At 59.3% G+C, this 57,301-nt stretch carries 46 protein-coding genes and 15 pseudogenes (1 of these 61 cut by a window edge); 26 read left to right on the forward strand and 35 right to left on the reverse strand.

The window, feature by feature from the left end:
- Positions 1-451: 451 nt before the first annotated feature.
- Positions 452-734 (forward strand): annotated as a pseudogene (locus ABIB00_RS30910) (IS3 family transposase); the annotation flags it as partial.
- A gap of 3 nt (positions 735-737) precedes the next feature.
- On the opposite strand, the gene ABIB00_RS30915 reads toward ABIB00_RS30910, so the two are convergent.
- Positions 738-1,280 (reverse strand): IS630 family transposase, encoded by a 543-nt coding sequence (locus ABIB00_RS30915; protein ID WP_354107010.1) that lies wholly within the window; start codon positions 1,278-1,280, stop codon positions 738-740.
- A 694-nt stretch (positions 1,281-1,974) separates the two neighbouring features.
- Between ABIB00_RS30915 and ABIB00_RS30920 the strand changes: the two are divergent.
- Positions 1,975-2,060 (forward strand): annotated as a pseudogene (locus ABIB00_RS30920) (ABC transporter); the annotation flags it as partial.
- A 139-nt stretch (positions 2,061-2,199) separates the two neighbouring features.
- Here the strand turns inward: ABIB00_RS30920 and ABIB00_RS30925 are convergent.
- Positions 2,200-2,442, reverse strand: a complete 243-nt coding sequence (locus ABIB00_RS30925) for a hypothetical protein (RefSeq protein WP_354106962.1) — start codon at positions 2,440-2,442, stop codon at positions 2,200-2,202.
- A gap of 754 nt (positions 2,443-3,196) precedes the next feature.
- Between ABIB00_RS30925 and ABIB00_RS39170 the strand changes: the two genes are divergently transcribed.
- A complete protein-coding gene (locus ABIB00_RS39170) occupies positions 3,197-3,448 on the forward strand; it encodes a hypothetical protein (protein ID WP_502917902.1) in 252 nt (83 codons plus the stop codon).
- Positions 3,449-3,489: 41 nt separating this feature from the next.
- Here the strand turns inward: ABIB00_RS39170 and ABIB00_RS39175 are convergent, their stop codons facing one another.
- The 4 genes and pseudogenes from ABIB00_RS39175 to nifB (ABIB00_RS30945) form a co-directional block, all read right to left on the reverse strand.
- Positions 3,490-3,792: a DUF6129 family protein gene (locus ABIB00_RS39175; RefSeq protein WP_502917903.1), complete on the reverse strand. Its 303-nt coding sequence runs from the start codon at positions 3,790-3,792 to the stop codon at positions 3,490-3,492.
- Positions 3,793-3,825: 33 nt separating this feature from the next.
- Complete coding sequence (locus ABIB00_RS30935; protein ID WP_354107012.1) at positions 3,826-4,182, reverse strand: DUF3024 domain-containing protein; 357 nt, start codon at positions 4,180-4,182, stop codon at positions 3,826-3,828.
- A gap of 21 nt (positions 4,183-4,203) precedes the next feature.
- Positions 4,204-4,428, reverse strand: a complete 225-nt coding sequence (locus tag ABIB00_RS30940; protein ID WP_354106963.1) for a 4Fe-4S dicluster domain-containing protein — start codon at positions 4,426-4,428, stop codon at positions 4,204-4,206.
- Positions 4,429-4,438: 10 nt separating this feature from the next.
- Positions 4,439-5,928, reverse strand: a pseudogene (gene nifB / locus ABIB00_RS30945) (nitrogenase cofactor biosynthesis protein NifB).
- Positions 5,929-6,218: 290 nt separating this feature from the next.
- On the opposite strand from nifB (ABIB00_RS30945), the pseudogene ABIB00_RS30950 reads away from it, so the two are divergent.
- Positions 6,219-6,682 (forward strand): annotated as a pseudogene (locus ABIB00_RS30950) (IS5 family transposase); the annotation flags it as partial.
- Between the two features lie 531 nt (positions 6,683-7,213).
- Here the strand turns inward: ABIB00_RS30950 and ABIB00_RS30955 are convergent.
- The 6 genes and pseudogenes from ABIB00_RS30955 to ABIB00_RS30975 form a co-directional block, all read right to left on the reverse strand.
- Positions 7,214-7,670 (reverse strand): annotated as a pseudogene (locus ABIB00_RS30955) (P-loop NTPase family protein); the annotation flags it as partial.
- 568 nt (positions 7,671-8,238) lie between these two features.
- Positions 8,239-9,534, reverse strand: coding sequence for a C4-dicarboxylate transporter DctA (gene dctA, locus ABIB00_RS30960; RefSeq protein WP_354106964.1), 1,296 nt, complete (start codon positions 9,532-9,534; stop codon positions 8,239-8,241).
- A gap of 535 nt (positions 9,535-10,069) precedes the next feature.
- Positions 10,070-11,272 (reverse strand): TlpA disulfide reductase family protein, encoded by a 1,203-nt coding sequence (locus tag ABIB00_RS30965; protein ID WP_354106965.1) that lies wholly within the window; start codon positions 11,270-11,272, stop codon positions 10,070-10,072.
- Between the two features lie 223 nt (positions 11,273-11,495).
- The gene (locus tag ABIB00_RS39180) at positions 11,496-12,302 is read right to left on the reverse strand and encodes an MFS transporter (protein ID WP_502917914.1); all 807 of its coding nucleotides are present in this window, start codon (positions 12,300-12,302) and stop codon (positions 11,496-11,498) included.
- Positions 12,256-12,792, reverse strand: coding sequence for an MFS transporter (locus ABIB00_RS39185; RefSeq protein WP_502917904.1), 537 nt, complete (start codon positions 12,790-12,792; stop codon positions 12,256-12,258). Before ABIB00_RS39185 ends, ABIB00_RS39180 begins: the two co-directional genes overlap by 47 nt.
- Before the next feature lie 103 nt (positions 12,793-12,895).
- Positions 12,896-13,558 carry a ribbon-helix-helix domain-containing protein gene (locus tag ABIB00_RS30975; RefSeq protein ID WP_354106966.1) on the reverse strand — a complete coding sequence of 221 codons (663 nt, stop codon included), beginning with the start codon at positions 13,556-13,558 and terminating at the stop codon, positions 12,896-12,898.
- 919 nt (positions 13,559-14,477) lie between these two features.
- Between ABIB00_RS30975 and ABIB00_RS30980 the strand changes: the two genes are divergently transcribed.
- Positions 14,478-14,693 (forward strand): hypothetical protein, encoded by a 216-nt coding sequence (locus ABIB00_RS30980; protein WP_354106967.1) that lies wholly within the window; start codon positions 14,478-14,480, stop codon positions 14,691-14,693.
- Positions 14,694-15,648: 955 nt separating this feature from the next.
- On the opposite strand, the pseudogene ABIB00_RS30985 reads toward ABIB00_RS30980, so the two are convergent.
- The 12 genes and pseudogenes from ABIB00_RS30985 to ABIB00_RS31030 all read right to left on the reverse strand — a co-directional run.
- A pseudogene (locus tag ABIB00_RS30985) lies at positions 15,649-15,906 on the reverse strand (SDR family oxidoreductase); the annotation flags it as partial.
- A 218-nt stretch (positions 15,907-16,124) separates the two neighbouring features.
- Positions 16,125-16,451, reverse strand: a complete 327-nt coding sequence (locus ABIB00_RS30990) for a hypothetical protein (protein ID WP_354106968.1) — start codon at positions 16,449-16,451, stop codon at positions 16,125-16,127.
- Between the two features lie 568 nt (positions 16,452-17,019).
- Positions 17,020-17,471, reverse strand: a pseudogene (locus tag ABIB00_RS30995) (CopG family transcriptional regulator).
- Positions 17,455-17,883 (reverse strand): type IV secretory system conjugative DNA transfer family protein, encoded by a 429-nt coding sequence (locus tag ABIB00_RS39190; protein WP_502917905.1) that lies wholly within the window; start codon positions 17,881-17,883, stop codon positions 17,455-17,457. Before ABIB00_RS39190 ends, ABIB00_RS30995 begins: the two are co-directional and overlap by 17 nt.
- Positions 17,884-17,954: 71 nt before the next feature.
- On the reverse strand, positions 17,955-19,154 hold the full coding sequence (traG, locus tag ABIB00_RS39195; protein ID WP_502917906.1) for an IncP-type conjugal transfer protein TraG: 1,200 nt from the start codon (positions 19,152-19,154) through the stop codon (positions 17,955-17,957).
- 17 nt (positions 19,155-19,171) lie between these two features.
- Positions 19,172-19,423: a hypothetical protein gene (locus ABIB00_RS39200; protein ID WP_502917907.1), complete on the reverse strand. Its 252-nt coding sequence runs from the start codon at positions 19,421-19,423 to the stop codon at positions 19,172-19,174.
- 673 nt (positions 19,424-20,096) lie between these two features.
- A complete protein-coding gene (locus ABIB00_RS31005; protein ID WP_354106969.1) occupies positions 20,097-20,303 on the reverse strand; it encodes a hypothetical protein in 207 nt (68 codons plus the stop codon).
- Between the two features lie 395 nt (positions 20,304-20,698).
- A pseudogene (locus ABIB00_RS31010) lies at positions 20,699-22,420 on the reverse strand (relaxase/mobilization nuclease domain-containing protein).
- Positions 22,421-22,957: 537 nt separating this feature from the next.
- Positions 22,958-24,022, reverse strand: coding sequence for an IS110 family RNA-guided transposase (locus ABIB00_RS31015; protein ID WP_354106970.1), 1,065 nt, complete (start codon positions 24,020-24,022; stop codon positions 22,958-22,960).
- 449 nt (positions 24,023-24,471) lie between these two features.
- Positions 24,472-24,747 (reverse strand): lytic transglycosylase domain-containing protein, encoded by a 276-nt coding sequence (locus ABIB00_RS31020; RefSeq protein WP_354107013.1) that lies wholly within the window; start codon positions 24,745-24,747, stop codon positions 24,472-24,474.
- Positions 24,748-25,096: 349 nt separating this feature from the next.
- Complete coding sequence (locus ABIB00_RS31025) at positions 25,097-25,603, reverse strand: S26 family signal peptidase (RefSeq protein WP_502917908.1); 507 nt, start codon at positions 25,601-25,603, stop codon at positions 25,097-25,099.
- Entirely contained in the window at positions 25,603-26,067 is a 465-nt protein-coding gene (locus ABIB00_RS31030; RefSeq protein ID WP_354107015.1) for a DUF2840 domain-containing protein, read from the reverse strand. The genes ABIB00_RS31025 and ABIB00_RS31030 overlap by 1 nt, the downstream gene beginning before the upstream one ends.
- Before the next feature lie 344 nt (positions 26,068-26,411).
- On the opposite strand from ABIB00_RS31030, the pseudogene ABIB00_RS31035 reads away from it, so the two are divergent.
- The 6 genes and pseudogenes from ABIB00_RS31035 to ABIB00_RS31060 form a co-directional block, all read left to right on the forward strand.
- A pseudogene (locus ABIB00_RS31035) lies at positions 26,412-27,527 on the forward strand (IS110 family RNA-guided transposase); the annotation flags it as partial.
- 845 nt (positions 27,528-28,372) lie between these two features.
- The gene (locus ABIB00_RS39205; protein WP_502917909.1) at positions 28,373-28,585 is read left to right on the forward strand and encodes a glycoside hydrolase family 130 protein; all 213 of its coding nucleotides are present in this window, start codon (positions 28,373-28,375) and stop codon (positions 28,583-28,585) included.
- Positions 28,586-28,820: 235 nt separating this feature from the next.
- Positions 28,821-29,069, forward strand: a complete 249-nt coding sequence (locus tag ABIB00_RS31045) for a DUF6129 family protein (protein ID WP_354106971.1) — start codon at positions 28,821-28,823, stop codon at positions 29,067-29,069.
- A 713-nt stretch (positions 29,070-29,782) separates the two neighbouring features.
- A complete protein-coding gene (locus tag ABIB00_RS31050) occupies positions 29,783-30,046 on the forward strand; it encodes a hypothetical protein (RefSeq protein ID WP_354107027.1) in 264 nt (87 codons plus the stop codon).
- A 114-nt stretch (positions 30,047-30,160) separates the two neighbouring features.
- Positions 30,161-30,391, forward strand: a complete 231-nt coding sequence (locus tag ABIB00_RS31055) for a hypothetical protein (RefSeq protein WP_354106972.1) — start codon at positions 30,161-30,163, stop codon at positions 30,389-30,391.
- An 80-nt stretch (positions 30,392-30,471) separates the two neighbouring features.
- Positions 30,472-30,735 carry a hypothetical protein gene (locus ABIB00_RS31060; RefSeq protein WP_354106973.1) on the forward strand — a complete coding sequence of 88 codons (264 nt, stop codon included), beginning with the start codon at positions 30,472-30,474 and terminating at the stop codon, positions 30,733-30,735.
- A gap of 210 nt (positions 30,736-30,945) precedes the next feature.
- On the opposite strand, the gene ABIB00_RS31065 is transcribed toward ABIB00_RS31060, so the two are convergent.
- A complete protein-coding gene (locus tag ABIB00_RS31065) occupies positions 30,946-31,500 on the reverse strand; it encodes a peroxiredoxin (RefSeq protein ID WP_354107016.1) in 555 nt (184 codons plus the stop codon).
- Positions 31,501-32,027: 527 nt separating this feature from the next.
- Here ABIB00_RS31065 and nifH point away from each other — a divergent pair.
- From nifH to nifW, 4 genes and pseudogenes are all read left to right on the forward strand, one after another.
- Complete coding sequence (gene nifH / locus ABIB00_RS31070; protein WP_247822264.1) at positions 32,028-32,918, forward strand: nitrogenase iron protein; 891 nt, start codon at positions 32,028-32,030, stop codon at positions 32,916-32,918.
- 98 nt (positions 32,919-33,016) lie between these two features.
- On the forward strand, positions 33,017-33,679 hold the full coding sequence (locus ABIB00_RS31075; RefSeq protein WP_354107017.1) for a nitrogen fixation protein NifQ: 663 nt from the start codon (positions 33,017-33,019) through the stop codon (positions 33,677-33,679).
- Positions 33,680-34,302: 623 nt separating this feature from the next.
- Positions 34,303-35,446 (forward strand): annotated as a pseudogene (locus tag ABIB00_RS31080) (hydroxymethylglutaryl-CoA lyase-like TIM-barrel protein); the annotation flags it as partial.
- A 118-nt stretch (positions 35,447-35,564) separates the two neighbouring features.
- Positions 35,565-35,897, forward strand: a complete 333-nt coding sequence (gene nifW / locus ABIB00_RS31085; protein ID WP_354106974.1) for a nitrogenase stabilizing/protective protein NifW — start codon at positions 35,565-35,567, stop codon at positions 35,895-35,897.
- 177 nt (positions 35,898-36,074) lie between these two features.
- On the opposite strand, the gene ABIB00_RS31090 is transcribed toward nifW, so the two are convergent.
- Positions 36,075-36,842, reverse strand: a complete 768-nt coding sequence (locus ABIB00_RS31090; protein WP_354106975.1) for a hypothetical protein — start codon at positions 36,840-36,842, stop codon at positions 36,075-36,077.
- A 196-nt stretch (positions 36,843-37,038) separates the two neighbouring features.
- Here ABIB00_RS31090 and ABIB00_RS31095 point away from each other — a divergent pair, with 196 nt between their 5' ends.
- The 6 genes from ABIB00_RS31095 to ABIB00_RS31120 all read left to right on the forward strand — a co-directional run bounded on the left by ABIB00_RS31095 (position 37,039) and on the right by ABIB00_RS31120 (position 41,855).
- On the forward strand, positions 37,039-38,154 hold the full coding sequence (locus ABIB00_RS31095; protein ID WP_502917910.1) for an electron transfer flavoprotein subunit alpha/FixB family protein: 1,116 nt from the start codon (positions 37,039-37,041) through the stop codon (positions 38,152-38,154).
- A gap of 11 nt (positions 38,155-38,165) precedes the next feature.
- Entirely contained in the window at positions 38,166-39,473 is a 1,308-nt protein-coding gene (locus tag ABIB00_RS31100) for an FAD-binding protein (protein WP_354106976.1), read from the forward strand.
- A gap of 41 nt (positions 39,474-39,514) precedes the next feature.
- A complete protein-coding gene (locus tag ABIB00_RS31105; RefSeq protein WP_247822260.1) occupies positions 39,515-39,811 on the forward strand; it encodes a ferredoxin family protein in 297 nt (98 codons plus the stop codon).
- Positions 39,812-40,199: 388 nt separating this feature from the next.
- Complete coding sequence (locus tag ABIB00_RS31110; protein ID WP_354106977.1) at positions 40,200-40,427, forward strand: hypothetical protein; 228 nt, start codon at positions 40,200-40,202, stop codon at positions 40,425-40,427.
- Between the two features lie 55 nt (positions 40,428-40,482).
- Positions 40,483-40,620 carry a hypothetical protein gene (locus tag ABIB00_RS31115; RefSeq protein ID WP_354106978.1) on the forward strand — a complete coding sequence of 46 codons (138 nt, stop codon included), beginning with the start codon at positions 40,483-40,485 and terminating at the stop codon, positions 40,618-40,620.
- Between the two features lie 341 nt (positions 40,621-40,961).
- Positions 40,962-41,855: a hypothetical protein gene (locus ABIB00_RS31120; protein WP_354106979.1), complete on the forward strand. Its 894-nt coding sequence runs from the start codon at positions 40,962-40,964 to the stop codon at positions 41,853-41,855.
- A 519-nt stretch (positions 41,856-42,374) separates the two neighbouring features.
- Here the strand turns inward: ABIB00_RS31120 and ABIB00_RS31125 are convergent.
- Positions 42,375-43,150 (reverse strand): annotated as a pseudogene (locus ABIB00_RS31125) (RMD1 family protein).
- Positions 43,151-43,926: 776 nt separating this feature from the next.
- Here ABIB00_RS31125 and ABIB00_RS31130 point away from each other — a divergent pair.
- The 4 genes and pseudogenes from ABIB00_RS31130 to ABIB00_RS31145 form a co-directional block, all read left to right on the forward strand.
- Positions 43,927-44,549 (forward strand): annotated as a pseudogene (locus ABIB00_RS31130) (energy-coupling factor ABC transporter permease); the annotation flags it as partial.
- Positions 44,550-45,112: 563 nt separating this feature from the next.
- Positions 45,113-45,658: a thermonuclease family protein gene (locus ABIB00_RS31135; RefSeq protein WP_354106980.1), complete on the forward strand. Its 546-nt coding sequence runs from the start codon at positions 45,113-45,115 to the stop codon at positions 45,656-45,658.
- Between the two features lie 1,170 nt (positions 45,659-46,828).
- A pseudogene (locus ABIB00_RS31140) lies at positions 46,829-47,672 on the forward strand (tyrosine-type recombinase/integrase).
- Between the two features lie 13 nt (positions 47,673-47,685).
- Positions 47,686-48,862 (forward strand): annotated as a pseudogene (locus ABIB00_RS31145) (IS91 family transposase).
- Positions 48,863-49,952: 1,090 nt separating this feature from the next.
- Here the strand turns inward: ABIB00_RS31145 and sugE are convergent.
- Both sugE and ABIB00_RS31155 read right to left on the reverse strand, forming a co-directional pair.
- Positions 49,953-50,264: a quaternary ammonium compound efflux SMR transporter SugE gene (gene sugE, locus ABIB00_RS31150; protein ID WP_354106981.1), complete on the reverse strand. Its 312-nt coding sequence runs from the start codon at positions 50,262-50,264 to the stop codon at positions 49,953-49,955.
- Between the two features lie 114 nt (positions 50,265-50,378).
- Positions 50,379-51,086 carry an SPASM domain-containing protein gene (locus ABIB00_RS31155; RefSeq protein WP_354106982.1) on the reverse strand — a complete coding sequence of 236 codons (708 nt, stop codon included), beginning with the start codon at positions 51,084-51,086 and terminating at the stop codon, positions 50,379-50,381.
- A gap of 812 nt (positions 51,087-51,898) precedes the next feature.
- Between ABIB00_RS31155 and ABIB00_RS31160 the strand changes: the two genes are divergently transcribed.
- The gene (locus ABIB00_RS31160) at positions 51,899-52,018 is read left to right on the forward strand and encodes a DUF2934 domain-containing protein (RefSeq protein WP_354106983.1); all 120 of its coding nucleotides are present in this window, start codon (positions 51,899-51,901) and stop codon (positions 52,016-52,018) included.
- 292 nt (positions 52,019-52,310) lie between these two features.
- Here the strand turns inward: ABIB00_RS31160 and ABIB00_RS31165 are convergent, their stop codons facing one another.
- From ABIB00_RS31165 to ABIB00_RS31190, 6 genes and pseudogenes are all read right to left on the reverse strand, one after another.
- Positions 52,311-52,550: a nitrogen fixation protein NifZ gene (locus ABIB00_RS31165; protein ID WP_247347531.1), complete on the reverse strand. Its 240-nt coding sequence runs from the start codon at positions 52,548-52,550 to the stop codon at positions 52,311-52,313.
- Positions 52,547-52,867 (reverse strand): nitrogen fixation protein NifZ, encoded by a 321-nt coding sequence (locus ABIB00_RS31170; RefSeq protein WP_354106984.1) that lies wholly within the window; start codon positions 52,865-52,867, stop codon positions 52,547-52,549. The genes ABIB00_RS31165 and ABIB00_RS31170 overlap by 4 nt, the downstream gene beginning before the upstream one ends.
- The gene (locus ABIB00_RS31175; protein ID WP_354106985.1) at positions 52,864-54,027 is read right to left on the reverse strand and encodes a 4Fe4S-binding leucine-rich repeat protein; all 1,164 of its coding nucleotides are present in this window, start codon (positions 54,025-54,027) and stop codon (positions 52,864-52,866) included. The genes ABIB00_RS31170 and ABIB00_RS31175 overlap by 4 nt, the downstream gene beginning before the upstream one ends.
- A complete protein-coding gene (locus ABIB00_RS31180) occupies positions 53,985-54,206 on the reverse strand; it encodes a 4Fe-4S binding protein (RefSeq protein WP_354106986.1) in 222 nt (73 codons plus the stop codon). Before ABIB00_RS31180 ends, ABIB00_RS31175 begins: the two co-directional genes overlap by 43 nt.
- Positions 54,207-54,221: 15 nt before the next feature.
- Positions 54,222-55,721, reverse strand: coding sequence for a nitrogenase cofactor biosynthesis protein NifB (gene nifB, locus ABIB00_RS31185; protein ID WP_502917915.1), 1,500 nt, complete (start codon positions 55,719-55,721; stop codon positions 54,222-54,224).
- A gap of 628 nt (positions 55,722-56,349) precedes the next feature.
- Positions 56,350-57,301, reverse strand: a pseudogene (locus tag ABIB00_RS31190) (prolyl oligopeptidase family serine peptidase); it runs 1,213 nt beyond the window's last position.

Genomic DNA, 57,301 nt, shown 5'->3' on the forward strand with positions numbered 1-57,301 from the left:
TCGCCCATTGGGCGTCAGTCAAAACGAATCGGTCCATCCCAAGCTTGAATCACAACCAAGCCCCGATGAGAATCCTGAATCCCAACAGACCCTAGCGGGACATCGTACAAATTGAGCGCGCTAGCAATCGGCCCAAGGCTTCTGGAATTCGCCTGATGTGTCCGGGCAAAGAAAAGCGGAGCCTAGAACGTCAAAGTGATTTTTCCGGCCGGCCGCACCGCCTTTTCAGGTGTGTCTCTCTTAAAATTCCGATGGTGCGTGATTGAGGTCAGTGGCTCTCGCAGTGGACGCCAAGAGGCGTCCTCGTTATCGGGGGTCACATCCAGCGGCTGCGAAGTAGTTGGCGCGTTGGCGCATTCCTGTGGCTCGGAGAGTTTGACCATTTGCCAACTCCACAGGGCGTTGAACCAATCCGGGTTTGCCGGAGGCTCCAAATCCTGAGGATGGAGCCATGACAAGCAAGAAGGCGAACAAGCTTTCACCCGAGGTCCCGGCCCGTATGGTTCGGATGGTTCTGGATCACGCCAGCGAGCATCCGTCGTGCTGGGCGGCGGGACTCGATTGCGGCCAAGATCCGCTGCACACCTGAGACGCTGCATGACTGGGTCAAGAAGGCGGAAGTCGATAGCGGGCAGCGGGCCGGCGTTCCGGCCGAGAAGCTGAAGGCGATGGAACGCTGGAACGGAAGAACCGCGAGCATTAGCAGGCCAACCAGGTCAGCGTTTTCTTGGTTCGAATCATATCAGGCAGCGTCGGCGAGTTTGTAGGACCATGTTTGGATGACGGGATGACGATTGAATGTCGTCGGTACCAGCCATGATGCGCTCCTTGAGTTCGTGTTTTGAGGCCACCCGGATATGGCGCAGGACTGAACGGGCGAACTTGGAGAAGAGCCCCTCGATGAGGTTAAGCCACGAACCGTGCTTGAGCGTGAAGGTGAGCTCGAAGCGCCCGTTTGGTCGAGTGGCGAGCCAGGCTCTGGTTTCTCTCGAGATGTGCGCGGAATGATTGTCGAGGATCAACTTGGTCGTGGTGCCCCTCGGATTAGCGGCATCGAGAAGTCTGAGGAGTTCGATGAACTCGCGGCTGCGGTGGCGGTCTCTGACAAGAGCGTGGACCTTGCCGGTGAGCAGATCAATCCTGGCCAAGAGGCTGAGCGTGCCATGGCTTTTATATTCATGGTCGCGCGCAAAGCCGGAGTGGACGCCAGGCTCGGGTGACAAATTCGGCGCCGTCGTTGCGATGGCCTGGGGTCCAGGCTTCTCGTCGCAGGAGACGATCGTTACCGGCTTTGCCCGCCGCTTTCCCTTGGCAGAGGGCTTTCTTCAGGACTTGGACTTCACGATAGACGCACAGGACCTCCGCCATCTTCTGTTCGAACTCGGCGTCGCGGGTTTTCAACATAGTAGCGCACCTTGTGCGGCTTGATTTCCTCCTTGCCGAGGATTTTGAACACCGTTTCATTTGCGCCGGCTACAGCGCGATGCGGGGTGTTCGGCACCTGAATTTATCCGGGCGGACCGCCAACCTTGCACCATGCTTGCATGGCATCTAGCAATTTGATGCCGGCCTACTCCGTGGAGGAGACGCAAGCATCTTTTATGCCGATCCGAGGACAATAGCGGTCGCTGCCGGCCCGACACACATCGCCAATTCGATTCCGCGGCGAGCTGCAAGCTACAGGTTAACGATCCGGGATGCCCCTTCAATTTCGCACCCCCATCCAGCATCTTGAAGTATGGAGCGCAAGTGCGGATGGTTTCTCGTTTGTGATAACCTATGAGACCCCGACCGGCCCCGGCTTTCGCGCACGTTCTTGCTATGTCGCGTCTTGGCGACCACTCGACGAGAGCCGTGCCGTCATAAAATCGGTGGCTCGCCCTTCAGAATGTTCGAAGGCTCACGCGGCTTGCAACACGGTGCTGGAATATCTGACGCAGGAGGACTGATGTGATCTGAGGCTGAACGCCAACTACCGATATCGGCTTCGTCTACCAGTCCCACCGGCTGCTGCCGGAGTTCTCGGCCTGGAGAACGTCATGCTGCCGCAGATGATCCGCCGGCAGGTATCTCTTCCTGCGACATCTAAGCCCGCCTCCTCGCCGGGAAGCGTGGAAGATAGATCGTCAAGGTCGTGCCAACATCGACTTCCGAGTAGAAAGATGGTCTGGAACTTCTGGCCGCTTGGCGGCGACATTCTCACCTCAGCAATCGGCATGCCACGAAAGAAGATAGATTCTGATGGATGCCGAGAATGGCAAATAGGTGCTGCGCGAGACAGCCCAGGATGTGGTTTAGCGAGGCCGTGGTGGGGTTCTCTAAATCGTTCGGCTGAAGGGTTGAGAGTTGATCTGCGATAAGCTTGTTCAGTTCGAACATTGGTTGTTCGACTGCGCCAGTTGCCGATCTGTAGATGTTCGGGATGCGGTGGTGAAGAGCCATGGCTCGTCTCACAGCAAAGTTGAGTCGCCGAAGCCCAAGCGCGTGTCCATTGCCGGACCTGGATGCCAAGCCCACTGTCAACGTCAAGGGTCGAACGTGCCGTTGTGTTTGAATCATGATCGATCCGGGGAAAACAACGCGGGAGTGACCGATCGTAAGCCAGACTCCGGCGTGCCGGCAACACATAGCCGAAATAAATAGTCATCCGAAAGTCAGGATCACAACAATTGTAACCGGCAGGCCCTCGCCGATGTCTTCGATCTGCGACAGACGTACGCCCTGGCGCGACCCGCTCGATGGAAGCGGCTGGACAGCTTGCGAACACCTCAACCTGGAGGCTAGCCAGTTTATCGAGGATCTCTTCGCTCATGCCGGCGTGACAGTTTCTTGCTTGAAGGCGTCAACTGCGGCCCGGGTCAGCCGAAAAACGCCACGACCAGGGACAGTGGGCGATAGGCAGAGCCGTCGGTCCCTGAGAACATCAAACCATTGGTCGGGCGTGAGCCTCGCCGGGCGCTCGCTGATCTGGATCACCCTGCCATTCGGGGCGAAGCGGACGTGAATGGTAATCTGCGGATTCATATCGTTCCCGTTTTTTTGCCAGCTTTAGAGACCGGAGGCTGCTCGATTGTAACGTGATCAGTTTCGCCCTCCCCGGCGCGGACCTCGGGCGGCGACTTGCACTTCGCACTTGCATAGGTGCCGGGTGGCCCCTGGGGGTGGCGGCGATAATTGCCCGTGTGTTAGGCGTGATATGTTCTTTGGCATTGCCTTCAGCCACGTTTTGTCAGCAAACACCGGCCGGTGCGTCAGCGAGATTGATGGCATGGACCGTCTTGAGAAACGAACAGGAGGAGGCCATTACCTCCTGCCGGGGTTTAATACCGAGCGCCTTCAGGCCAAGCAGGAGCCCAATCGTGCCGCTTGGAACCGCAACGCTATCCTTCGGGCCGACAGCGAAAGCTCATTGGAGCGTCTCAATCGTCGACGATTGGAAATTCGCTGATATCGGGATCCGAAATCCGGATTGCATTCACCGCCTCCGCGTCATCGAGGTGATTCTCTGCGGCTCCAGTGCCGATCACCGCCAACATGCCTTCCAGCCAGCACCAATCCGGTGGCTCGCGCCTGGCCGGCGGTAATCTGCATGCAGCGGTCCGATCCATTGATGAGATGCAGGTCAAACCGCGGAAGACCGCGGAATGGCTGCTCCGTCACACCCGCCGCATCACATCGAACGAAGGTAAGCCGCGGAAAACGGCGGCTTAGGTCAGCAACGGCGCTAGTGTCACTGTTAGCTGTCGCAAGTAGGCGTTCGATCTGGATCAATTGTTCTGTGGCGTGCGCCATTGTGGCTCCTATATGACTGCTGTCAAATGAGCATCACTGCCAGAACAGCCGCTCGGGATCCGTGTTCAGTTCGTTGATCGCCGAGGCCAGCCGGTAGAAAATTCCGTAAATTTTCCAACTTCCTCGCGCATGATCCTTGAAAAACACCTTCCAGACCCCGCTCACAACATCGTAATGAAATATCGCGACATCGATCTGACCGCCGTCGTAGTCGATTGTGCGTGAGCGGTGGCAACTCTCAATGAGATAGCCAACTTTTACCAGCGTCACACTCGGCGAGACATAGCGATAGTGCTTGCGCGAGATCAAGCCGCGTTCGATCCGCTTGCGATCTCGCTCGTTCGGATGCTGAATCGGCCCTAGTTTTCTCAACAATCTCTTTGTCAGCATGAAGTTCACGAGCACATCCCTTCAGACAGGCGCCTGATAACACATCACTGATGTGTCGATGACGCAGGTGTTTTGGACTGGACCGACAGCGACACACTGCGTTTCGTCAAAATAGACGATGCATTCGGTGCACTTCTTGGGTTCAATTACGAAGTTTGCAGCCTTCTCCGAGGTTGCAACATTCGGGCATAAGGGTTCACAAGCCAAGCAACTCGTACGTTGCGAGGCGATGATCTTGAATGGCATCGACAACCTCTTACGCGACCGAGGTCAGCGGTTCTTGCCGCATCGCGGCGTCGCCGCGCTGGACGTGCCGGATCTCGCCCTTCTTGATTTTATGGAGATAGCCCCTGAACCAGCCGATCGCCGATTTCTCGATGGTACCGTGCGCGTATTGATCGACCGGCTCGATCCCAGCATTGATCAGAATGTCTCTTGGGCAGCCACCAATCTTGGCCACGAATACAGCATGGCAGTCGTTGATGGCGCGGATGATGCCCGCAAGCCGATCCTCCTCGCGATATCCGCCCTGGCAGTAAACGTCGACAACACGGTGCCCGACGAGTTTGACGCCGGATGTCGAGAGTTCGTATACCTGGAACTCCCTAGCATGCCCAAAATGCTCATTAATGAGGCCCGAGACTTTGGTTGCGACCGCGGCCAGAAGCTTGACCTCGCTCATTTCGCCAGCGAGTTCCGCTAACTCTTCCTGCCTGGTCGTGATCCTCGCCGCAGGCTCATCCTCAATCTTGGCCTGATAGGCCTTGCGCGGCTCGAGGTAATATTGAACGTCCATGGCCATGACCTTCTCTATGGTGAACTCGCTGCTGCGATCATCTCCGAGCAGGCCGACGGCGTCAGCGCGGCACTGGCGGCAATGCCGCATCATGTTTATCTGACCTTCACAAGCATCCTGCAGCGCCGCCAATTCCTGCGCTGGTCGGGCCTCGCTGGCCTTTGAGCCCGAATGCTGTGCCGTGCTCGGGCGCGGAGATCAGTGTCGTATTATGCAAGAAGGCGCCGCGCGACTTCGCGCCCTATTGACCTCGATGCGGTGCTGCTCGTTAGTGCCGGGAACCATCACTGAATTGATCTTGCACAGGATGTCCTCTTCCGTGAACATCTCGAGACCTCGTAATTAGCGAGTGGAGATTCGTTTCGCAGCCTCGATTTCGCTGTAGCGCTTGGGGTTGGGGAAACTCCAAGTATATTCATATATCCTGGCACCGGTTTCGGGATAGATCGTGTCGATGGGTGAGGTGGTCGATTTTGCAGCGGCATATCGCGTCGAGGCAGGTCCAGCCCGTTCGTTGGTAGACACAACTTGATGTCGGGCGCCGCCCTGGCAACGAGTTCAAAAGTCTTGAATGTCCTTTTCGGATCGGCCAAAGCCTCGCCGGGGCCGGCGATACCGAGGATAGTCAGCTGTGGAATTGTCGTGGCGACCGCGACCAGCTTTCTCGCCGCCTGCTCAGGAGTGAGCTTCTCACCAACAACAGCCGGATGCGATTCATTGGCGCAGTCGTACTTGCGATTGCAGTAGTTGCATTGGATATTGCAATCTGGCGCCACCTCGACAGGCATGCGAGCGTAATGATGATGAGCTTCTTCGCTATAGCAGGGATGGCTCTTAACTTTGTCCCAGATTTCGGACGGCAGATCGCCCGAGGCAGCCTGTGACCCACAGCGTCCTTTGCCATTGTTCGAAGAGCTCCGGCAACCCTTATGTTCGGTGATGACCCGCATCCCGCCGCTATCCTCGGCATCTTTGACATGTTTTCCGCGTCCGGCAACAGCGTTCACATTCAATTCTCCTGGTGGCGACCAGCATGAGGGGCCCCAGAACGAGAGTCAGCAACTCGCGTGCCATCTCGGAGGCGATGGCATTCCCGCCACGTGAATGGGTCAGCTGGAAGTGATCTGCACATTTGTGGCACGCGTCAGAGACAGTTCACTCGTCGCAAATGCGACAGGCGTCGCAACTGCGACGGAGATGATCGTTGCGTTCTCATTGAACTCGCGTGGCATCCTCCCAACCCGCTCGTCGGTGTGCCTCCGGCGGAAAAGGGGGGAGCACAATCGGGCAATCGGCCGCTCGCGGGGAGGCCGTACGACAAAACTCCATGCGCTGAGCGATCCGTTCTGCCGACCGGTCGTCCTGCATCTGACCCCAGGTCAGGATGCCGACATCGCTGCTGCGCCCGATGTTCTGGCGCTCGCGCCACCCATGAGCGCGCTTCTCGCAGACAAAGGGTACGACGGTGACAACCTTCGCGCCGAATCGCTAGACACGGCGCCAAGCCCCTCATTCCCAATAAATCCAACCGTGTCGTCATCCATCGCTTCAACAAACGCGCCTACGAAGGCCGAAATGTCATCGAACGCTGCTTTTGTCGGCTCAAGGACTTCCGGCGCATCGCCATACGATATAGCAAGCTCGCCCGGAATTTCTTGGCCGTTGTTCCATCTCACCGCTCTCGTCGCATATTGGCTCGATTGAGTCTGGACCCTAGCGGACCGGGGCGAGCAGCCCGCTTTGCGCCGCTACTTGGCGATCAATATCTCTATTACGTGCGGGAGCCATATCGCGATCGGTGTCAGGCGTCGCTCGAGCAGAAAGCAGAGTTCGTTGCGCGCGAGTGCTTGCGGAGCGACGATCGCGTAATGGACGCTCAGCCAACCGTTTCGTGATCTGCCGCGAAACTCTGATCATTGAAGCGACAGCCGATCAAGAGCGCGCGGGCAGCGCCAAGAAAGCTTCGTGTTGCGCCCGACTGCGGCCATGCCGCCTCTGGTCAATCAGATCCGACGGGCCATCCGCCGGCGGAGATCGTGACAGTCCAGGTTGGCTGCGCCGGCCTCGTTAGCCAGCAGTTACTCCGCGCTTGCGCGGAGGCAACTCAGCCGGTTTGTCGTGCCGACTTGGCGCAGTGGCTTAACTCCCTAGCACAAGCCAAGCTCATGGACCTAATTGGAGAGAGGTCCCTTGCTTCGGCGCGCCTCAGCCGGCCCTGTCCAGGCTGGCAAGACCCAGCTCAGTGGTCAGCGTCGTCTTGCCGGTCGAGATGCCACCGGCGACTAGAATATTCTTGCGCGCGCAAACTGTCCCTCAATGCACCGGCCTGATCCGGCGTCATGATGACGAGTGCGACGTAATCCTCGAGGCTGAACACGGCGACCGCCGGCTTTCCGATCGCAAATGTTGGCGCAGCAACGACCGGCGGCAGGAGCCCCTCAAAGCGCTCCCCCGTTTCGGGCAGCTCGGCAGAAATCCGTGGGCTCCCGGGATGAACCTCGGCACCCACGTAGTGAGCCACCACGCGGATGATTCGCTCTCCGTCAGAGGGGCATATATTCTTGCCGGTATCCGTAAGCCTGCTCGACGGTCGGTCGATCCACAGTCGGCTATCGGGATTGAGCATCACCTCGACGATCGCCGCATCTTCCAAAAACCCTGCGATGGCGGGCCGCAACGCGGTACGCAGCATACGCGCTCCGCGCACGTTCGCTTCTGAATCAAAACAATGGATCGCCACGATTTGCCCCAAGCTGCTGAGGCCGCTTCGGGCGCCCTCATCTGAAGGCAAATAAAAGACAGGTCGTGTGTTACCGCAATAACGGGAAAATGTCGTTCGTAGTCTAGCGTAGAGAAAGGAACATTCGAGAAGAGCACCGGCTTGACGCGCCATCCCCTCGACGGCGAGGCGAGAAATCAGCAATGACCAATGATCCGGAGCTTACTATTTTTACGCCTCTCCCGGTCGCGGTGTTTGCTCAGGCCCCGTTGCTTCTCCTGAACCACTGTCGCTCCCTCACGTGGGCACGATTGAGCTCCCGCTTTTTGAGGAAGCTCAAACCCGGGATAATGAACCACATCAGCCGGCGGGCTGCCGCAGGCAGTAATGCCGACGCTGGTCTGGTGCACCACCGTGATCGTAATGACCCTGCACCATTCCCCCTAGCGCTGGCCCAGTACTGCGCGTGGCTTGCCAACGCAGAATGCAGGCATTCAAAGAGTGATTTTTAGTCCGCAATGGCCGAGCTGAGATCTCCGATCTACTTGAGCTGCGCGTGTAGCGAGACATGGTCGAGTTCACCTTCCCACCACGACACAAACACCGCGGCAATACCGTTCCCGATGATGTTGGTAAGCGCGCGCACCTCGCTCATGAACTTGTCGATCGAGAATACGATCGCAATGCCCGGGACGAGGTCAGGACTGACCACCGTCAACGTTGCGGCCAGGGTGACGAACCCGGCACCGGTAACACCACTTGCGCCCTTCGAGGTGAGCATCGCCACAACGAGTATCGTGAGCTGCTGGCTGAAGTCGAGATCGACCCCGAGCGCCTGCGCGATGAACAAGGTCGCCAACGTCATGTAAATGTTGGTCCCATCCAAATTGAAAGAGTATCCTGTCGGCACCACCAGGCCCACGACCGGCTTGGAACAGCCCAGCCGTTCGAGTTTTTCCATCAACTGCGGCAGCGCGCTTTCGGATGACGACGTTCCGAGCACGATCAACAGCTCATCCTTGATGTAGACGATGAACTTTAGAATAGAAAAACCGACCAAGCGCGCGACCAGGCCAAGCACAATGATCACGAAGAGCCCGGCTGTCACATAGAACAGCGCAACCAATCCGATGAGTTTACCGAGCGCGGACGGTCCGAATTCGCCGATAGTGTAGGCCATGGCGCCGAACGCCCCGATTGGCGCTGCCTTCATTATGATCCTAATGACACCAAACACCGCGTGTGCAGCATCGTCGACCAGACTGCGCATCCGCTCACCCCGCTCGCCAAGCGCCATCAGCGAGAACCCGAATAGGATGGCAAACAGCAACACCTGAAGCACGTCGCCTCGAGCGAGAGCGCCAACTACGCTATCCGGAATAATATTGAGGAGGAAATCGACCGCCTTCTGCCCTTCCGCTCTTTTGACGTAGTTGGCTACCGCCGCGGCATCAGCTCTGGGAGCGAGCCCATGGCCGGCCTGAACGAGATTGCCCATCACGAGACCCAAGATCAGTGCGAAAGTTGACACGATCTCGAAGTAAAGCAGCGCCTTGACGCCAACACGGCCGACCTTTCGTGCATCCTGAACATGCGCAATTCCGGACACAACAGTGCAGAAGATGATCGGCGCGATCACCATTTTGATCAGCTTGATGAATCCGTCACCAAGCGCTTTGACCCAGCCGTTCGTCCCTACAGCAGGCCACAACCAGCCAACGAGAACGCCAATCAGGATCGCGATGAGTACCTGGATGTAAAGAACATTGTACCAGGGGCCAGATGGCTGAAACCCGGCGGCGGCTTTGACAGAGCGGCGCTGGCGGTGATTGTACATCACGCTCGACCCGGCGCCGTGGCACCAAAGAGGGGTGACAATGAAGGCAGGGCCTCGCTCAGTGTTCCCTTAGCGCGGCGCGCACAGCGCACTGACCGCTTTGAAAAACCCCGTCCGTTGCCACGGTTTGCCGCCTCTCCCGAATGCGCTTGCGGCCAGCGCGAAACAAAGTCCTGAATCCGTTCTGAAACCAGCGGTAAAAACTTGAGAAAGCTTCCTTGAGAGTTGGAATGCATCAACGTCACCACCCATTTCTATCTTTTTTGTTCGAAGATGCCACCAGCATCTTATAAGAGACCAACTCTAGCAGGCGGCGACCACTCTTCACCTGGACAGGCATTCTCCCCCCGTCGCGCCAGAGCGCGACGTACCCTGAAGAAACATTCACCGCAGAACACTTGTGTGGTGCGGCTCGCCTGCGTTCACCCGCTCACTCGTGCTATCTTCACTTTAGGTGAATGCCCCGGCGTTCCCAAAGGCATCGACTTCGATCGCAAAACCACAAGGGCCGAGAAGACATGGCAAGCAGCATTGCTCACGCTGCCTCCCTTCGCGATCCCGGTTCCGGCTTTTCGAAGCTTTGTTTTGCGGTCTCAAACAACACTCCTCCTAAGAGAGCTTTTCGCCCCCTGTAGCTCGCTAACGCCTGGAGGGAGCGCTGCACTTGATTCCGTTTCGCTTTATCCGGGATGGGCGCTGCATCCAGCCATTTCAGCATCACCTCGACCAATTCGATCGCGCGATCCTTTTCACCAGTCTCGTAATAGTACTGAGCGACCGGCCCGTACGAGAGGAACTTCGCGAGCTCGCTGTCTTGGGGCGGATTCGCCGCCAGGATGTGTTCGCAGAGGTCCTTGCCCATGGCAAAGCGCTCGGCATGTGGAAAACCGGAGTAGTCTTTGGCGGGGTCGAAGAGTTCGCGGATGGCCACGTACATCCAAACCACGCATTTCGTGCCGATTGCATCGCGAACCAATTCGCGCAATACCGCCAGGCCGGCCGGCATGTCCCGTATCTTGTAAAGCAACAATTCCGCATGAAGCCCACGGAGCTCGACTTCGTCCGGCCTCGCAGCGAGTGCCTCCTGAACAGCTGAAACGGCTGCTGCCCAATCCTTGCTATTCATGGCGGCTCTAAGTCTGGCAAAGATCGGCTCCACCAGCGCTCGTTCGCGCTTTACGCGTTGACCCATGTTTATCCTCTCCGCATCCAGGGCTTTGGCTTCGTCGCTCCCTGCCCAGGAGCCGTTCAGAACTTTCGGCAACACGTTGTCGAGTTTCGTCGGATCGCCGATAAAGGCCAAGCGGCGATCACGATCGACCACGAACGACGACGGAATTCCGACAGAAAAGCTGGGATCCATCCAAAGCTTGTTCATTTCGCCGGCGTAGTCGAATGCGATCGGGAAGTTCAGATTTGGCAAGCTCCTCGTCAGCCAAGCGTCCAAGCTGGCTCGCGCCTCATCTGCCGTCGAAGCTCGTTCGTTAGCCGCGATGCCCACCACCTCAACTCCGTTGCTCCTGTATTTGCCTTGCAGACTCACCAACTTCGGCATCGAGGCGATACATGGTGCGCACCACGTCGCCCAAAAGTCGATGATGTATACTTTCCCAGGTTCGAACTTCGTAACGGGCTGGCCACGTAGCCAGTCCTCAACTTTGATGGAGGGAGCCAGCGAACCGACTCTCAGCACATTCTTCGCACCGACTTGACTCGCGCTCTCAGTCACACTGCTCATTGCTCAATCACCTTTACCTGGCCCTACGGAGAACAAGAGCAAGCCGCATGCCACCCAGCACTCATTGATATTTCGCATTCTACGTATCATTCCTGTCGACCTTGCGACGCATGTCGCATATCCGACTAGCTGTTTGGCGCTTCTCAGGCAATCAGTAGGCCGGCGACCGGACGATCTTGACGCGCCTGTAGACCGACGAGGGGAAGTCATGCAGAAGCCGAGTTCACCACTCCACGTCTTGATCTGTTTCCAGGATAACCATTTGAGCGCTCGGGATTACGACGTGAACTGACCTGCTTTGGCCTGTCGACTTGCGCTTGACGGCGATCTCAGATTTCCAATTCAACTCTTTGAGCGAAGGGGCGATGAACCAGACCAGGGCGACCAGCTGCAGCACAACATTGATACTGAACGCCGTCTGATACGCGATTGGGGGGTAGTGTCCGTTTTTTGCCGGCCACTGCTCGAGAATTACCCCCGTCCCGTACTGGACGAGGAAAGCCCACCCGAAATGCAGAACGTTGAGCACGCCGTTTGCGCGCGCGATCAGTTGGGCCGGAAAGTAATCTCCGATGATCGCGTAGCTGAGGACGATTGCTGATCCGACCACCGCCACAACGATCCACGACGGTAGCGACGGGAATGGCGGATGCAATATCAGCGCGAGTTCGGCTGCAATGAACACAGCAGCTATGATTGCGAGCAACCTTTCAATGTTCTTGCCATGCCGGCGCAGCGCATCGGCGACCACGCCGAGCAGCAATGCGCCAATGCTTAGGGCTATCGCCATGACGAGCAATTGTGTGACAAGGCTTGTTCGATCCAACCCTTCCACATCGCTCAGCCAGGACGATGCCCACAAGGACTGCAGGGCCCACGCCGACCCGATACATGTTGAAGAAATCGGCGCAATTCTCCAGAACCGCCCATCCGTATAGACGGTCTTCAGGCTGACTGTCCCTGGAGGGCTCTTCGCAGTTGCCTCATGCTCTGGAACCAAAAAATAGATCGAAGAGGGCCGCGGAGGCACTGGATGCGGCAAGCAGCTCAAATAGACCGCGCCAGCCTATCCAGTTAAGCAATGCCTCGGCTGGTGCGGTTGCCGTTACCGCGCCCAGCGCACCCAGCATGATCATACAGCCGTTGATGAGCGCCACGCGCTCTCTCGGAAACCAGAGCACGACTGTTTTCAGGCCAGACATGAGGGAAGCTGCGGTGCCGAATGCAATCATCGCGCGAGCAACCAGAAGCGACAGAAATCCACTCGATACTCCGAAAAGCGCAGCGCCTGCGGCAGCCAGCAGCAAGAGCGCACCCTGGACTCGGCGCGGACCGAAGCGATCCAAGAGCATGCCTATCGGAATCTGGCTGCCGGTAACAACCAGAAAGTAGATCGAGCCCAACAGCCCCAAATCGGCCATGCCAAGCTCCAATTCAGAGGCGAGGCGGCCACAAATGAGCGTGTTGATCATCCGAAACAGGTAGGAAAGATAATATCCCGCGGCAAAGGGAAGGAACACGCAAGAGATGCTCCGCCAGCTCCAACGCCGGTTGACCGACTTCTCGCCTGATATCAGCCCAGCGGCATCGCTGCGCGTGTTGCTCGAAGCGCGGCCACTGGCTTTAACACAAGGCGTTTGGCAGCTGTCGAAAGTGGATATTGCTGCCGCCCTCCTCGGCGACAGCACCCGCGTCTGAGTTTTCACCTACGACCGCCACACAGTGGGGTTCTTCTTCAACTGGCGCTCGTGGAACGGCGCGTGACGCTCCGCCGCCCATTTCAGGCCCGGATCCGCTGGAATTTCCCGAGCTATCAATTGCCTCCTGCAGCAAGGGCCGGCCAAACCGTACGCGGCGATCGACCTGATCGGCAAAAGCCTTGAAGCGCTCGAGCCCGAGTACGCACGCCTCGTCCTGCTTGGATGGCGGCATTGGCGGCGTCAGCGTGAGGTGGTATCGCACATGGAGAGCCACTATTTCCGCGATCGTCGCAATGTCCGTCCGCAGACTGAGCACCTGCTCATTCGTTCGCTCGATCGCCTCGTAAACAAGACCCTCTATTGGCGGCGCCGGATCCAGGAAGCGCTCAAGAGCCGCCTCGACGACGACGCTCTTGCCCATACCACGGCGGTCAGTCGCGGCTTGGAGTCGCTGGAAAATGCACTCAGAAAGTTGAATTGTTATCTTTTTGGTCTGCTGAGCTTCGCTTGGACTCGGCTGCGCGTCCACCTCAGCTTCATTCCGACTTGAGCTCCGTTCTTCCCGGCGCCCGCCGCTAATCTGCATACTCCAGCTTCCTTCTCTCTGCGACCGCACACCGCCCGCGCTTGCACGCGCGTGGTCTGGATGTTCGGTCGAAACGGATGAATCGCCCTGCGATGACGCATAACAAAAAGGCCGAGACCGCATGTCGCTTCAACCGCGGGGACGTTCTGGTCGCAGTCTGGCGTACCGAAAGAAAGAAACGGCGGATTCCTAAAGACCAGCGCCAGAGTCGTAGCCTCTTGTCCCTCTAGACAGTCAGGTCGCCGACAGACGCGCGATTTCGCGGACGGTGCGTGCACGCTTACTTGAAATCGACAAAGTTATCGGTCCAAAAAGAGGCGCAGGCGCAATCCAGATGACGCCCTCACCCTCGAGGTCGCGAACGACCCGCGCGGACGCACCGGCCTTATTCCCTGTGGGGTGATGCGTGTCATAAGAAGCGCACCAGCTCATGCGCGCGACCAAAAACACCTGCGCCTCACCGATTTTCCGGCATGCATCACCAGCGTGCGATAGGACTTACAAGCGTTCGCGTGCCGCGCGTTGAGCCCGGCCCCATGGCCGTTGAAACGGTATCTGCTGGCCCGGTGCGACCGCTCACTTGTCAGGAGGCCTCAGGGGAAGTGTCGGCCGCACTGGCGGGCGGGTGGATCGCGCAGCGGGTCCCCCTCTCTATGGCTGCAAAAGTAGCGCTCGTTGTGCCCGTCCTCGCCAGCCAGGAGATTCATCGGTCCCCCGCAGTCCGGGCATCGCTCCGGATCCGATGGAGGACTGACATGTGAATTGCCCCTGCCGACGGCGATCTTACTTGCGCCAGATCGGCTGCTACAGGCTCGTCGCAGAACATTCTGCGAAAGGCCCAACCTGCTCGCCGGGCTTGACGTCGGAGCCGCCGATGTACTTAAGTGCAAATCCTGGTGGCGTTGAGTGAGGGCACATCATGGATGGCGAGTTCTACAGGAGCTTTGCACAGCGGGCCCGCGATCTGGCCGATCAGGCCGACCCGTCCACGCGAAAGCGGCTTCTGGTGCTCGCCGAGAAATACGACGCTAAGCTGGGGAAACCTTCGCCGGCCAGCCGCAATCTCCAACGCACGCTGCCGCTGCCCCGCACCGTGCCAGCCGTGAGCGCCTTCTCCGATGCTGGCGAAGCTTGACGAAGAGCGCCGGCAGCGAGGTCGACTGCGACGCCTGCAGCGGCAGCAAGCATCACCCCTCCAAGGCGCTGGATTTTCCAAGGACGATACGCGAACTACAGCGGGAAAGGATGCGCACCCAAACCGGAGTGAGCATGCCGGATGGCACCCGTCGACTGCCCTCACCGCATTTCGGAAGCACTGTGCTCGCCACACCTTGCCGCTGGAGGCATTCAGGAAACGGACCGAGGAGCATGCCGGCCAAAGGACCGGCAGATGAGTATCGGGACCGATCTGCTCCAGTCCCGTCAGCAGTTGCTGCACGTTCATGCCCGTGGGCGGGCACCTGAAAAGTACTGATTGCTCCATACGCCCAGCATAGGCCTGGATACTGCGCCCTGAAACTGCGGTTGTTTACTGAGAGCGTGCCGGCACCTTCCAGAGGACCGTGCGGCGACAGTTATGAATCTTCATCGCGTCTGCAGGCCGGGTCCAGGACACAGTTTTTCGTACTCTTTGGCCCAGTTCTCGAGCCGCGGGCTGGGTCCGGATCGTTGAGCGCAAGCGTGGGCACCTTCTCGGCGAGTGATCTGGTTTTGTCGTCCTCCATAAAATTCCTGATTCGAATGGGGCGCTCGTGTTGCGCAGGATGCTGGATGCCCTTGCATGGAGATCACCGTAGCTTGAGTGCGCGTTCACCTTCAGCCGCCAGCTTCCCCGGCGAGGATCGCCCGGACCTGATCTCTCCGCCGTTTGGCGCCGCTCGGAAAGACCTGCCGTGACGAGCCGTCTCGAGCTGACGATGTGGTCTCCCGATATGAGCGGATCCTCATCGAGGCAACATCCAGATCTCAAGGCGGCGCGCTGCAAGGATGCCATCGACAGCCACGTCGATGCCGGTGATGTAGGATGCGTCGCCGAAAGCGAGGAAGCTCACGCGCCGCGATCTTCCGTGGCTTACCGAAGTGTTTCGCGGCTATCTGCTCCAGCAGACCGTTCCGCGGTCTTGCACGCTGGCCTCGGAAATGCCGATCTTCCTAAACGGCGGGCTTTCGGTGACGCCCGAGCTCTCGGCGTTTACCCGAGCGCTTCGGCGGATCAGTTGAGTGCCAAGGGCTCGCGTCATGTTGCACAGTGCGGCCTTGGATGCCGATACAACCAATGTTCCCGCGATTAAGACCTGATCGGACGAAGACGCCGTGAAGACGATCGCGTTTATGTTGCGCGCGAGAGGCGGCGCGTTCTGAACATTGAATTAGGATCTAGGGAAATCGACTCTCATGACGTCAAAGCTGTGCTGCGTTGTTTCCGCGAGCGAGCCGAGTTTCACTATTTCGGCATTGGCGTATAATGGTTTTGCGCATTCCTTCGAAGCGGGATAGCCGGCGCGACAGCGCCAATAGTCAAGCCTCGTTGTCCGGATAGCTGCGCAATGCCCTGCAGGACTTTGGCTCACGACGCGTTTTCCGCATCGCTTCGCTTATGCATTGCGAAGGCTTTCTGCCTACTGTGTCGGTAGTCGCTCCGGCTACTGCTGTGGCCGCTCTTGCTGGCGATCTTACCATTGTTGCGAGTGACGTTGCGCTTCGTACGTTTGGTAATCAGCTTCATCTTGCACCGCTTGGCGATCAGGGGCATCGGGACAAGCTTCCATCCCGTGGCCCCGCGCAACTCTGCTTGCGTAACGCCGTCTTGTCGTGAGGCAAGAGAGCTGATCAGTTTGAGCTTGGTGTGAGGATGCTTGGCTATCGTCGCCATCCCGAGGGAATTCGTTCTCATTCAACGGCTCCAAGCCGATGTGCTTCTCTTGGCGCAGTTGTCTCTTCGATCGGAAGAGAATGATTTCGTTCCTCTGGAATTGTGGAAGCATATTGCAGGCGGTCCCGGGCGGTGCCCGATTGCAATCTGACGTAAACGGACAACATCGCATCAGTTTGCTGAAGGGCAATGCAAGGGCTCGCATTTTTCGACAGGATGTTCGCACACTAGGACGGTACAACGTGGACTACTAACACAGAGGACCTGCAATGCAATTCGCAAAAACTGATAGGGCAACCATTGAGAAGACCTTCCAGAACTCTGGATTAGGCTTCCGCTTGCTCAAGCAAGCAGCGTTACTCCATTGAGCGGCAGCTCGGATGGGGCCCGGACGTCGCCTCAACTCCCTTCACATTTCAGCATTCATGTCATGCGGCTGCTACCCTCAGATATCTGCCGTCGATCCCGATCTAACGCGCTCGCTCCGTTCGATCCGCCTTATCATTGTTTGCGGCATGTACTCGGCGCGAGCACCCTTACAAATTCACTTGTGGTCCAGCATCGTCCGCCCGCTCCGGTCGTTGTTGAATTACTCTGGACTTGCGGCGTTCGAATCCAAGCTCACCTGTTTCAGAACGGTTGATCCACTGGAAAGCCTTCGGCCAAGCGCTTCAACGAATCGATCATAACGTTTGGCGCCTTTGGCGCGCGAGCGGCTGGACTGGATTGTTCTGGTAATGCCGGCACCGACGTCAACCAGAAGCGAACGAACAGGGCGAGCGTCTCGAGCGTGATGCTGTCATTGCGTTCGAGACGCTCGAGCAGCCGTGCGATGCGATCCAGCCGCTTGGCAATAGCCGCCTCGCGTCGGTCGGAATCGTCAGGCGAAAGAAATGACGCGATCGCGGCCTCTGCGACCAGCGACTTGGGCTGGCCACGACGCTCCGCGAAGACATCAAGAGTCCTGAATGTCTGCGGATCAAGGTAGATACTGAGCTGAACCTTTTTCACCGATTTGCCCCACTCAGAGGTCCATGCCATCGTCAGGGTGGAGGCTGGTCGCGCGCGCTAATCCCTGCATTACGCGGCTTAGCGCTTGTGCCTGGACCGCATCTGCGTCGGGCTCATCGGGACCAGCATCGAACTCATGTTCCGCGAGCGGTGCCTTGATTTCGATCTCCTCGTGCTGCGGCAATTCTGGCTCGCGCCGCCGCCCCCCGTTCGGATGGCCACGCTTTCGCTGCCGAATCGCAACCAGTTCGTTCGAGGGCGCAGGGGGTGGGTGCCCTGACCAGTCCTCATCCGGCCGCGAGGACAAGAGAATTGTTCCTGCTCTAGCGGGCTTGAAGATTCGCTTCTGGAATTGCGGGTCCTCGTAGTAGCGAACCTTGGTGGCACGCAGCGGGTGGAGGCCCGACACCATCACAATCGCCTCTTTCGATGAGAGCTGCATGACTTCGCCAGGCGTCAGGAGCGGACGGGACGTCTCTTGGCGGCTCACCATCAAGTGCCCAAGCCAGGGGCTTAAGCGATGGCCGGCATAGTTTTCATGGCTCGCAATTCGGTCGCGGTCCCCAGCGCATCCGAGACGCGCTTAGCGGTGCGCTCGTCATTTGTGGAAAAGGCTATCCGGATGTGACAATTGTCTAGGATCGCGTGGTTCGGCCATAGGCGCGTTCTAACTGATTCAAGCTCTGAGTGATCAGGAAACTCCGAATGCCATAGCCCGCCTTGAAGGCAAGCTGGCTCTCGAAGGCGGCCCAGAGCTGCGAACTCGTCGAGCATCAGGAGGAGCTTTTGACGGCGCCGGTCGGGATCCAGGCTCTCGGTCAGGCGCCGTCCGATCCGATTGAGGATGAGCCGCATCAGGGGTTTTGTGCGGACGATGTCGGATGGCGGCACGACGAGGTAGAGTGAAACGGGCTGCGATCTGTCGACGAGATCGCGAATGCGCCAATCGCTCCGCGCGGTGACATTAGCGACGACCGGATCGCGATAAAGGCCCAAGAAGCTCATTGTGGTCGACAGCACGCCCGACCGCTCGTTCTCGCTCTTGTTGAGCAGCTCTCGCGCAGCTGAAGCGACGACGGGATGGACGCGATCACCAAGGTGAGGGGTCGCAAGCATCGCATTCAGGGTGGCCTGGATCGGGCAGCACGGGTCCGAAAGGAATCTGGCAACCCCGGCAAGTGTCTTGTCAGCTTCAGCGTAGAGAACATGCAGGATAGCGCCGACGAGCAGAGAATGGCTGGTTTTTTCCCAATGATTGCGGCGCTCGAGCGCCCCTTCGGGATCGACCAGGATATCCGCGACATTTTGCGCGTCTCGTACTTCGCAATCACCACGGCGAATCTCAAGAAGGGGCTTGTAGGCGGCGCTTGCCGCGTTTGTCGGGTCAAACAAGATTACATCTCCAAGGCGCGCGGGCCATCCCGAGGTCAACTGGAAATTCTCGCCCTTGATATCGTGGACGATCACCGAACGCGGCCAGGTCAAAAGAGTTGGAACGACCAGGCCGACTCCCTTGCCCGAACGGGTAGGCGCAAAGCAGAGCACGTGCTCAGGCCCATCATGGCGAAGATATCGACCATCAAAACGCCCGAGCACAAGGCCATCGTTGCCTAGCAGCCCCGCCCGTTTGACCTCGCGCGTATCGGCCCAACGCGCTGATCCGTAAGTCGTGACATCGCGAGCCTCATGCGCGCGCAAGACCGAAAGCACCATTGCGGCGGCAACTGCCGCTATCCCACCGCTCCCGGCAATGGCGCCCCCTGGAGGAATATCGTGGGCGCGTAAGCGTCGAGTTCAAACCACCAGATGAAGAAGGCAAACGGCTGGTAGACGGGCCAGGTCCCTAACCTGAACCAGGCCGGTCCAAGCTGTGGCTGGAACGCAAGCTGATAAGCGGTCCATTCGGTCGCTGCCCACACGAAGGTGAACGCGATTAGGCAAACCAGGATCACCTGATGCCAGATGATTTTTGTCGCAGACATGGCTTGCTAATATCGACACCATCGACCTTTTGGCTACAATCAGAGGCTTATGCTTCTCGTAGTCGCGCGCGCCCTGGCGAAGGTATTGGCGGATCAGATCGGGCAAGCCGCGCTTGGGCCGAAAAAGATCCCTCGCGTAGGACAGGCCGTCTCAAAGCACCGTCCCAAGCAGCTTCGCGTGATAGGCGATTGGATGATGAGACAATCAACTCGTACCGTGCTGCCGCTCAAGGCGAACCGGCCGGCCTTCGCGACGCGAGGCTCCGGGTTATAGATGCCCGGAAGGCTAACTCGCGTCTGCCCTAAGCTCTCCGTCAAGCGCGCGCGATCAAGAGAGAGTGCGGCGTGCCACAACGCGTTATCGATGAGGCGGGCGTTCCCGAATTATATCGGCGGCAGGCGCGGCTCGCAGAGTACAAGAATCATGCGGGGAGAGTCCCGGCAGGAGCTTATTTCGGACGGGACGACACTGCCGGGCCGACGGTCATGTAGATACTCCCGCACATCGGCATCGAACGAGTCCTCCTCCAGCCGGTCGCCTGTTGGTGCCCTGTTGTTTTGGCCAGCCAGGTGCTTGGATATTGTACGTCAGCTGTTGCGGTCTCTCTGGAAACTGGGACAGGCGAATTGGCGTTTGCCAAATCTTCATTGCGCGAATCGAGTTGCACTTCGGCTATGCCCTGTCGAAAGCCGGCTTGCGGGCCTCGCCAGCCTGCGGATGCTCCGCGAATGCCTCCGGATTAAAATCGAGCAGGTTGAAATCGTTATTCGTCCGCTCGATGACACGCCCCCAACTGGGTCCAGCAAACTGGACTTTGCCGGCCGGAAAGGCGGTGCGCGAAGCGCCGCAGTCTTCTGCAGAGCATCTGACCATCGGCATCCGAGATCAGCACGCACGGAAGTATCGTCACAGCAATCACGCCCGAGCCAGACACCTTCCGATCACTTAAAGATCGAAGGTCCCATGCCGTTCCGCTACACGGGATGGCCATCTAGATTGGAAGGGTTCTGCTGTCCGATTTAGCCGTTGAGAGACTCAGCGACCTAAGAGCGAACGGCGCATTTTTCCACACAGCTGCGTCTTGATGATCGAGCGCCACCAAGATCGAGGGAACCCGGAGGCGATGAAGAGATAGTTCCGGACGGTGGATCCGCCATTCGCTATTCGCTGCTCACTATCGCTCCTCGCCCATTTTTCCGCCCCGACCAGTCCACGCGAGGCAACCAGGTCTTCCCTCCCTGCAATTGGGCGCAGTGCAGCGCCGGGACCTCAGGTCAGAGCGATAGGCCGCGCTTGCGCCCGAAGTCCCAGTCGACGCTACCTGGACCGGCGATGCCGCTGACCTGCTTTCCCAAGTCCCGCTCGAGCGAAGGCGACCAGGGCACAAGCTGAAAGCCGAGGCCGTTGTCGATCATCGCGAAGCGCCCGGAAGCCAGTGACAGGCGTCGACGATACCCCCCAAATCTGCTCACCTACATCAGATGACGAGTGCGGAAGCCCCGTTTCCACGATGAGACGTCGTGTGACGACGTCGAGTTCGCGGTCGCGGAGGGTTTCGATCAGGTTGCGTCTTAGCCGAACCCCGTTGCCATCGCGCTGAGCGAGCCCATGGTCGGCCAAAACATCGATGCGCCGTTCAAGTGCCGCACGGATCTCGGCGCCAAACGCGTTGCGCGAGAGCTCGGCAGGATCTCGCGCAACGAGCTGCCGGTCTAGCCACGTTGCAGCATCGGCCGCGACCTGCTGGTCCAGAACGAGCTCCGAGCGGACCGCGAGCGAAATCCGCGTTCGACCACGGGCGTCCGCAAACCGGCGCGGTTCCACAATCCCACCGATCGGCCCATCGCCGGCCGCCTCCAGGTCAGAAAGCTTCACGTGATGCACGCGCCCGTCAATCCATCGACAATGGCAAAGGCTGTGCCCTTCAGCTCGTCATCAAGCCCGCGCGCGATGAGACGGCCAACGATCGGTTCACCATGAGTTTCGCCCTCAAGTGCCCAGGATGCGGCCGTGCGGCTGGCGGCATCCCGCGTGAGGATTTTGTGCAGCCGCTTGATGATGTCGCCGCGCTCGCCCAGCGCGCGCAACCTCGCCTCCGCATCGGCGGCCAGAATCCAGACCGCGGGGCCCGCAGGTTCCGCCAAGCCGAGCCGCTCGAGCGTCCGCATCCGCCCGATCCGAATTTCCCGCAATGGATCGCGTCCGGCATCCCGCTCAAACCAAATCGATAACGCCGTCCGCCTTCCCCGCTTCCCGGGCAAGCGTCCGATCGAGCCTGGTCCAGCGTTCGGCTGTCGTGTCCGCCTCAAGGCTCTGGCGGGTCTCGAGCTCCGAACGAGGGCCAAGTTCGCGGGTGACAAGGTCGCTGGCGCGGGCGCGTAAGCCAACAGCGATATAATCGCGACTGATGACGAGGTCGGCACCGTCATCGGTACGGCCCCGCACGAGGATGTGAATGTGCGGATGCTCGGTGTTCCAATGGTCGACCGCCACCCAGTCAAGCCGTGTGCCAAGGTCGCGCGAGGCTTGGTCCATCAGCTCCCGAGTGAAGCTACGCAGGCTGGCAAGTTCACCAGCATCATCAGGCGAGACGATGAACCTAAAATGATGGCGGTCGCCTCGCAACGCGTGACGAAGGCGCGACCGTCCGCATCATCCCCCTCAGCGTCGAGTAGTTTGCCCTGAGCGCCGTCGCGTGTGACTCCGTCGCGCTGCAGGTAACCGATATGGGCGCGCAACGCGCCCGGCGAACGCATCCGCCGCACCACCCGCGCCTTGACCATAGCGCCGCGGCCGCGGGCGTTGAGGAGCCGTGCCGCAGCGATGCTCGCCGCGCGGCCGCGTCCAAACTTTCCGCCATGGCCATTCTTGCCTCGCGAGAGGCCGCCGGCCTTCTGAGCGGCTGTGAGTACCTGCGTGAGAAACGGCTTTGTCCGGGGCGCGCGCGTGGAACGGATACGGCCGGGACGGATCCGAAGATCATCGTCGCGCGTCATTCCGGCCGCCGCAAGGCATCGAAACCCTTGTAAGAACAGCGCCTTGGGGAAAGCTGAACTTTGCTCCGAGTCGCCGCAATGTTTAGTCGATCATTGAAATCGATATACTTTCTCGCACGACCGACCGGCCGCACCTTGCGGCTTTTATCCTGCCTTCCTAATCGGGCGGGCAAAGTCAACTCATTCCTACGCTTTTCTTCGACTCTTCGAACTTCAGTCATTACCGACTCCCTGCACCAACAACGCGCAACTTCACCGCAGCCGCGTACGCGACTTGCATTCACCAGGCGGGGTCCATGCGTTCCTTCGCGTTCAGCACATCGGCCGTCGCATGCTCTTCATCAGGTTCGTAAACAGGGCTGTCCAAGCAGTCTGGCGCTCTCATCACGAAGATGGCAGCAGGCAAGAGATAGCGGACATTCCCCGTTTCGCGGCCCCGCCAGGGGACGCTCACCGCGAGCGCGGATCTCTAGTTTCACTCCTCCTCAACATGCCGGGCGCAGACCCAGCGCTAATCTATCGTCACCTGCACCGCGGCTACTGCGCCGGTTTCAACCGCAGCCGCTGCGTGATCTTGGCGCCAAACCCGACGTGGAAGTCGGTCTCGCTGAGCCACATCCGGTGCAGAATGCTTGCGAGCTTCCGCGCCACCGCGGTGATCGCGCACAACATGCTGGACCGTTTGGCGATCCGCAGGCCCCACGCTCGCAGCGCCGACCATTTTCTGACCCGCAGCAGCGGGCTTGCGGCTGCCTCGCAAAGCGCCTCTCGCACGGCAACGTCGCCCTGTTTGCTGATGCGCCCTTCAAAGTCGATCGAAGTGCCGGACTGGTGCCGCCTCGGCATTAGACCAAAATGGGCGCCGACCGTTCGTGATCGCGCAAAGCGATGGGGGTCGTCGACGCCGACCTTGAACGACAGGGCCGCGACGGGACCGACGCCGGGAACCGTCATCAAACGCCGGCAGACGGGGTCATGCTGGACCACTTGCAACAGCACACGATGCAGAAGATCGTAGCCTTCGAGGATGGCGCGACGCACGTCCAGCATGGCCTCGATGGTCATCACAAAGATCGGATCGCTGTGCTCGATCAGCTCGCGGACGCGTGCTTCGTAGACCCCTCGAGCGACGGCTCCGACGAGCAATCCATAGGCCCGCAGCGCACCACGAATGTGGTTTTCGAGATCGATCAGTTTGCGCTTCAGCAGCTTCCGGCTGGTCAACAAGGTGCGCATCTTCTGCATGTCGATGTTCTTGACATGAACGGCGCGGTACCAACCCAGTCGCATCATCTGCGCGATACCCCGCGCGTCGTTCCGGTCGGTCTTGTTCCGCATTGTCGACAATGAAACGCGCATGTGGCGCGCTTCAACAACAATGATTGGAAGCCCGGCCGGCTGAAGTTCACGATACAGCCAGATACCAAAGGATGACGCCTCGACGCCCACTCGCTCGAGGCGATCCGCGTAGCCCTCTACTGCGGAGCGGATCGCCGCTGGCTCGGTGCTCACCTTGAGCTCACGGACGGTGAGACCCTCGCCATCGACGATGCAAAGACTGGTTTCTTCAAGACCGACATCCAACCCAACGTAAAGCTTCATCGGAGCTCTCCTGTGTGGCAACGAAGGCCTAAGTCGTTGCACCAGGCTCCGGATTCGGCCACACGGCGGCTATCGTCGTGCACCGGTTTCTCGAAGCCCGATTTGAAGAGCCATCGGCGGGCGGCTCCCCCCTGCTCCCTCCCGGCCATTCTCAAACATGCGAGAACCTTCGAGGCCATGCGACCAAATCCGATTGCGATCATGGAGAGTGCACGTTGACTGATCGATGCACAAACAGCCCTGTCGCGCGAGGTACGAGTGCACTGGCAACAGCGTTAGGCGCTGCCTTCGACGAATTCATTGTGCGCACTCTTGATGCAAAGCTGTCGGTAGCGGACGAGCTGCCGTATCGTTCAACAAAACAGGAGCTTGCTGCCACAGGACTACGTGTCTGGCGGCCGAACCACGGCTGTTGCTTTGCTCAATTCCGATCAATGCTGCGAGTCTGGCTACATAGGTTTGCGTTTCTTCTGGAAGCGATCGACCTGTCGCCAAATGCTCGTCATATCGCTTCGGTCCCGCATTGTAGGCCGCAAGAAACCCTCTCGATCCGAACCGGTCGAGCATCTCCCGAATGTACGCTGAGCCAGCTGCGGATCAAACGGATCGATACCGAGACCGTAACGAGCGCTCAGTTCGACCCAGGTCGCGGGCATGATTTGCATCAGCCCGAGCGCTCCTCGAGGCGATATGGCATGCGCATTACCGCCACTTTCGACCTGCATCACGGCATCGATCCAACGCTCCGGGATCCCGAACTGGTGGGAGGCTTCGGTCAAACGGGGCGTATGAAACGCTACGAAGCAGGGTTGTGGAGTGCGCAGCTGGTGCCCGCGATGCGACCTCCTCTCTGGCTGTCGAGGGCGGTCCTAACGTCAGCAGAATCCCCAAAATGGCCCCACATCGCATTTGGCGGACAGCCGCCAAGTATAAACGTTTCTCCCAGCCCGCCTTGAGGTCGCCTGATCACGGGGAAATGCGCGCCGATTGTCAAGAAGCTGGCCGAGACGGAGGAACGATGTTGCGACCGGCCATATGGAGAAATGAGGGGCCAATAGGGGAGATCCGGCATTGTCACTTCTCTCTGGTCCACACCGGAAGCGCTCGGCCAATGACGGCCGATCTCGGCAGGAGCCCGAAATATCGGCCGTCTAGCGAGTCCGCCGACTGCCAGTTCATGAGAAACAGTTCATCCTCAGCAATGACCCGGCAGCCCTGCCAGACCGGCAACGGCCGGCCGGGGCGATCGCGCTGGCTTGCCTCACCCACGTGTATGCTGTCGACGATGATTGCGAGGCCCGTTCTGCAGACGGTTTGGCCGGGCAGCGCCAGCACACGCTTGAGCATTGGAAGGCCGCTTGGCAAATAGCCGTTGAGATCGAAAAAAGTCGCGAGCGGGTCTGGCGTTCGAACCGCCACGAGCTCAGTAACGTACAATCGTCCGGCCTCTTGCAAGCGATAGACGCCGATCAGCACGCTGTCCGAGGCATTCCAGATGTACAATGGTGAGGTGTTGTTGACTGGCCAGAGCGCGAGCATTGTCGCCCCACACATCGCAAGAATGTTCCCCATCCGTCCCATCAGAGTGTGATCCTGCGCCGATGGAGCCACGCCTGGTGGCGTCCACGGGTATAAGCTCGTGGCTTTTCGTTGACGGAAAGACGGTTGTGGGCGTGATGCCAATACTCGGGGGCTGCATTGGCGGGATCGATGCCCAGTGACTCTACGGAGTCGATCAACTGGAGAACGCGTTCGACCTTTGGCCAACCAGCTAATCGCAGCAGGCTTTCGCCGCCGGGGCTGACCCAAGGCACGGTTGAGTATCGCTGCCCTGGCGCGACGGCGCGCAAAATGTCGATCCGAGACAGGATGGTTCCGAAGTCGTTGGACGTCCAGCGGACGAACGCGAAGATGCTGCCGGGCAAAAACGAGAGAATGCGCCGGTGATGGTCAACGATCTCCACTGATGCAGGTTCACCGAACCGGATCCGATTTTCGATGCGCTTCTCGAGCCACAAGAGCTCAACAGTTGTGAGCTCGCTCACCTGACTGCTCCATATTGTTGAGACGGATTTTGGACCCGCGAGAATGGCTATCACCGGCGCATCGTGCGAGACGCCTTTTGCGTCGGCAGGACGGCTGTAATGACGCTGCGATCGATCGTGGTCGCCGAAGGCTTGCTGCAATCCTGCTGCAAGGGACCACATCGGCGAGGCTCCAATTCGTTAGAAGGAAACGAAAGAACTGCAGGTTTTCCGAGGTAGTGGCTTATGTCCCCTCGCCGGCCAGATTGCGCAGATGTTGCTTGGCTAAGAATCCGGGAAGGGAACGGAGCGCGCGTTCCGGCGGAGAATGCTAGAGACGAACGACGGAATTTTATGCAGGGCTCGACGTGTCGCTGCATGCAACGAATGTTTGTGTGGTGGACGGCCACGGCAACGTCGTTCAGGAAACGACACCCGAGACCGACCCGGACGCGATCGAGCTGTTCCTGGCGAAACCGGGAATCCACCTCAAGCGCGTCGGCCTGGAAGCGTTCTCGTACAGCGCCTGGCTGTTCACGGCGATTTCCGAAAAAGGCCTCGCCGTGATCTGCATCGAGAGCCGGCACGCCAAGGCGGCGCTGAACGCGATGGCGAACAAGACCGACCGCAACGCCAAAGGCATTGTGCAGATGATGCGGACCGGTTGGTTCCGTACGGTTCATGTCAAGTCGGAGAGCGCACAGCCGCTGCGCGCGCCGCTGGTCGGGCGCAAGGCGATGCGCTGCAAGATGCTGGGCATGGAGAACATGATCCGCGGCCTGTTGAGCCCGTTCGGCCTCCACGTCGGCAAGATCTCGGTCGGCCGTTTTGATGCGCGGGTGCGCGAGCTCATGGCCGGAAAGAGCGCATTGGAAGCGATCGTCGCACGGCTGTTCGACGCCCGCAACGCCATACGGCTGCAGCTGGCAAAACTGCACCGCCTGCCGCTGGCAGCTGCGCGCAGCGACAGCGCACTGCGCCGGATGATGATGGTGCCCGGAAGCGGCGCGCGCGTGCCGCTGACATTTCGCGCCACCGTCGATGGTCCCAGGCGATTCAAGAAGTCGACCAATGTCGGCGCCCACTTCGGGCTGACGCCGCGGCGCGATCAATCCGGCCAGACCGACCGGATCGGCAGCATCTCCAAATGCGGTGACGAGCTGACGCGGGCGATGCTGTACGAGGCGGCGATCGCGATCCTGACCCGCATCCCGAAGAATTTTAAGCTGCGGCTGGGGGGGCCTGCGGCTCGCCAGGAAGAAGGGTCTTCAGCGCGCAGCGACTGCGGTCGCGCGAGCGCTCGCGGTGCTGCTGCACAAGATCTGGATCGATGGCACGACTTTCCGATTTGGCGCCGGCGTCAAGCGCGGCCGGCCCGCACTGGCTCGTTAAGGGCCTTCGCGGACCGGCCGCGTCGATGGCTGCCACCTTCTTCCGCCACGGCGGAGCGGCGTCTCCCGAGGGGACGGGGATGTGGGTGAGATCGCAACTTATTCTTGCCGGCGGCCTCATGCAGAGCTTTGAGGCCATCATGCAGCGCCCTGGTTAGCCTGACCGCCCATTCTCCAGATTCCGGCATGTGGTGGCCTTGGTGCCAACTACGGACGTTAGCGAGTCCTCCTCGACGAGCGAGCTGCCGCAAACGGAAGCAACGATCGTGATGCGGTGACGCTGAAGTTGATGATCGCGTGGCTTTGCGCGCGATTGCGTTCTCGCGCGTACGTTGGAGAAAGGAATCGCATTGCAAGAACGTGTTGCGCGTGACAGAGTACGCGCATGAGGTATCCTCGCTGCATGCACGACCGACTTGTTCACAACGCACTGATTCACAACAAGACGTTAGTGTCAGTACGTTAGTAAAGTTAAGAGAGCTGGAAAGATTGGCGTTGCAGTGCTTCAGGTGTGATTTAGGTCCTCGATAGCCTGCGGATCGGGTCCCCGATGGCACGAGTCTTCCAGCTCCTGATAACACGAGCGAATTCACAGCTAGTCCCCCGCAGGGCTGATAAGGCCACGCTTTCGCAATCGCTGCGTGGCGGGTCCATCAGGACGAGTGCGAAATTCAATCGTCCTTCGCCATTCAGGTCGTGTGTGATAGCCAGCCGATAGCAGAACGCGACTCAGAAAAATCGACTGCGCCGATGCAGCGGCAGCGTTGATGTTTTTGACTTTAGGCTCCAAAAGGAACCCGCCCAATCAACCCGGGCGGGGCTTTAGAGCGAGTCTCACTCGCCGTTCTTGCGCGGCCGCGACCAGAGCAGGGGCCGCTGCGGTTTGGCCGCTGGCTTCTTCGCCGCGGCCTCCTGCAAATGGAGCGGAGAGGCTCATGCCACCGCGATCGTGGACTGCGCGGCTGCCGCGAAGGCTAAGAAATCCAGCTTGCCGTCAATCCGGATCAAACGGGTATGCCCCAAACGTCGTGTACACCTGCGGCGCATTGCGACATCACGATAAGATCATTTTCCCCTACGCGGTCGCGGATACATTCTGCAACTTCGCGGCGATCAACATCGCCAGCCTGATGAACGCCATGGAATGAACGATAATTGGTACCTAATTCCGTAAAAGCGAGACGAATGTTTGCAAACGGCCGATTTTGATGCTCTCTACGCAACTTTACGCTTGGCAACACAGAGCGCCTGAGCGGGTGGGCGGGCGCAACCAGCGATGCGAGCTGACTTGCTCAATTTCGCGAGCCCAAGCTGGCGAGCAATAGGATGCATTGCATCACAGCGCGACCGTGAACGCTTGTTCTGGCAATAAGGAGTGTGGAGATGGAAGGCGACTTGACGGAGACGCTCGCCGCTATTGATAGCTCTGAGCCCTGCCTGATGCTCCGGCAGAAAGTTCCATATCTTGCCTGGATTTGTTGCGAGGCGTCCGACATGACGCAGAGTCCGTTCCGCCGGGTTGGAAAGTTCGACCTTCATCTGCTCGACAGTGGAGGTCATTGTGTACAGATCACGAATGATCCACAGCGCGCCGCCGGCATTGTGCTGGCCAAGCGCTCTGGCAAATCATGATCAAGCAATCGCCTGCCGGTGCCAAGCTCACACAGGACGGCTAGGCCCGCGGGTTGCTTGCCATGCCGGAGTGCCTGGCCCGGGAAATATCACGATCAGGTCGCTCGCTCATTCATCGGGTCCATGAGACGGGGGCAGGCGATGGTCTCGCAGAAGTGTTCGCTGAGGGCGAAATTGCCTGGGTATCTCAACGTGGCTTATTAAACCAAGGATACTGCGTAGATCAAATTTGGATGGCGAGCCGCGCTCGATCAGCTGACGAGCAGCAACGCTTAGGTGTTGCAAGATTTGCCTTTGTGAGTACTCGCCCTTAAGTCCGCAGGACTTCAGAAAGTAGGAGAAGACGTTTGCTCTTCGCGTGGTAACGCCGTGCACTCGCCGTGAAGGCCGGTTGATGATGCGCGCGCAAGTGAGGCAGTGCGACTGTCCCGGCCGATCCGCGCTACTCCATCAATAGTATTGGCGGCTGGAAGTATCATACTACGAAATTGGTGAGTGAAGTCGGCGCAATCAAGCAAGAAGCGCGTTTTGAGTTGTTTTTCGAAGACGCATCGAGCGTCCCTTCTGTATGGCTTGCTTCCATGTTGAAGGGGCCGACGCGCACGTCGAAAATCGGGTTTGTCACGCGGATAAAGATCCAGAAGACAGAGGACAAATTCGCGTGTAGTTCCGGTTCCTGTCTCGAAGAGAAAAATCCGATTGAATAGTTGTCGATGACCATTGATATGGTAATGGGAAGCAGTTGCGTCTTCGCCAAAAACAAGACGCTACAGGCAGATGTGCAAAGCGAAATCGGAGAACACGTGGCAAAAAGCACCAAGCGCAAAGAGTATAGTAAGGATGACGTCAAGGTGCTCAAAGTGCACTCAAAGGCCCGCACCCCTGTAGCTAGGATTTCAAAGCTTATGAAGCGATCCGAGGGCTCTCTAAGACAGAAAGCACGTACCTTGGGGATTGGCTTGGGTCACCAGCGTTGAGGTTCGCGTCAATGTTCGGAAATTGACCGGCGTGATGATCGGACGGCCAGGCGGCTCACGACAGCCGGCCATCTGATCGTTTCAGGTCCCTGCGCCCGAGGGGCAGCTCGCGCGATGAACGCGCTGACCGGTTTCCCTATAGAGCTGATCGGTTTCCCGATAGACCAGTCAATTGGCCTAAACCTCGTCGATTGGCATGGTTTCAATTCAGGGACTGATAAAGCCGACTCGTTCGTCTCACTGTGCGGCTTACATCGTGAATATAGATTTACCGAGCCCGGAAATACGGTCCGCGAGCGTGCCGGCGGATCATCATCTCGGCTGGTAGACGTCATTCGGCGCTGAGCCATCTCCCTCTGCCTCCACCCTTCTCGACTGGAATCTAGTTCCCCCAAAAGGGAGCTTGGCACCATTTTTCCGAGTCCGTGGGCGCCGGCATCGTCATTAGCGGCCTGCGGCTGACGCAGATCGCTCTGATGATGCTGCCGGCCGGCAAGCCGCAGAAAGAAGGGAATAGCCGCGGTCCGGCCTACGGCGACAATATAAAGGACCTGCGGCAGGAGATGTGGGTCGAGCAGGCGCAGAAGCGTACAAGTATTTTGTGTGTTCACGCGCCGCATTCTCTTGTATGCGGGATTTGTTGTGAGGTGAGCAAAGCGGTGGTGAACATTGTTGATCGTTATCATTGAGACCGTCGATTCGCCGCCGCGACTGCCGCGCGGGGACAGCGCGGCGGCCGCGGCAGACTGCGGCAATGAGAATTGAATTGCGGGCCGCACTCGCTAGCAGCAGGCCGCATTTGCGGTAAGATCGGTCTCATCTGGTATCCGACAAACGATTGAATCTGACGTCGTTCGAATGCGGGAGCTGCTCGTTGCTGCACTTTCGACATGTTGCCCTCAGGCAATTCTAAGCGTGTCGCCGCCGATTTCGCGGTTGCAAGGGCAGAGCTCATCAGTCTGTATCGCATCTAGAACGCGTAACGTGTCCGTCGGGCTGCGGCCGACATTGAGGCCTGTCGCATAGACATGCTGGATCGTGTTCTCAGGATCGACGATGAAGGTGTAGCGATGCGCGATGCCATCACGCGATCGCACGCCAAGGCCGTCGACCAGTGCGCCCTTGGTGTCGGCAAACTGCCAGATCGATAGACGGTGCAGATCCTTGTGCTCACGCCGCCAGGCGAGCTTGCAGAACTCGTTATCGGTCGAGCCACCAAGCACGACTGCATCGCGATCGGCAAAATGCTTGGACAGGCGCGCAAACTCAGCGATTTCGGTTGGGCAGACGAATGTGAAATCCTTCGGGTAAAAGAAGATGACTTTCCATTTTCCGGGGAAACTCCTCTCAGTCAGGGTCTCGAAGGCGCTCTGCCCGTTCTCCTCTTGCAGGTGAAAGCCGGGCTTCACGCCTGTGATGTCAAACGGCGGCAACTTGCTTCCAATTCCAGGCATATTGTCCTCGCAACATCGTTTCACACGGAACAGCGTTCCGCGACTGGCAAAGCAAGCGATATGCCACCCATCTGCCGGCAAGTACCCATCATGCCGGTCCTGGAAAATTCGCCTTGGGTGACGGCGGTGTCCTCGAACCCCATCTGCACCGTGTGGTCTCCTCAATTGACTCGGGGACCCGGCATTCCCCATTTCCGCGCTGTTTCGCCCGGCGCTCGTAGTGGAATCCACGCGCCGGGCTTTGTCGGGTTTCTGTCAGAGCCCTTGCCGCCGTTGGGTCCGCCACAGCTTCCGGTCTCGGACGCTGCGCTATTAGTTGAGCCTAGTCAGATGCTTAACGCGCGTGCGAACGAATGGCACGCTAGTTGCTAACTGGATGCAGCAACAAGGAGTGAGGGCTGAGGGCACGCCGACGCTGATGGCGAGCGATGGCCTCCTTCCCGAAACCCGTGTGTCCACGTTTCTGAGAGAGAAACAGCCTCGCGCGTTCGGCGCGAAAAATTGGCAATCGGTTGATGGAGAGCAACATGTCTTCGCTGAGACAAATCGCGTTTTATGGCAAGGGTGGCATCGGTAAATCGACAACGTCGCAAAATACGCTGGCGGCTCTTGCTGAGCTGGGCCAAAGGATTCTCATCGTCGGCTGTGATCCCAAAGCGGACTCGACTCGCCTCATCCTGCACGCCAAAGCGCAGGACACCATTCTGAGTCTGGCGGCGAATGCCGGCAGCGTTGAGGACCTCGAAATCGAGGACGTCATCAAGCTCGGCTACAAGGACATTCGATGCGTCGAGTCCGGCGGTCCCGAGCCGGGGGTCGGGTGCGCCGGAAGAGGCGTGATCACTTCGATCAACTTTCTGGAGGAGAATGGCGCCTATGAGGACATCGACTACGTCTCTTACGACGTGCTCGGCGACGTCGTCTGCGGTGGCTTCGCGATGCCTATCCGCGAGAACAAGGCACAGGAAATCTACATCGTGATGTCCGGCGAGATGATGGCGATGTATGCCGCCAACAACATCTCCAAGGGTATTCTGAAGTATGCGAATTCCGGCGGCGTGCGCCTCGGCGGCCTGATCTGTAACGAGCGGCAGACCGACAAGGAGCTGGAGCTTGCAGATGCTCTTGCCAAGAAGCTCGGCAGTCGGCTGATCTACTTCGTGCCGCGCGACAATGTCGTGCAGCACGCGGAGCTGCGCCGCATGACTGTGCTGGAATACGCGCCAGAGTCCAAGCAGGCGGATCACTATCGCAATCTCGCGACCAAGATCCACAATAATGCGGGACAAGGCGCCATCCCGACGCCAATCAGCATGGACGAGCTCGAGGATATGCTCATGGAGCACGGCATCATCAAGCCTGTCGACGAGAACCTGGTCGGCAAGACCGCCGCCGAGCTCGCCGCTGTTTCGGCATAGTTCATGTTGTCGGCCTTCTCGACCGGGAAGGCCGACATCGTCCACTCAGAAGCTGGGGGACCTTCATGATTGGCACACAAAGCAAATTGGCCGATACGATGTCATCTCCTGTATCAGCAGCTCACATCGCCGAGCAGCGCGATGCAAGTGAGCTCTACGGGCTTCTGACCGGGCGCCATCCAACAGAAGTCGACATCAGCGACGATGGCAATTTCGATCGCCATGTGCTCGCTTGCGTTCTCGCCGCATCCGCTATGGATGGTGGCCAACTTCCCGAGCGGGCTGGCTTGACTAACCAGGAGCTCGATGCGCTCTTGGTGCAATACTTCCCATCTACCCCGGTCAGGAGTTGTACCTGGCGCGAACAGTCCGCGTTACTGGCTCCTGACGACACGATTATGGTGCGCGACCTCCTGCTTGCGCAACGTTGCACGCATGGCGAGGTCGGCGGGTGGCTCGCGACGATGATCGCGCGGCGCGCCATGGAGCCTAATCACCTGTGGGAAGATCTCGGTCTGCGGGAGCGGGACGAATTATCCCGCCTCCTGATGCGCCATTTCGGGCCGCTGGCGGCTCGCAACACCGAGAACATGCGCTGGAAGCGCTTCTTCTATCGCACGCTATGCGAAGATGACGGTCTGGTGATGTGTACCGCGCCGGTCTGCACGGAATGCAATGATTTTGATCTTTGCTTCGGCGAGGAGAGCGGGGAGAGCCGGATGGCCGGACGCCGGCGGGGATCATCTGCGTCGTCTCGATGACTCCGTCCAAGCCATCCCAAGTTCGCAAGGCTGAGCTCATAACGGATACCCCTCCTCGGCGCGAGTCCCGGTATATCGGACGAGCTTTCGGCCAGCTGTCACATGACGAGACTGAGGGTTTGAAAAGATACCGGGGTAAACAACTTCGCGCAGGTGGCCTAAGCAGGACGCCGCGACGTCTGATGATCGCGGCTTGATAACTGGCAGAGGGGACGTCACATTTACCGCCGACATGTTCTATGTTGACGCGCGATCGACGCCAACATCCGCCTCTCGATCCCGCCCCGCTGAACTCGTTTACGAACACTGACTTGTGGTTGGACCGAACCGATGGCTCAAAAATCTTCTTCGATAAGCGCCGGAATGCACGCGCCTTCCCCGAAGTGCTGCAGCTTGAGGTGAGGCCCGAACCGTTGCCTGGCTAGCAAGCTTCCAAGCTCGGCGCCTGCTTTCAGCTCGGTCGCAAGCGCACCGAACCTGGCGCTCCGCCGTTTGCACCCTGTCGGATTTGCGACACACCCGACTGATCTGAAATTCGGCGTCATTCACAGGTTCTTGGGAATTCGAGCGGGTTGGCACAGCAGTTGCTGAACAGCTTCCGGAATAAACATACGGAGCCGCTGATGGCGTTCGCTGCCGCAATCACCGGGCCCGACAAAGATCGGTCGAGATCCATGGTCCTTAATGACATCACGTTGCGCGACGGCGAACAGACACCCGGCGTGGCCTTCACGACACCGGAAAACGTCTCGATCGCGCGTGCGCTGGCCGCGGCCGGGGTCTTGGAGATTGAGGCCGGCACGCCGGCGATGGGTCAGGAAGAGATTACCGCGATCCGAGCGGTCGCCGAAGCGGGCCTTGCGGCCACGATCATCGGCTGGTACCGGATGAAACCCGCGGACATCGATGCGGCGATCGAGGCTGGTGTTTCGATGGTCAGCCTATCGATTCCACGTCCGACGTTCAGATTGCGGCGAAACTCGGTGGCGGCCGCTTGGCCGCGCTTTAGCGGGTGAAGCGCGTCGTGGCCTATGCTCGCAACAAGGGACTCGCGGTGGGTGGCGAAGACTCCTCGCGTGCCGATGTCAACTTCCTGACCGACCTGATCGCAATCGCCAACGTGGCCGGCGTGCGGCGCTTTCGTGTCGCAGATACGCTGAGCGTGCTCGATCCCGACGCGTCCTTCGCACTCCTGGCCGCACTGCGCGCCAGCACCGATCTCGAGCTCGAGTTCCACGGCCATGACGATCTTGGGCTGGCGACGGCTAATACGCTGGCGCCGATCAAGGCCGGTGCGACGCACGCCTCTGTGACGGCCATTGGACTGCGCCAGCGAGCCCGCAATGCGCCGCTGGAGGAAGTTGCCGTCGCACTTAGGCAGCTCTACGGCCGTGACACCGGCGTGCTGCTATCCGAACTGGAAAAACTCGCGGCCGCCGCTGCAGCCGCAGCGTGCCGCAACATTCCGCCCAGCAAGGCGGTTGTCGGCGAGCATGTCTTTACCCATGAATTCTGCATCCACGTCGATGGGCTCTTAAAAGACCGGCCCCACTACCAAGCGCTGGACCCGGGGTTGCTCGGCCGCTCCCCCGCATTGTGGTCGGCAAGCATTCAGGCCTTGCCGCTATCACTTCGCTCTTGTCCGAGCTACAGTTTTCGGTCACCGCCGAGCAAACCGAAACCATTCTCGCGCGCGTCAGCAAGCATGCCATCGAGCACAAAGGCCCGGTTTCCCAGGAAACGGTGGTGGCGATCTGGCGCGACATTCACGAAAGATCGCTCGTCAACCGAGGGCTATCAGGTGGTCAGCCATGCGCGTCGCGCGATCAGGTTGGAACATTCGAGCCAGGACGGTTTCTGGACGCGGATCTAATGGAGGTTGAGAATGACGACGGACGGGATCCTTTCGCAATTGAGCAAGGCCTCGGCGGCAGAGGAGTTTTTTGCACTGCTCGGCGTCGAGTACGATGCGAAAATCATCGACGTGGCGCGGCTTCACATCCTGCGTCGCATGGGTCAATATCTCGCGGGCCAGGAGTTTACCGGTGTATCCGATCCTGAGATCGCCTCGCGTTGCAAGGCCACGCTTGAGCGCGCCTATGCCGACTTCGTCACGTCCTCCCCGATCGAACAGCGCGTATTCAAGGTTCTGAAGGATGCGGCCGCACCACAATCGAACAAGCATCCAGCATTGGTGCAGCTCAGTTGCTTTGAGTGAATTGAGTTTGTATCCCGTGCTCTGGAGTGTGAAGGTTCGGAGAACCTGCCAACCTCCCATGGCGTCGAAGTTAAATGAAACTTGCAGTTACGGCCTCGCGGATCCGCAGCTTGGACACTCGGCTCCTGAAGGTGATCACCGCTCAGCCCTGATATTTCCCTCGTTTCAAGCTGGTGCTCATGGTGCACCTATCTCCTGCAATGGAACGCCGGCAGCGGTGAGCGCATGTTGGTGAGGAAAGCGCAGCAAGATTCGGATGAATGTCTTCTGTCGCATTCCGGACACGGGTCCAGCACGGTTGTCGAACGTTCGAGAGGCTGCCAATCCGATTTCCTTCAGTAAGAGTCTGTATTGGCGGTCAGTTTTCATCGTCTGCGCAATTGGTACGACAATTGCTGACATATGCTCAGCTAGTCTGGAGAAGCGAATGCACATCTTGGTCAGGATCGAGTTTGTTTTGGAACACGCGCAGTTTCGCGCGCGCTGCCTGTCGGCATTATGATGCGTCGCGACGCCAAAGCTATGGTTGCATATTCCGGCCTGGCTGAGCTGAAAGCTGCGCTTGATCCGCGCCAACAATTCGTCGACGAAATCACTCCCCTTGGCCGATCTATGGCCGAGGTTTCCCGGGGGGAGCCCTTGCTCTCCAGCGCCGGTCGCGCGGCGCCGTTGATGGGCGGCTTCATCGCCGGCCCTCGTGCCTTCGCCAAGAGTTGCGGGCGTGTCGCTGCAATCGGCAAGATTGCGAGGGCATTCAGAGTAATGGATCGCGTTTTCACCGGCAAGCTCGCGGCCGACAGTGGCACCAGCCGAGCCGCCGGCACGTCCTCGATCTGTTCGAACTCGCTTGCATCTCGAAGATGAGGGGGACCAATCGATGGCTCGCGTGACCGCGCGGTTGCGTGCCTCACTAGTTCCATTGCCGAAGCGGGGAAGAACGCCCAAGCGCGTGCTTCCGGGCTCGTCGACAAACGTCCAGCAATGGGTGTCTCGGCCCCGCGCTGCTGCCAGGCGGTGTTGAAAAGAGGGCGGCGGGCACGCGGCCGAACTCTTAATTGAAGCAATCTTCACGCGCGAATTCAAAGCTGGAGGCGGAGCACGCTTCCTGACGAGCCGCTACTGAACACGGATGGGAGTACAGATGATGAGCACCGCACCCAAAAGCGCAGCTCCGGCCGCGGGTGGTGGTCGCGCGGCGACCAAGAGGGAGCTGCCCGAACGATTCAAGGCGTATAAGCACGTCTGGGTCTTCATCGAGCAGGAACGTGGCATAGTGCATCCCGTTTCCTGGGAGCTGATGGGTGCCGGCCGCCGGCTCGCCGACAAGCTCAACGTTGACCTCGCCGCGGTTGTCATCGGCCCGATCGGGGAGACAACGCAGCAGGCGGTCGCCGAATCCTTCTGCTACGGCGCAGACCTCGCCTATATCGTCGCGGATGATCTGTTAGCCGATTATCGCAATGAATCCTACACCAAGGCCCTGTCAGAGCTGGTCAATACGTACAAGCCGGAAATCCTACTCCTAGGGGCAACTACACTCGGCCGCGATCTCGCTGGCTCAGTGGCCACCACACTGCTCACCGGCCTAACTGCCGACTGCACCGAGCTCGATGTCGATACCGACGGCTCGCTTGCAGCGACGCGGCCGACGTTTGGCGGCTCATTATTGTGCACGATCTACACACTGAACTATCGTCCACAGATGGCAACAATCCGTCCGCGCGTGATGCCGATGCCCGAGCGCGTGACCGGTGCGGTCTGGCGCGTCATCTCGCATCCACTCGGGCTTGTAGAGGAAGATATCGTCACAAAAGTGCTGTCGTTTCTGCCAGACCGCGATTCGACAAAGTCCAACCTTGCCTATGCCGACGTGGTCGTCGCTGGAGGGCTCGGTCTGGGGTCGCCTGAGAACTTCCAACTGGTACAGCAACTCGCGGACGTGCTTGGCGCCGAGTATGGCTGCTCGCGGCCGCTGGTCCAGAAGGGCTGGGTCACCTCGGACCGACAAATCGGCCAGACCGGGAAAACCATTCGGCCAAAGCTCTATATGGCGGCCGGTATTTCCGGCGCGATCCAGCATCGTGTTGGCGTGGAGGGGGGCGACCTCATCGTTGCCATCAACACCGACAAGAACGCTCCGATCTTCGACTTCGCCCATATCGGCATCGTCACGGACGCCATTCGACTGTTGCCCGCATTGACGTCTGCATTCCGCGCGCAGCTATCGCTGCACTCGCACGACCGCATCGCTGGTTAGGGAAGCTTGTTATGATCGAGGAAAGATTCGACGCGATCGTCGTCGGTGCTGGCATGGGCGGGAATGCGGCAGCGCTGACCATGGCCGAGCGGGGCCTAAAAGTGCTGCAGCTGGAGCGCGGCGAGTATTCGGGCTCGAAGAACGTGCAAGGCGCCATCCTCTATGCCGATATGCTGGAGAAGCTGATCCCGAATTTCCGAGAAGATGCACCACTTGAACGGCATCTCGTCGAGCAACGCTTCTGGATCGTGGACGAGCGTTCGCACACCGGGATTCACTATCGCTCCGATGATTTCAACGAGGAGAAGCCGAACCGCTACACCATCATCCGTGCCCAGTTCGATAAATGGTTTTCCCAGAAGGTCCGCGAGGCCGGCGCCACGGTGCTGTGCGAGACCACGGTGACCGAGCTCCTCCAGGATTCCCACGGGAGGGTCGTCGGGGTGCGCACAGACCGAGATGGCGGTGAAATCCACGCAGATGTCGTCGTGCTGGCCGAGGGGGTGAACGGAGTGCTCGGGACGGGTGCAGGCTTAAGAGGGCGGCCGAAACCGGACAAGGTCGCACTCGCGGTCAAGGAGATGCATTTCCTGTCGCGCGAGACAATCGATGCTCGCTTCAATCTCAAAGGCGACGAGGGGCTCGTCATCGAAGCCGCCGGAACCATCTCCCGCGGCATGACCGGTATGGGCTTCATCTACTCCAACAAGGAATGCATCTCGCTCGGTATCGGCTGTCTTGTTGCCGACTTCCAGCGTACCGGCGAGACGCCTTACGGCCTGCTCGAGGGCTTCAAGCGTCACCCGTCCGTCGCGCCGTTGATCGAGGGTTCGGAAGTAAAGGAATACTCCGCGCATTTGATCCCCGAAGGTGGATACAAGGCGATCCCGCAGCTTTGTGGTGAGGGCTGGGTTGTTGTCGGAGACGCCGCCCAGCTCAACAACGCCATCCATCGCGAGGGGTCCAATCTGGCGATGACGTCGGGCCGTATCGCCGCGGAAGCGATCTGCCTTATTAAATCGCGAAATGATCCGATGACGGCCAAAAATCTTTCGCTTTACAAAAAACTGCTGAATGATTCCTTCGTGATAAAGGACCTGAAGAAGTACAAGGATATGCCGGCACTGATGCATACCCACTCGCAGAACTTCTTTCTCACATATCCGCAGCTCTTCTCCAAGGCGATGCAGGATTACCTGCGCGTCGACGGCACACCAAAGCTTGAGAAAGAGAAGCTGATGCTGAGCTCGTTCATCAAGGCGCGGTCGTGGAGTGGTGTGTTCAGCGATGCCCTGCGCATCGCCCGGGCCTGGCGGTGATCACAAACCAAAGACAACGACGAACGACGGAGCCAGAAACAATGCCGAGCGAGCCATCCCGACGTGTCGAGGACAAACTATTCTACAACCGCTATCTCGTTGATTCCGGCCGCGCCCATATCAAGGTGCGGCCGCACACCACACCATCCTCACGGCTCTTATCGATGCTGAAGGCCTGCCCTGCACGTTGCTACGAGCTCAGCGATAAAGGTCATGTTGAGGTGGCAGTCGACGGGTGTGTCGAGTGCGGCACCTGCCGGGTGATCTGCGAAGAAAGTGGTGATATCGAGTGGAGCTACCCACGTGGCGGTTACGGTGTGCTATTCAAATTTGGTTAAAGCTTCGGGGTAGGGGCTGATGGGCAGGCCGCGGCGTTCTCGCGATACAACGAGATCACGCGCCAAGTTGAGATTTCACCTGATTCAATCGAGTCCCGACCTTTCCATCTACCGGGCGGGCCCTTGCCAGGTTCCGCGTAGTCAAAGCGAGCGGATCCGAAACAGGGGCAACGCATTGGCTGGATCAGGTCGTCCATCTCGGATCTGTCGATCGCTCCTGGTTCTCTTCACCGTAGCGGCGCCTGTCTTCCCTGGGGCAGCAGTGATGCGCTTGCCTGTGGAAGGCGGCCACATCTACTACATCCTTCCTGAACACCGCGAGCCGTGCGCGGTGTTTGTGCCGGTGCCTATCATCACGGAACAAGTGTAACAACCCTAGGAGAACCGTATGCCGAACAGACTGACACAAGAGATCATGGAACGAACCAACGAACAGCGCCGTCGCCTTGGGCGTTGCCTGCTGAGCAAGGAAGGCTTTGTGCACGCTATTGGCCTCCAAGCCCAGGACGACCGGAGCGTGGACGCGCTCGTTGTCAACCTCGTCAACCACATTGTGGAGCCTGGGGACATGGAGCTGCACAGCTCGCCGCACGTCGCGCCCAAGGTGGACGACTAGATCGAGCTGAACACCGACGTGGACGTCACGGCAACGGTCAAGTGACAACCCCGTTGTGGACGCGGCGCCCTCGCCCTCGCTGGCCGTGCCCTTCCACATGAAGACCAACGCCGAGGCCGAGGCTGATGCCATGGTTAACAACGGCCCCTTTGAACACCTCGAAGACGAACTCACCGTCCACGACGACGAGTAAAGCAGCCCAAATTACGTGCATCTTATTATGGCCTCTAATGATGATCACGTTGTTCCTGCTTCCGGTGATGAGCGCCGCTTTCTGGTGCTTGACGCCTCCCCCCCAACATCTGGCCGGTTTCGAGTTCGCGGCGATCCGCCTGCCGCCACTGCCTCGCGACGCTGCCTATGACCTACAAACGGAACGCTGGAAGCAGGACTTCGCTTCGCCATAGCCGCCGACCCGACGATCGTGCCATCGAGCGCCTTGTAGACAGACAAGCACGAGCGGATCACGAAATTAGCGCTTTGTGACTCCTTCGCGCGACCGCCGGCTGCGCGTTCGTCAGGCGGGCTGCGCGCATGCAGCACGTAAGTTTGCACTTCATTCGCCTGTATCGCCGGGATATATGGTCGGCCGGAGAGCATGACGATGGTTCGATTACAAAAGAGCAGGGCAGCCGCGCTAACGCGCGGCGAGCAGAGGCACGCCGTGAGAGTTCGGTCGGCGACATCCAGGCCCTCATAGCCGAACTGAGAAGCTTGCCGCGCGAGAACCTCGCGGATGCGGTGTTCATGCTCTCCATGGATGCAAGACGGAAGGGCGAGTTGATACGACCTGCGATCGAGAAGCCCGCCAAAGTCGACTTGGACTTTGATCCGCCGCCGAATGCTGATTCGGCGACCTATCTCGCGAATGATGTGGTCTCGGCCTTACGACACCACGATGCTGACCTTCCGACCTTGCTGGACCTGTTAGTTTCGCGAGGGCCTGACGTCTGCTTCACCGTCGATCGGGAGGAGGCCGTTTCGCTGCTGGTCGCAATCATTCGCGAGCAGCGGCTCGAAGAAGCCCTTGAAGGCCTCAGGCTCGCCGGGCTCCTGAACGAGCCAGCGAAGGATCGCCATGCCGGGGTCGGTTCGGAAGCGGATTTGAGAGGAGCTGCCGAGGGCGAGTGTCCAGGCGCTTTGACGGACAGTCCTGCAGATGGAATGTCCAGAGCGGATGGGGACGTTAGAAACTCTCGGCGCCGGCTTGCGAGCTCAAAGCCGCGTCGAAATTCGCGGCCTAGTTCCTTTGTCATCCCGTTAGTGTTTATCGCTGACGCGGAGCCGCTATGCACGCCCGGTCGCAGTCCCCGGCCGCGTTCAGCTCGGCGCCTTCGCGTTAGCGAGGACGAGATCCGCAGTTCTGAGCTTTCATGTTCAGTTGCAGCGCGCGTTTGCGCGCTGGCGGATCATGGAACCGTTCGCTAACAGCCACGCCAGGGAAATCGCGGCAGGACACGTCGACCGAGCCGCGGCGATGTGGCAAAGCGGCGAAAGGCAGTCGCTCAACCCAGTGAGGCGTCCTGGTGAAATCGACCGTCCTTGTTTTTCGGTAGTCGCTGGCTGCGCCATGGGGGCGGCGGGGGAAGGCCTGGCAACTATGCCGCGACTAGGTCGAGAATAGCAGACAACTTGAGTGGCGGCCCGCTGCAAATTGGGCAAAAGGGCCTTCTTGGGTAGCGCTGGATCGTCGACATCAACGCTCCGCCGCGCGTCTGCCATACACGCCCTATCCTTGCTCGATCGCCGGGGAAACGAACTCGCCTCGGCTATTCGCTGTTTTCGCGAGCCGCACCGGGATTTCGCCGAACCTCGCGTCCACGAGCACGGCGAAGACACAGCCGGAATCCGCAGCTGAGTGCGGCCGAACGGCGCGTACCACGTCAATGCCGCCCAAGTCGGTCAGTAGGCCCGCTCAACCCCACGACGCGCTGCGGCCAGCCGCACTCAGTGAGCTGCTGTAATAATCCGAAAGCATCCGATCGCAACTTCTATCACGATCAGCACGACTATAACCCACTCAAGACGCAGCGAGCGCCGTGTGGCGATGATGTCCGTCAGTGCGTTAGCCGTTCCGGAGATGGCCGACAGCTTGCGCTCAAGCATCTCAAGACGCTCCTGAAATTCGTATTCGTCTTTCAGGCGCGCATAGAGCCGCTCGAGTTCCGGCTTCTCCCAGAGTGCGTCGGGCTTCGGCAATGGCGACGCGGCCCGCCACGCGCTGCTGAACCAGGAGCGCATTGCCGATCAGTTCGAGAATGCCCTTGCGGCTCCGCGGCGTCCGGCCGTGCTCGGCTAGTTCGCGTGCAAAGGGTTCGATCACGTCGAATACCGCGGCGATGCGGCGCTCACCTCGCTCCAGCGCCGTGCTCTTGGGCTAACGTATCGGCGATTAGCAGCAGCCGATCGTCGCTAAAGTCTCTGAGACAAATCCGTCCGCCCCGCAGGATGACCTCGGCGCTCTGGTCGTCGCAGAGCTGCGCCTGCGCGCTCTCCTCCTCGTAGGAGCTGAGTTCACCGATGACCCGGGATATCAGGGTTTCGATCAGAGCGCTTTCTTCCGAGGGCGACTACCGGATGAGCACTACAAGGCCATAACGGAAGATCACGACAAGGCCCGCATGAATGCGGAAAGCGACCGGCATCGAGGACACCAGCGTTCCGATTTCCAGAGCCGACGGGTTGATACGACCGCCAGCATGACTGCCCGCAATGCGCAGCATCGAGGCGACCGCCGTGTGTCCGGAGACGGCAGGCCTACCGGGCGTAAGTTGATCCATGTTCACATTTGCATCCGGTTTGGCGCCACAGCGACGCGATAGCGCTCCCCTGGAAATACGTCCAGAACTTCGTCGCAGATGATGCAGCGGAATTTGCCGGGAGCGTCGCTGAGAGATGATGCTGAGATCCAGCAAATGGGGCTCCACAGTTTGGATCGGTGGCCGCCATTTCCATGTTCGTGCATGCTTCGCCGCAAGGTCAATCGAACGGCCCAGCAAGCTCTTCGAGGAATTCGACGACACCGGCCGCCAAACATTTGGCTGCGCCCTAGACGCCGTCCCTCGAACAACGTCGAGCAAGATTGATGACGAACCGGTATCTTCGCGCCAGCGGCCTCAGGATTTCCGCTTCAATGGGCGAGCAACAATGATTGTTTGAAACGGCACAGGTGACCAAAAAACTGGCCGCAGTGTGTGTGTTCAACTTCCTCCAGAGCATGTCGGCTACAGAAGACGGTGACTCTCGCGCGCGGCGGAATTTTCAAGCCGCAATCAGAGCCTTAGCCGCGTCAGCGGCGCTGGCATAGCTATTGCTATGAAATGTCTCATTGACCGAGCGAAGGCGGAGTGCACACCCGGTCCGATCTGGCGAAAACAGGACGTTACCAGTGGACTGAGGGTGGCGAAGGTGAAGTGCCGTTTCCAACCGACAGCCAAACGATCGTCCGGCAAATTCTTGAGCCGACGCCCGAGTACAACGGCGGAAAGGAGTTGAGACCGTGCATATCGAAGCGGGAATAGTAACAGGCGCCAAGCTCGTATTGAGCTGCGCGACAGGCATTGCGATGGGCTGCGTCGTCGCCAAGATTGTGGTCGAGGCCATACGCGAGCGGGGCGCTCTGTCGTTTGCTATGCAAGCCATCGACGCGACGGCCCTTGTGTTCACGTTTCTCGAAATCCTGCCGCACTTTGCGGTTGGAGTCTCCGAACTGCACTTCGTCCAGGGCTCGACGCTGTTCCTGTTGTTCGGCGCCGCGCCGGCTGCCTTTGGTCTTGCGTTCGGCCTCTTGCTGCCAGGCGTCCTCTTTGTTCCGACCGACCTGCCGCAATATGGTATGAATGTCACGACGCTTCTAGTGACGCTGTTTGCGATCCAGGCGCTCGCCAACCGGCTCATTCCATCCAACGCCGCCTATCGCGGTCTGCAGTACATAAGGCGCTTGCGCTCTCGACTGCGTATCAATCCGGTATCGTTGTCTGGGGCGCGTTTTGGGAGCTCTATGGCGCGGGCTTCGGCGCCGCCAACCTCAGTAACGTCGCATCGTTCGCGGTTTCCTATGCAGTTGTGGCCTTGGCCGGGCCGCTGGCTGATCTTGCTGCGCTGGCGCTCGCGAAACAAGTTGGGCGGCGTGAGTGCGAGGATCTGTCGCCCACCGCTTCTAGAAGGCATGTTGCTGTCGATAGCAACGATGGCCGTCATGTCCCCAGTTTTGCTCAAGAGATGCGTATGCTTTCGCCGATAGCAGCCGGCTGCAGCGATCCCGGGCGAACTATCCGTGGCAGCGAGGGGGCCGAGCTTATGCGCATTCCGCACAAGGCGACCAGGAATTCATATCTCGCCGACTTGTCGCCGCCCGTCTGCGCCGGCCAGTTCGCTTGTGAGCGGACGCGCACGACCGAGTTCGACCTGCTGGTGCGTGATGCGGCCAAGGCGAACTGCCGCAAGGGCGTGGAGGAATGGCGGGATACGGCCAGCGCTGCAGCCTGGTCGCAGAGCATCGGGGGCGAGGTTGGACACGAGGGGCGTCTTGCGCTGCTGATACAGGGGGAGTCATCCGTCGAACGAGCTTACCCATGCAACATTAGCACCCTCCTAAGCTCAGGCGCGATGGAGCGCCGTTCGGCGGTCCCCCATGCTCTGCTGCACTCGGCCGGAATGTTCGCAGTTCGGCAAAGAAGATCGCCATGTATGGATTGATCGTGGTGTTGACCATGCTCGCACTGTGCAGCATCGTGTTTGCCCGCGAATTGACGGAACCGGCAAAGGTCATCAGCGCCGACACCCTTGAAATTCACGGGACAAGCGTTCAGCTCTGGGGCATCGACGCGCCGGACGAGACTCAAACGTGCCGATATTTCAACGGCAATCCATATCGATGTGGCCTCAGGGCCGCGAGCGATCTTGAAAGCTTCATTGCAGAGCGCGAAGTCAGTTGCCTTCTGGAGGATGGGACGATGGCGACCTGTTCAGTTGATGGCATCGATCTCGGAGAATGGTTGGTGCGTAACGGTCTCGCGCTCGAGCGATACCCCAGGAGACGGTACGACCATGCGCAAGGCGCAGCCGAACGTGCCGGACTGGGCGTGTGGGCGGGCAGCTTTGCCGTACCTTGGCTATATCGAAAGTGCATTTGCTTAGGTGGTCGACCAGCCAGCTGTTCTGACGACACGAATGCACATTTGCTTGAGCGGCATTCCCCACACCAGAATAAATGCGTCGACCGGGAGTGAGCAAGCTTACCACGGCCGCCCAACCATGCTCAAACGAGTAAGACGGTCTGAAGCTCTCGTAAGCGGAAAATTCGCAAGACCGAAAATCGCGAGCTCCGCAGGAACGCCATCGTTCTCGGCGTAGTTCTTGGGAACCATGGACTCGCAATCCGCGCCTCTTGAGTTCGAGAGAGTGCCGCACTTACGCCAGAAGAATGGCGGGCTCTCCAGAGCCTAAACAAGACAAAGGCGTGGCACGGAAACAACAATCAGATTCCGCCAGGTACAGGTCGAGCGGAAGAAAGAAGGCTTGTGGCATTCAAGGCACCCCTGGGCAAGGTAGGCAACACGAATGTGGCTCGGGATGCAGCCTACCTGCACTCCATTCGACTCTAACTTTCAGTTTTGGACATGCCCAGAGCTCACAGCTTAATTTCCAGAGGTCGCCAGATGCTGTCATGCCAAAACTCATACACTCGCAGTCAAATCTGAGGGACCAAGCAGCAGGTGTGAGCGCTTGCGCAACGCCCGCTCCGAGGGGCCCATCGAAACGACGGTAGTCGAATTGCACCCTTTGCCGCGGGAACGCCGCATAGGTCCCTTCCCGGACTTCGCTGCTGTTTGCGATATCGGCCGCGATTGCCGTTCAAGCCAGGGCTGCTCCGACATAGCCAGCATTTTTCCGGGCGAGTAAGAAGCCTAATACCACACGTGCGGTTTCGGTGACAAAGACGTGTGGATCTGCCTTGCAGGCGCCAATCACAACAATGCCACACAAGACAATGCAGCTGTTCGTGCGGTTGGAAACAGCATGGCTCGCTGACGACTGGCTGGAGATCCGCTGAATGAGCAACACCGCATGCGACGAGCGCGACTGCTGCGGCAGTCGGAACAAGAATGTCAGATCGCATGTCACCTCCCGAACACGAAGTGCCCGCCTTCCAGAACGAACCGTGAGCCACTGAACTCGCAGCGTCGCTCCCATGCCCTGGTGGTGTGCAGACTCTGTGCCAACGGGCACGATGCAAGCTCCCTGCGTTTTTCGATCGCGATGTCGTCTACGCGACAGAGGACTAAACCGCTCGCGCGGTAGGGCACTACGTTGGCAGCGCGGCTGAGAGGATAGCGCGACGGGGCGTGCTGTCTTGAGATGAGGGGGTCGCAACCTTCACTCAAAACAGGAGCATCCCCATGACCGACGAGGCAAGCAATCCGTTGCGCCGGCGCATGATCGAAGACATGAGCCGAAGACCCAACATGACTACGTACAACGGGTCAAGAACTTCGCTGCGTTCCTCGGGCGTTCACCGGATACGGCGACCTTCGAGGACGTGCGCCGCTATCAGCTGCATCTGACCGCGAGCGGCGTTGGAGTTCCGACCATCAGCCAGACCGTCTCGACGCTGCGGTTCTTCTTTCGGGTCACGCTGAAGCGCCACGACATCGTCGAGCATACGCATATCATTCACGAGCCGCGCAAGCTGCCGGTGGTGGTGGCGCGGCTGCTCGATGCTGCGCCCGGACTCAAGTACAAGGCGGCGCTGAGCGTGGCCTATGGCGCCGGCCTGCGCGCCACCGAAGTGGTCTCGCTCAAGATCTCCGACATCGACAGCCAGCGCATGATCTTCCGCGTCGAGCAAGGCAAAGGCGGCAAGGACCGCAACGTCATGCTCTCCCACTACTTGCTCGATCTGCTGCGGACCTGGTCGAAGGCGGCGCGGCCGCAGGGCTGGCTGTTCCCGGCCGCGATCCGGCCCAGCCGACGACCACGCGCCAGCTCAATCGCGCCTGTCACGCTGCGGCCCAGATGGCGGAGATCAACAAGCGCGTCTCCCGGCACACCTTGCGGCACAGCTTTGCCACCCACCTGCTCGAGCAAAAGATCGACGTGCGCGTCATCCAGGTGCTGCTCGGTCACGCCAAGCTCGACACGACGGCGCTTTACACCCGTGTCGCCACCAAGACGATCAGCCAGGTCATGAGCCCGCTGGAACACATCGCGATCAAGCTCAAGGTGATCCGGCCGCCCGGCTGACGCTGAGGCGCTTGTGTCGCGCCCGGCTTTGGAGGTCGTGGATATCTTCCGCGACCGTGGACCGGCATGGCGACAAGCCCATGCCGGTCATGTCAGCCTTGACCAGTTGAAGGTGATGTCGGCGATCGAGAACTGCCGCACGGCAGCCGTCGGCGGCCATGTTGCGGGCTGCGAGGACTGCGCCTATACCACGATGGCCTACAACTTCTGCCGCAACCGGCACTGCCCGAAGTGCCAGGGCGCCGCTGCAAAGGATTGGCTTGCCGACCGCGAGGCCGAGCTGTTGCCGGTGCCGTACTATCACGTGGTGTTCACGCTGCCTGCAGCCATCGCCGACATCGCCTACCAGAACAAGACCGTGATCTACAACCTCTTGTTCAAAGCCTCGGCCGCCCGCATCGGCATCACCTCCGTGCTGCACACCTGGGGTTCGGCGCTCACCCATCACCCGCACGTGCACATGATCTGCCGGGCGGTGGCATCTCGCCCGACGGCACGCGCTGGGTATCGTGCCGTCCCGGCTTCTTTCAGCCGGTGCGCGTGCTCTGGCGCCTGTACCGCAGGCTGCTCCTGGAAGCTCATTGCGACCCACAAGGCCGGCCGCCTGTACTTCTTCGGCAATCAAACGGCCTGTACTTCTTCGGCAATCAAACGCCACTTGGCGATGCGCAAGCCTTCGCGGCTCAACTCGCACCGCTGCGCAACGCCGAATGGGTGGTCTATGCCGAGCGTCCGTTCGGCGGTCCCGAGGCCGTGTTGGCCTATCTGTCGCGCTATACACACCGCGTCGCCATCGCCAACAGCCGCCTGATCGCCCTCGACCAGCACGGTGTCACCTTCAGATGGAAGGATTACCGCGTCGAGGGCCGCGAACGACAGAAGATCATGATCCTGGCGGCCGACGAGTTCATCCGCCGCTTCCTCATCCACGTGCTGCCAAAGGGCTTTAACCGCATCGGCCATTACGGCCTGCTGGCGCGGGCGCTTGCGCCGGCAACATCGCACGCGCCCGCGAGCTGCTCGCCATCAAAAAACGTAAGGATGCGCCCGAGGCTATCGCCGACGCCGACAAGCCGCGGTGTCCATGCTGCGACGGCCGTATGATCCTCATCGAGGTCTTCGTGCGCGGCGAGACACCGCGCCACTCGCCAGCCGCTCCAACCCGCGCCATCAGGATTGACACCTCATGACCACACAACGGCGGTTCTGCAAAACCGATCATCTTGCCCGCGCTCATCGAACGGCCACGGCGGAGTGCATCCAAATGTTCTGCTATCGTCGCCAATCCGCCGACAATGCTGCGAGTTGGACGCCGCCAACCACTCATTCGCCCGCCGCGCCACCGCCCCGCAGTTCGCTGCATCGGTTCGAACTCAATCGGCCAACTCGCCTGCGGCGCTCAAATCCGCATAGAGCCTGCCGCGCCATTCCCGCCCACCATGCGCGGTTTCCTCCCCTGGAGGCTTTCGGACGCCGGCCCGTGCACGCCGCCCTACCGTCATGGGGCCGGCATCCAAAACCCTTCACAATAGCGGTCATTGTTCAAACAAGCCGCGGGTCTGAGGTCGAACACGGAACGAATGCCGCGCGCCGGCACCGCCAGTTCGATGATTTCAGTGAACGCTCCTGCGAAAGAGATTAGGTGATCGAGCTTCTTTGCAACCACACAATGAAGTCGCGCCGGTAATTCGAGGCGCGGAGCTGAGCTCAGTCAGAGATCGCAAGCTCACCTGGCCGCGCCCTGAGGGTTGAACTGGTCGGCAGTCCCTGATGGTGCCAACGCCGGACGGCCGGAAGCAGTTCGGAGCGAACGAACACGATCTGCCGGTCTGCATCGTCTCCCCTGCTGCCCCGGAGATCAGGCATCGTATAACTCCGGCAAGGGACCTTTCTTGGCGGTCGCCCGGACATCAGCCGCATAGCTGGGTTTCGTTGCTGTTCTATTGGTACCGCGATCTCGGCAGCGAATTGTTCGTGCCGTTTTCGCTGGTGCTATTGTGCCAGTCGCCATGGCGATGGGACGCTGATGAGAGGCTGGCGTATCGTCCGCACCAGGGCTTTCGCTTCACGACGCAGAGGTCGCGGCCAGACGGTCTCGGCCCGGAGGGCTTGCATCGGCATTTCGCTTTTTGGCGACTTCCTCGCCATTATCGGCCCCGCGCCGTCGCCGGGGCGCTGGAACGTGGCCAGCTCGATCGTCTATGCCTGGAGAATCACGTGCCGGCCTCGGCGATCCTTACGGCGCTGACCTGGTGGGGGTCACTGCTTTCGATGTTTTCGTCAGGACACGAGCTTCAGCCCGACAATGCCGGCGACGATCAGTCCGATGCTGGCAAAGCGAAACGCGGCGGCCGGTTCTCCGAACAGGATGATGCCAAGCGCTGCGGTGCCGACCGCACCGATGCCGGTCCAGACCGCATAGGCAGTTCCAATGGGCAGCGTCTTTAGAGCAAGGCCGAGCAGGATCACGCTGCCGGCCATGGCCGCGAGCGTGAGCACGGGAACGGGCTTGGTAAAGCCCTCGGTGTATTTGAGACCGATTGCCCAGGCGACCTCCAGCAGGCCGGCAACCAACAAAATGCTCCAGGCCATGGCGGCCCTCCGTTCATGGCAGGGTCGTCCCCGCGGATGATGTGGTGATAAGCTGGGAGGCCGTCCTTGCCAGGCCTCGCGATTCGCTTCGAGCAGTTCAACTTCTCTCAAAGATCAACATTCCGGCTTCATTGGTTCGGCGAATTCACACGATCGACAAAGCAGAAAGCCGTCCGTTCCGTTTATGCGATCGGCAATATTGCAAAAGGCTGCCCCTTGGAAGAGATCCTTGTACCTGTCGCGGAGGAGGTTGCCCAAAACGTGTTGTCGCTCAAAATCCATGCAGCAGAAAGTAACGTCGCCGTTTGGGAGAAGAACATTACGATACTGCCGTTCGTCAGGACATGTCAGTGCTCCAACGATTGGCTGCCGCGCTCCAACCATCTTCTCGCCGTTGCCAGCCCTGCTGCGCGGCGGACGCGAGCGAACAAGCGCTTCGTCAGGAATTATGCCGATAAGTTCGGGATGCACCTCGCCCATGACTATGAAGAGCAACGATGAAACGTCGGCGTCGACAAGTTGGCGCACCAAATCGACATAGTTGCGCCTGACGAGACCACTATCCATGTGCGTGCCGTCATCAAAAACATGCACCAGGAAAACGCGGAACTGCAGCGCACGCAAGCGTCTTAGATCCCGCCCGTTCATTCCTACCAGGGTTGTGGAAATCCGGATTCCATGGCCACACGCATAGGCATGCTCAACCATTTCTGTGCAAGCCGGATTGAGCCAAGGCTCCGAATACCCGGAAAAGCTGATGTCGACAGCTGCTGGTACGCGCGCCAGACATCGCTTGAAATCTTGGAGAGAAAGATGCTTCACGTCGGATATCGCTCTTTGCCGTTCGGCAAACTTGTCCTGCGGGCAATAAGAACATCGGACGATACAGCCCGTTGTCGTAGTTATCTCCAAGACCCTGCCGCCACCTATTGCGGAGCGCAGCTCCTGTAGAGTCATCGATTCTATATTGTCCACTTCCGCGCTCCGCGTTTGGACCAAGGAGATCTTGAGGGGACCGTTGATTTGCATCTCATGCCGGTTTCGCTCATGCATCATTCTCGATTCTTCGTCCATCAACGCGACACGGCACCGTCGCAAGCACGGTCGCGACAGATGCGACGGCTCTCTCCCCTTAGCACCCCAATCCAGCAGGATTGGACGGCTGCCGAATGCACATGTGTCGATGGGATCGGTCTAACGTCTCGTTCATTCCAACAAGCATCACTCATGCCATTGGCGGTACTGTCCATAACTCGACACGTCCGCGATAAATGTCGTCCCAAATGCCGCAACCGAAGCGCAACTCTACGCGATCGGTAGCGTACAATATGACGCTACGTACGATTCAAGCTCTCTTTGAAAATGAGTTGGATGGCAGCTTTCCTATAAATGTGACAGTGTAGCCCGCCCCGAGCGCCACGTCATCATAATCAAAGCGGTCGGCATCGACCCGCGAAGTTCCCATTGCGAGTGCCCCCACCAAGCAGCTGATCCAAAATCTCAGGTGAAGAATCCGTAGCCAAGTGAATCTCCTGTCAAAGGTAAACTCAGAGAAACCATCTTAAACTGTGCTACTGACACGCTCGGACGCGGCCAGCCTAAGCCGCCCTTGGGTCTCCTTAGGAGTCACGCAAATGGTAGGTCCTCTGACTCAGAAGGACGTCGAGCGCCGCGCATATCACCTGTGGGAGCAAGCCGGAATGCCTAAGGGGCGCGATGGTGGATCATTTGCGGTACGCCCTTGTGGACCTTGAGGCTGATGGCGAACGTGTTCATTCAGCTTATAGGCAAATGACATGTGTCCACCTCTCAATTTGCCGCTGCGCTACCGTGCACCCTGTTCAGAACCGCTGTCGCCAAGCCAAGCCGTTGATGGGTCGAATGCCACTTCCAAACGCCCTTGGGGTGATCTTTGCGGAGCAGCTGCCATGCCGCCCCAGTCCTATCCTGGTGCAGCAGCGCGACGTCGACCTCCGCGTTGATATGGATGCGCAGGTAATCCGGAATGATGTCGTCTGATGATTGCGGGGTTCATTGCGCGATATCCTAGACTGCAGAGATTTCTGCCTCGAGACAGCCAACCACCAACTGCTTGCCGAAGTCGACCATATAAATCGGTAGGTTCGCTTCCGTATGGCGACCGACCTGGACGATCTGACCAATATATCCGACGCTGACCAGACACTCTTCCGCCGACGCGCCCGGAAAGGAACCGTCGTTGAGCAGATCGATTGCCGCCTTGACACGTTGGCCTGACCGGTATTTTGGCGATCTTGGTTCGATCATCGGGGTGCCGCTCCTGGCGAGAACGGCTCCTCGCCTTCGTGGCTTGGCGTGACTAGATCGAGCTCCTTGCATTTCATGCCGACACGATTTCCGGAGGTGAGGAACTCGACTCCATAAATATAAAATTGTTGCAGGAACGTGCCGATCGAGACGACATAGCCAAGCTCGCCTTTCTTGACCAGAACCTCACCGATCTCCTTGCCCACATAGGTGCCGTCGTTGCGGATGGTGCGGTTGGCCCGAACGTTGTCACCATAATCAAAGAAGGGGGCGTCCGTCAGCTCAACGATGTCACTATCACGGGCGATGTTGCTCATGCTGCCGTCACCGTTCCATGGTTCAACTGTACCGCGCCTCGCGGGCGCCCGGCCTTACGAACCGCCCTATCATGATCCTCGATCGACTCCCTCCGTTCCCGCACGGCGGCGCTTCCGATTACGGATTGCATGAGCCTGTCGGGATGCCGGTGCAGCAACATCAATGCCCGCAGCCTAAAATCTAGATGCTCGAGATAACTATCCGTGAGCCCATGGTTAATATTGAAGAAGCCATCGACGCGGCACGCGTGTCTGTCATCGAGCGAGGCGTGCTTTAGCCGGCCGCGAGCCGCGTGCTTCAGCGCGGGATGCGCACAGCCGACAGAGTCGACCTGATTACCCCGGCAACCGAGGGCATTGTGGACAGCATCACTCACGGTCCCGCCCATACGCTCGAGCGTGTCCAACAACACCTTGGCGCCAGCATTGTCCGCGCGAAAAAGCCCCAGCAGTCTCCCGACAGCTGCCGTCTTTTCCGAGTTGCCCGAGACGCATCTGCAAGTCGGCAATAAGCGTTGAGCGAGAACAGGAAGACCAACACGAGGTGCTCTCATAGCAGCCGAATTCCGGCTCGTTGGCGCCCACCGCACCGGCGGCAGGAAATTCGTTTCCGCATCACGTGATCGGGTGCGAACGCCTTGGCGTGGCGCAGGTGTACTTTCTGCACCTTCATCGGGGTGATAGGATAGCCGTGTCGCCCTGGGATCATGCTCGGCGGGCTCGACACCGTGCGACCAAGACAGGACTCGGTGAGGACGCCCTCTCTCGGATGACCAACTGAAGAAGGCCTCGGGCAAGAATGTCGCCTGATCAGTGATGGCCGCAGGTGACTGGATTGATATCGTGGAAGACGGGTCCGCTCTTCGTGGGCCCATCGGCGAAATCGATCCTCGACGCTCAAGACAGGGGCCTTCGCGCCGACAGGAATAGCTGGACGCGCTCCCGCCGACGGGCGCGTCGCCAGAATATGGCTTGACAACTGGCGAAAAGGTTTGCGACCAGGGCGAGCCGTCCACCCGGACTGAGAAGGGGAAAGTCGCGGCCGGCGCCTCGTGAAGGCGGAGCATCATCCGCCCGAGTTTCTGAACGAGTGTCGTAGTGACATCCATCATGGCCATCAAGCAACCTGGTGACGCGGCAGCGCCGGATCGAGCACGCATGTACTATCAACTGGGCAAATCGCCACGCATTGCGGCTCATCAAAGTAAGCGGCGCACTCGGTGCATTTCTCAGGATCGATCAGGAAAACGCCGGCTCGCTCGGAAATAGCGACGCTCGGACACTGCGTTTCGCACGCCGAACAGCCCGTGCATTGCGAGGCGATGATCTTGAACGGCATTGTCTGAACCCATCCTCAGGCGGCGGAAATCAGCGCATTGCGGCGGGCCGTCGGATCGACCCGCTCAACGTGCTTAATCTTCCCCTCGTTGACTTTATTGAGATAGAGTTTGAACCAGGCGATCGCCGAGCCATCAATGAACTCGCAGGCGTACTGATCGACCGGTTCGATTCCGGCCTTGATCAATTCGGCCTTCGGGCAGCCGCCGATCTTTGACACGAACACGGCATGGCAGTCGTTGATGGCATCGATGGCCATTTCGAGCTTGCTGTCCTCGCCATGGCCGCCCTGGCAATAGGAATGAATAGGACGATGGCCGACGAATTTTGCGCCCGAAGTTGAGAGCTCGTAGATCTGAAACTCCTTGGCATGACCGAAGTGCTGGTTGATCAAGCCCGAGCCCTTGGTTGCAACCGCCACCAGCACCTTGATTTCGCTGGACGCGCTGGCGAGCCCAGCAAGCTGCTCCTGCTTGGCCGCAAGCTTTGCAATGCGCGCCTTCTCGACTTTGGCCTGATACTCCTTTCGGGCCTGTTCATCATATTTGATGTCCATGGCCATGATCTTTTCAATGGTGAACTCGCCGCCGCGGTCCTCCCCGAGCAGTCCGACGGCGTCGGCGCGGCACTGGCGACAGTGACGCATCATGTTCATCTCGCTTTCGCAGCTATCCTGCAATGCTGTCAGTTCCTGTGCCGTCGGGGCGCGTTGCCCGCTGAGACCGAACACGGTGCCGTGCTCGGGTGACGTAATCAGCGGCATCACGTTATGCAGGAAGGCGCCGCGGGACTTCACGGCTTTGTTAACCTCAACCAGATGCTGATCGTTAATCCCGGGAATCATCACCGAGTTGACTTTGCACAGGATGCCGCGCGCGGTGAGCATCTCCAGGCCCTGGAGCTGCCGATTGCTGAGGATGCTTGCAGCTTCAATGCCGGTGTAGCGTTTGTGGCGGTAAAAGATCCAGGGATAGATCTTTGCGCCAATATCGGGATCGATCATGTTGATCGTGATCGTCACGTGATCGACCTTAAGTCTTGCAATCGTGTCGACATGATCAGCTAGCGCCAGACCGTTCGTCGAGAGGCACAGCTTGATATCTGGCGCGAGTTTATTGACGAGCTCGAACGTCTTGAATGTCTTGTCCGGATTCGCCAAGGGGTCGCCAGGGCCAGCAACGCCGACCACGCTCATCTGAGGGATGGCGGAAGCGACCGCCAGCACCTTCTTAGCGGCCTGCTCCGGCGTCAACTTCTCGCTGACAACGCCGGGGCGCGATTCGTTGGCGCAATCGTATTTACGATTGCAGTAATTGCACTGGATATTGCAGGCCGGTGCGACCGCGACATGCATCCGGGCATAATGGTGGTGCGCCTCCTCGCTGTAGCAGGGATGGTTCTTCACCTTTTCCCAGACCTCCTTCCGCACATTGCCGATGCCCGCCTGAGATCCGCACCTGCCCTTGCCGCTGCCACCGACCGTACCGCAGCTGTTGTGCTTAGTCATGACTTGCATGGTCTCGCTGATCTCGCCGCCGCCACAGGATACCTGGTATTGCGCTGAAGTACTCATTCTTTCAATTCTCTTCGCAAGCCGAATCCTTCCAGCAAGCATCCCCAGAGTCGTTTCTGAAAAGCCAAGAGCAAGTGGCGTGCCATACCTGCCACAAACTATTTTTGCGGTCCGCTTCAAGCAGTTAGGTACCGCCTGATCGAATGTCAGTTTTATCAACTCATGTTGGAAAGCTGACAGAATTGCGATCACAAGAGCGCCGGCAGCGCTATTACGACGGGCGGGTACGCGGGTTCATCTATGCCCTTGGGAAAAGAGCATAGCGGCTGTTCGTTGAAAGTTGATCTTGTCGCCGAAATGTGACGCGTATTCAAAGCACAATCCGCCAAAGACGTTTCGGACGCTTTGAAGGACAACTTGAACCGGCGATCCTTCCCAGATGCAGACAAGAAGCAGCCCCCGTTACCGACCTATGTCGTGAAGATCACGCGGGCCCCTTCCTGACACTCCGGACGCATTGTCGGGCAGGTGAAGAGAAACGCCTCGTGGCCAGGGTCCCGACGGCGACGAATTGGACCGTGCGTCCAAAAGTTGGCAGGCATCTCGAATAGGTCGTACGGGTGTGCACGCCTCAGATTCGTAAAGCTGCAGCCGTCGCGGTCGACATCGCACGAACTACCGTCCAACAACTACCTGCGACGCTGACGTCCTCGGTATCCAGCCAGCCGATCCTGCTTTTCAGGAAACGCAGGCCCAGCGCCAACAAGCCGGCGTGCTCCCTGTTGTCCTTGCCATAGCCGTTGCCGCCGGCGGCATGCTCGTAGAAATAAGCCTCATAGCCCATCGCCTGCAGCTTCGCTGCCATTTTGCGCGCATGTCCGGGATGGACGCGATCGTCCCGCCGTCTGGTCGCCATCAGGATCGGTGGATAGGACTGCCCGGGTCTTGCGGCATGATAGGCAGAATAGGTCTTCAGCCACTCCCAATCCTCAGCGTTGTCGGGATCTCCATATTCGGCGAGCCAGTTCGCCCCGGCGAGCAGTTTGGTGTAGCGGCGCATGTCGATCAGCGGGACGGTGCAGAACAATGCGCCAAAGAGCCCAGGATATCGCGTTAGCATGTTGGTAATGAGGATGCCACCGTTCGATCCACTCTCGGCCCCGATCCGCTTGGCCTGTGTCACGCCGCGCTTAACGAGATCGGCGGCGACGGCTGCGAAATCGTCATGCGACAATCTCTTGCCGGCCAGCCGGCCGGCGTCGTGCCAGCGCGTGCCGAACTCACCGCCGCCGCGCAAATTTGCCTGAACCGTGGTGCCGCCGCAGTCAAGCCAAAGCTTACCCAGCGCGGAATCGTAATACGGTTTCACGGAGATTCCAAACCCGCCATATCCGCTCAGATGGACTGGCGTGTTGCCGGTCTGTCTGACCGGGCCGGTCTGTAGGTAGGGAATTCGCTCACCGTCGATCGAGATGGCCTCGTGCCGCGTGACGCCGCAGTGCTCCGTGGTAAACGTCTTCGGCAGCACGGTGGGACTGCCAACGCCCCGCTCCCGCAGGATGAGGCACGGCGGGGTGAGCGGA

Origin of the sequence: Bradyrhizobium sp. LB14.3 (genome assembly GCF_040547985.1) — a bacterium.
In the GTDB taxonomy this organism is placed as follows: domain Bacteria; phylum Pseudomonadota; class Alphaproteobacteria; order Rhizobiales; family Xanthobacteraceae; genus Bradyrhizobium.

Coding starts and splice junctions, on each gene's coding strand:
- ABIB00_RS30925 (WP_354106962.1), bottom strand. CDS start 2,442: ATGGCTCTTCACCACCGCATCCCGAACATCTACAGATCGGCAACTGGC.
- ABIB00_RS39170 (WP_502917902.1), top strand. CDS start 3,197: ATGTTCTTTGGCATTGCCTTCAGCCACGTTTTGTCAGCAAACACCGGC.
- ABIB00_RS39175 (WP_502917903.1), bottom strand. CDS start 3,792: ATGGCGCACGCCACAGAACAATTGATCCAGATCGAACGCCTACTTGCG.
- ABIB00_RS30935 (WP_354107012.1), bottom strand. CDS start 4,182: ATGCTGACAAAGAGATTGTTGAGAAAACTAGGGCCGATTCAGCATCCG.
- ABIB00_RS30940 (WP_354106963.1), bottom strand. CDS start 4,428: ATGCCATTCAAGATCATCGCCTCGCAACGTACGAGTTGCTTGGCTTGT.
- dctA (WP_354106964.1), bottom strand. CDS start 9,534: ATGTACAATCACCGCCAGCGCCGCTCTGTCAAAGCCGCCGCCGGGTTT.
- ABIB00_RS30965 (WP_354106965.1), bottom strand. CDS start 11,272: ATGAGCAGTGTGACTGAGAGCGCGAGTCAAGTCGGTGCGAAGAATGTG.
- ABIB00_RS30975 (WP_354106966.1), bottom strand. CDS start 13,558: ATGCAGATTAGCGGCGGGCGCCGGGAAGAACGGAGCTCAAGTCGGAAT.
- ABIB00_RS30980 (WP_354106967.1), top strand. CDS start 14,478: ATGGATGGCGAGTTCTACAGGAGCTTTGCACAGCGGGCCCGCGATCTG.
- ABIB00_RS30990 (WP_354106968.1), bottom strand. CDS start 16,451: ATGAGAACGAATTCCCTCGGGATGGCGACGATAGCCAAGCATCCTCAC.
- ABIB00_RS39190 (WP_502917905.1), bottom strand. CDS start 17,883: ATGCAGCTCTCATCGAAAGAGGCGATTGTGATGGTGTCGGGCCTCCAC.
- traG (WP_502917906.1), bottom strand. CDS start 19,154: ATGGTGCTTTCGGTCTTGCGCGCGCATGAGGCTCGCGATGTCACGACT.
- ABIB00_RS39200 (WP_502917907.1), bottom strand. CDS start 19,423: ATGTCTGCGACAAAAATCATCTGGCATCAGGTGATCCTGGTTTGCCTA.
- ABIB00_RS31005 (WP_354106969.1), bottom strand. CDS start 20,303: ATGCCGATGGTCAGATGCTCTGCAGAAGACTGCGGCGCTTCGCGCACC.
- ABIB00_RS31015 (WP_354106970.1), bottom strand. CDS start 24,022: ATGAAGCTTTACGTTGGGTTGGATGTCGGTCTTGAAGAAACCAGTCTT.
- ABIB00_RS31020 (WP_354107013.1), bottom strand. CDS start 24,747: ATGCAGGTCGAAAGTGGCGGTAATGCGCATGCCATATCGCCTCGAGGA.
- ABIB00_RS31025 (WP_502917908.1), bottom strand. CDS start 25,603: ATGGGACGGATGGGGAACATTCTTGCGATGTGTGGGGCGACAATGCTC.
- ABIB00_RS39205 (WP_502917909.1), top strand. CDS start 28,373: ATGCCACCGCGATCGTGGACTGCGCGGCTGCCGCGAAGGCTAAGAAAT.
- ABIB00_RS31045 (WP_354106971.1), top strand. CDS start 28,821: ATGGAAGGCGACTTGACGGAGACGCTCGCCGCTATTGATAGCTCTGAG.
- ABIB00_RS31050 (WP_354107027.1), top strand. CDS start 29,783: ATGACCATTGATATGGTAATGGGAAGCAGTTGCGTCTTCGCCAAAAAC.
- ABIB00_RS31055 (WP_354106972.1), top strand. CDS start 30,161: ATGAACGCGCTGACCGGTTTCCCTATAGAGCTGATCGGTTTCCCGATA.
- ABIB00_RS31065 (WP_354107016.1), bottom strand. CDS start 31,500: ATGCCTGGAATTGGAAGCAAGTTGCCGCCGTTTGACATCACAGGCGTG.
- nifH (WP_247822264.1), top strand. CDS start 32,028: ATGTCTTCGCTGAGACAAATCGCGTTTTATGGCAAGGGTGGCATCGGT.
- ABIB00_RS31075 (WP_354107017.1), top strand. CDS start 33,017: ATGTCATCTCCTGTATCAGCAGCTCACATCGCCGAGCAGCGCGATGCA.
- nifW (WP_354106974.1), top strand. CDS start 35,565: ATGACGACGGACGGGATCCTTTCGCAATTGAGCAAGGCCTCGGCGGCA.
- ABIB00_RS31095 (WP_502917910.1), top strand. CDS start 37,039: ATGATGAGCACCGCACCCAAAAGCGCAGCTCCGGCCGCGGGTGGTGGT.
- ABIB00_RS31100 (WP_354106976.1), top strand. CDS start 38,166: ATGATCGAGGAAAGATTCGACGCGATCGTCGTCGGTGCTGGCATGGGC.
- ABIB00_RS31105 (WP_247822260.1), top strand. CDS start 39,515: ATGCCGAGCGAGCCATCCCGACGTGTCGAGGACAAACTATTCTACAAC.
- ABIB00_RS31110 (WP_354106977.1), top strand. CDS start 40,200: ATGCCGAACAGACTGACACAAGAGATCATGGAACGAACCAACGAACAG.
- ABIB00_RS31120 (WP_354106979.1), top strand. CDS start 40,962: ATGCAGCACGTAAGTTTGCACTTCATTCGCCTGTATCGCCGGGATATA.
- ABIB00_RS31135 (WP_354106980.1), top strand. CDS start 45,113: ATGTATGGATTGATCGTGGTGTTGACCATGCTCGCACTGTGCAGCATC.
- sugE (WP_354106981.1), bottom strand. CDS start 50,264: ATGGCCTGGAGCATTTTGTTGGTTGCCGGCCTGCTGGAGGTCGCCTGG.
- ABIB00_RS31160 (WP_354106983.1), top strand. CDS start 51,899: ATGGTAGGTCCTCTGACTCAGAAGGACGTCGAGCGCCGCGCATATCAC.
- ABIB00_RS31165 (WP_247347531.1), bottom strand. CDS start 52,550: ATGATCGAACCAAGATCGCCAAAATACCGGTCAGGCCAACGTGTCAAG.
- ABIB00_RS31170 (WP_354106984.1), bottom strand. CDS start 52,867: ATGAGCAACATCGCCCGTGATAGTGACATCGTTGAGCTGACGGACGCC.
- ABIB00_RS31175 (WP_354106985.1), bottom strand. CDS start 54,027: ATGCGTGCTCGATCCGGCGCTGCCGCGTCACCAGGTTGCTTGATGGCC.
- ABIB00_RS31180 (WP_354106986.1), bottom strand. CDS start 54,206: ATGCCGTTCAAGATCATCGCCTCGCAATGCACGGGCTGTTCGGCGTGC.
- nifB (WP_502917915.1), bottom strand. CDS start 55,721: ATGCAAGTCATGACTAAGCACAACAGCTGCGGTACGGTCGGTGGCAGC.